Below are 57,671 nucleotides of genomic sequence, written 5' to 3'. Positions count from 1 at the left end.
GTGAGCGCGGACGGCGCGGTCGTCGTGACGAAAGTGCCGCATGCGGGCGGCTCTGTGACCGAGGCGACGTGCAAGGAGCAACTGCTCTACGAGATCCACGATCCGGCGCGTTACTACCAGCCGGATGTCGTCGCGGATTTCACGCAGGTTCGCGTGACGCAGGAAGCGCCGGACCGCGTGCGCGTGTCGGGCGGACGCGGCCATGCGCGCACGGATACGCTGAAAGTTTCGGTCGCGTATGCCGACGGCTACATCGGCGAAGGACAGATTTCCTACGGCGGTCCGGGCGCGGTGGAGCGTGCGCGGTTCGCGCTCGATATCGTGCGCGAGCGGCTCGCGATAACGGGCGTCGATACGAGCGAGTTGCGCTTCGACCTGATCGGCGTGAATGCGCTTTATGGCGACGCGCTCGCTTCTCAGCACGACGAGCCTTGCGAAGTGCGCGTGCGCGTGACGGGGCGCACGGCGAATGCGAAGGAAGCGGCGCGCATCGGCAACGAAGTCGAAACGCTCTATACCAACGGCCCGGCGGGCGGCGGCGGCGTGACGAAGGCGACGCGCGAAGTCATCGCCGTGCAGTCCGTGCTGCTCGCGCGCGAGCACGTGAAGCCCGTTTTCGAATTCGTGGAGACAAGCGATGAAACTGCGTGAACTGGCGCACGGCCGCACCGGCGACAAAGGCAACACGCTGAACGTCTCGGTGATCTGCTTCGACGCGAAGCACTACGCGCATCTGCACGCGCAACTGACGCCCGAACGCGTGAAGGCGCATCTCGCGGATGTCGTGAAAGGCGATGTCGTGCGCTACGAGTTGCCGCATCTCGGCGCGTTCAACTTCGTGCTCGGCCATGCGCTCGGCGGCGGCGTCACGCGTTCGCTCGCGCTCGACGCACACGGCAAGTCGATGAGTTCGGCGCTGCTCGATATCGACATCGAGGCGCCTGTGGCGGATTGAGTCGCGTCCGCCCTTGCACAGCACGCCATGCAAAAGTCCGCGACATGCGCGGACTTTTGCGTTGGTTGGTGCGTCTTACTGGACCCTGAATCGCTTCACCTTCGAACTGAGTTGGTCGGCCTGAGACTTCATCGAAAACGCGGCAGCGGAAACCTGCTCCACGAGCGCCGCGTTCTGCTGCGTGACGGCGTCCATCTGGGTGACGGCCAGATTGACCTCGCCGATGCCCTTGCTCTGCTCGGCGGAGGCGGCCGCGATCTCGCTCACGATATCCGTCACGCGCTTGACCGATTGCAGGATTTCTTCCATGGTCGCGCCGGCGACATCCACGTAGCCGGAGCCCGCCTTCACGCGATTCACCGAATCGTCGATCAATGCCTTGATCTCCTTCGACGCCGCCGCGCTGCGTTGCGCGAGCGACCGGACTTCGGAGGCGACCACCGCGAAGCCGCGCCCTTCTTCACCGGCGCGCGCTGCTTCGACGGCGGCGTTCAGCGCAAGGATGTTCGTCTGGAACGCGATGCTCTCGATGGTCCCGACGATCTCGGCGATGCGGTCCGAACTCGCGTTGATGCCGTCCATCGTTTCGACCACCTGCTGCACGACGCCGCCGCCGCGCTGCGCGGTCTCCATCGCCGTCGTCGCGATGTGGCTGGCCTGCCTGGCGCTTTCCGCGTTGTTCTTCACGGTCGAGGTCAGTTCTTCCATGCTTGATGCAGTTTCCTGGAGCGATGCCGCCTGCTCTTCGGTTCGCTGCGACAGGTCCTGATTGCCCGCCGCAATCTGCGATACCGCCGAGACAATCGACTCGCTCGACACATGGATTTCGCGGAGCATCGCCTGCAGTTGCTGCTGCATGCGCTTCATCGAATGCAAGAGGCTGTTCTGGTCGCTCGAAGCCGTTTCGACCACCACCGTCAGGTCGTTGTCCGCAATACGGCTGGCAATCTGCGCAGCATATGCGGGATCGCCGCCCAGCGAACGCAGGATGCCGCGATTGATCCACACGACGATGGCGGCCATCGCGGCAGCCGCGAGCAGCAGCACGGCGAGGCTCTGATACAGCGAGGTGCGGAACGCGGCGTCGATGTCATCGACATAAGCGCCCGTCTGCAGAATCCAGCCCCACGGCGCGTAGCTCGCAGCGTAGGCCGTCTTCGGGAACACGCCGGAGAGTCCGGGCTTGGTGAACGAGTAGTTCACGAAGCCGCCGCCGTCGCTTTTCACGCGGGCGACCGTGTCGTGATAAAGCGCGACGCCGTTGGGGTCGGTGTAGCTATCCTGGTTCTTGCCGACCAGTTCCGGATGGAACGGGTGCATCAGGATGACAGGCTCGAAGTTCATCACCGTGAAATAGCCTGTGCCGCCTTCCCCGTAGCGCGTGCCCTTGATCGCGTCGAGCGCGCGGGCCTTGGCCTCGTCCTCAGTGATCTTTCCCGCGGCGGCCTGGTCCGCGAAGGCTTTCACGGTCGAGAGGCCGACTTGCGTGGCGTGAACGAGGTCGTTCTTGCGCTCATCGAAGCGCACTTGCCGAAGCCGGTAGGCATCGATCAGCGTGACCGAAGCGGCGAGCACGATGCTCAGGATAAGGGGAAGCCACAGTTTCTGGCTAAAGGTCAGTTTCACGGAGTCCTCGGTCATGTCGTTGCGTCTCCCGGCTTTTAACGACGTACTGCAGAAATTCTTGAGTGCCGTGATTCGGGTATGCGCGCGCGAAATCGCCCAAATCCTCAAGAACCGAGGACTACCATTCATCTCCTTTCAAAACCGTAAGTGACGCGTGCGGCAAATAAGGCCGCCGAAGCGGCCCCGAACGATTGCGCGACTCAGAACGGCAACATGCCCTTGGCGCCCGGCGCGTCGTCGTCGTCCTTCGAATCGTGGCCGTGGCCGTGGTCGTCGTCGCGACGGTGGTCATGATCGAATCGGAAGGACTGGAAAAGATCGCCTATTGCGGGCGAATTGACCGGAACATAAGGATTATCGGGCTGCTGAACCGGATTCGGCAGATTGTCGCGGCTGCGCGATGTGATCGGCGAAAGCTTCCAGTTGCGGTCGATGAATTTCACGATCGACGCGTGATCCGCATACTCGTGAACCACGCGCCCGCCGCGCGAATAGGGCGACACGACGATCAGCGGAATGCGCGGACCGTCGCCGAAGAAATCGACCGGCTGAATGTAGCCCGAGTCGTAGTAGCCGCCGCCCTCGTCCGTCGTGATGAAAATCGCCGTGGACGCCCACAACGCCGGATTGTTCTTCACGGCATCGACGAGCTTGTGCGTGAAGGCTTCGAAGAGACCGAACTTGGACGATTCGGGATGGCCGTCGAGCAAGCCGCCGGGCTTCACGAACGACACCGCGGGCAAGGTGCCATTCGATATGTCCGCATAAAGATCGCTCGTGTCCTGAAGGTGCGCCTTCACGATATCGGGCTTCGTCATGATCGCCGATTCGTACAGGAACGGATTGCAGATGTTGCAATACACGCTGGTCGGCGATTGCGCGGCGAACGTCTGCCATCCTTCACCGTAGTACTTCCACGAGATGCTCTTTTCGAGCAAGGTGTCGCCGATCGTGCGGACAGGCGAAGGCGGGATCGTGAATTCGCTCGTGTTCACGCTGCCGTTGCCGTTATAGCCCGGGTTGTAGTTGTTGAGCAGATACCACTTGCCCGGCGAGCAATTCGCGTCCGGATGATACGGCAGCGAATCCAGATATCGACGCACCGCGCCGACGCCCGGCTGGCTCCTGTCGGAGCAGTTGCTGTACGAGCCGCCGGAATAGCCGTCTTGCGTGTACCAGTTGTTGGTGTTCGCCTGCGGCCGCGGATTTTCGATCTGCAACTGCGGTGGCCGCGCGGCGTTCCCTTTTCCGTCGGTGTAGTAGAGCGCGTCCGCCGTGCCGATCATGATGCTGTTCGCGCCCGTGCCGCCCATCACCGGTTGATGGTAGTTGTCGCTGATCGTGTATTCCCGCGCGAGTCGATAGAAGTACGGCATGTCGCCCGTATTCACGTTGTAGTAGCCGAGCGCGGTCGCGCCCTCGCCCGTCGACTGATCCGTGAAGTTGGCCGGTATCGGGCCGCCGTTCGATCCCGCGCCCACCGACGTCTCGACCCATGCGAAGAGATCCATCTTGCATCCGCTCGGGTTGTCGCTGGTCGCATGCGCGACGTTGCAATCCGACTGCTGCCAGTTCTGATAGAAGCGGTGCACGGGGCTGTTCATGTACTGGTTGTAGTCAGGACCGACACGGGAGATCTGATACGGCCCATTGGGAAGCGCGAAGGTGTTGGCGCCGAAACGCGTATCCGGAACCTTCTGCGGCAACCCTGTCGCCCCGTAGGTCAATTGCGCGATGTCCTGCGCATAGAGCACGGCGCCTTCCCGCTGCTGCGCCGCCGCGTAGGTCGCGAAGGGCGGCGGACTCGTGTCGGTGGTGGTGGGCGTATCGCTTGCCTTGGTCGCCGTCGATCCCGTGTTCGGCGCGGGCAAGACGCTGTACAGGCGCTTGTCGCGCGGGCTGAGATCGAACCGATTCGGGTTTTTCGCGACCGCCGTGTACTGCGCGGCGAGCGAGAAGTTGGGGCCGGGCTTGCCGTCTTCCGTGACGATGCCCTTGGACAGCAGATTGGACACGCTCTGACCGTGGCGCGGCTTGTAGACGCCGAATACATGGTCGAAAGTCCGGTTCTCTCCGACGATGACGATCACGTGCTTGATGGGCGATGCCGTGTCCATCGACGCATCGGGCATCGGCGACTGACTGCTTGCGAGGCCCGGGTAGATCGCGAGTGCGATCGTCGAGGCAAGGCCGGCGACGTTCAATGCGCAGCGGCCCAGCGAAAGCCTGTTTCTTTCCACGTTCATAAGGAGCTCCTTGCGAACTTGCCGTTTGATTTCGCTTGTAATGCGGCTTTCATTCGTTACCGCGCATTACCGGGAGCACCTTAGAAACAGAGGATGACGCTGGTTGGAACATTCGATTGCGAAACGCCTGCGCTTCGCTGACGCACGAAAACGAGTTGTGTTCAGGCCGCCTGGCTGGGCGTTTCGCTTTGACCGTGCGGCGCGGGCGTCGGCGAATCGTGGCGGTAAGCGCTTCTTATGAAACGCTTAAAGGCGGTGGAATGATGTAATGGGTTGACGCGATCGGCGCGCATCGGATATCGAATGCCATCGGCAATCGTGAGCTTGCCGTAAGGCGTTTCGCATCTCGATGACAGGTAAGCATCGCCGAAAGCCAGCGCTTTCTTTTCGTCGAAGGCAGCCGGAAAGCCTCCGGTTCAATACCCGTAGTACGCACGCCGACGCTCGTACTCCTGGCGCTCGCGCCATTCCCTTCGCTCGCGCCACTCGTGCTCCCGCCACGCCTGCTCGCGCCAGTCCTCGCCATAGACGACAGGCGCGGGCGCCGTTTCATACACGACGGCGGGCTGCGGAGGCGGCGCATAGTAGACCGGCGGCGGAGGCGGCGGCGGCGCGACGTACACAGGCGCGGGTGCATACACCGGCGGCGCAAAACCGAACCCGATGCCCACGCTCACATGCGCGGACGCATCGGCGTGCGCAAAAGAGAGGCCGACCGCGAGCGCGACGGCAAGCAAACCGGAGATGCGTTTTGCGCAGGATGTCGATTGCGCGTTTTCGATGTTGGCCATGTCGGCTCCTTTGACAGTGAGCACATAACGCAACAAACCCACGGCTCGTGCACAACGAATGTGTGACTTATGTAACTCCGCGGCCGGGAACCGGCGCAAGGCGGCATGCGTACGCGGGAAGCCGGTTTCGAAACATAAGACAAAATCATCGCGATAAGTGGACCATCGCACACTGGCTGCGCGCCCCATTCGATAACCTCGTGCCTCATCGCCTCGACAGCAGGCGAGTCATGGCCAAAAACTACGGGGAAAAACATGAAATCACGGATGGCGGTTGCATTGAGCGTTGTGCTTGCGGCGTGCGGCGGCGGCGGGGGCGGCGGTGCCACGAGTTCGACATCCGCGGCGTCGGCAGCGCCCGCGTCGAGTTCGGCGCCCGCGGCGTCGGCCACGCCCGCGTCGGCCACGCCCGCGTCGGCCACGCCCGCATCGGGTTCGACTGCCGCCGTGTGTTCGGGCGGCCCCTTCACGACGGACGCGACGCAGGTCTGCTCCGATGCGTCCGGCAAGGTCGTCACCGCCTACGTCTACGCGCAACCGCAGACCGTGATTGCCGATGGCACCGTCATCTCGGCCGACACGACGTGGCCGGCGAGCGGTTCGCCGTATTACATCGCCGGCACCGTGCAGGTCGCCAAGGGCGCGACGCTCACGATTCCGGACGGCGTCACCGTGGAGGGACTGAAGCCCGTGCCGTGCGCATCCGATTGCATCGGGAAGATTCCGACCACCGGCATCATCGACGTCGCCGGGCAGTTGAACGTGGGCGGCAACGATCAGGTTCAGCTCCTCGGCGTGACGGTCAGCAACGTCGACGCCAACGTGGGCGGCGGCACGGTGAGCATCCAGCACGCGCATCTCGAAGACGCGTTCGTGCAGATCAGCCCCGCCGCGCCGTTCTCGATGACCTATAGCCAGGCTTACCGCCTGAACGTGACGCCCATCGTTCGCGCAGGCGTGACGACGTACCAGGCGGGAACGAACGGCTATCCGAGCTTCAAGAACTCGACGCTCAAGTTCAACACGTTCGTCGATTCGGCCGCCTTCGCGTTCGATCCTTCGGTGGTCATGCAGAACAATCTGTTCGTCAACATGGTCGATTCGCTCGTGCTCATCGACGATTTCCCGGTGAGCGGCGCGCCGACCGGCATCGCGAAGAACAATTCGTTCCTGTTCAAGCAGAATTCGCCGAACACGAACCGCATGGTGATCGCGGCTCACGGCACCTACTCTGCTTCGACCATCCACACGCTCGACTTCTCGAACAACTTCTGGGGCGTGACCGACAACACGACGATCCAGTCGCGCATTCTCGACAGCACGAACACGAACAATCCGCAACTGCCGAACGTCATCAGCTACGCGCCGGCCGCCGCGAATGCGGATCCGGCGACGCCCGCCGATCCGCAAGGCAACGTGCCGAACGAGTAACAGCAGCAGCGTTGGAACGGATGAGCGCGGCGGATACGTCCGCTGCGTTCATCGAGCGCGACGCCCTCCCGTTGTGCAAACGCACATGGCCGCCGCAAGGCCAAACGCGCCGCGCGGCGCATAATCAGCATGCACTCGAAGCACGCAAGGCCCTAGTGAAGCGCCAAGCCTCGGGAGGACATCATGCTGGTCAGGAACGAAGCGCGAGTCGAACACCTCATCAACGATCTCCTGGACTTCGCACGCGGGCGATTGCCCGAGCCGGCCTTCCAGGTCATCGAGCCGCTGCTGCGCTATTACTACGAACAGGTCGATGTCGAAGACATAGCGAGCCGCGATGTCGCCGATCTCTACGGCGCCGCCATGGCGCACTGGCAGACGGCGCAGAAGTTCGTGCGCGGGCGCGAGGTGCTGCGCGTCTATAACCCGAATCTGGAGCAGCACGGCTGGCATTCGGATCACACGATCGTCGAAATCGTCAACGACGACATGCCGTTCCTCGTCGATTCGGTGACGATGGAGCTGAACCGCCTCGGCCTCGCGCTGCATTCGGCGATTCATCCGGTGTTCCGCGTGTGGCGTTCGGCCAAGGGCGCGCATGCGGGCGAGATCGAGCGCATCGGGCAAGGCCACGCCGAAGCGGGCGACGGCAACTCCGAACTCGAATCGTTCATTCATTTCGAAGTGGATCGATGCAGCGACGCCGAGCGCCTCGACGAAGTGCGCGACAACATCGCGCGCGTACTGGGCGACGTGCGCGCGGCGGTCGAAGACTGGCCGAAGGTAATCGACGCCGCGCGCGCCGCCATCGGAGAACTCAAAACGCGCGATACCACGCCCGATGGCATCGAATCGCGCGCGTTCCTCGAATGGATGGTCGCGGACCATTTCACCTTCCTCGGCAGCCGCGATTACGATCTCGTCGAACACGAAGGCGGCTTTGCGCTGCGCGGCGTGGCCGGTTCGGGAACCGGCATCCTGCGCGAGGATTTGCGCCAGACGCCGCCCGGCGATCTCACGCCGCTGCCTGCGGGCGCGGCCTCGATCATCGAAAGCGCGGCGCCGATCTTTCTGACCAAGGCCAATTCGCGCGCCACGGTGCATCGGCCGGGCTATCTCGACTACGTGGGCGTGAAGCGCACGTCGCCGGACGGCAAGGTGACGGGCGAGCGGCGCTTTCTCGGGCTGTACACCTCGACCGCGTATCTCGTGCCGACATCGGAAATACCGATCGTGCGGCGCAAGTGCGCGAACATCGTGCGGCGCGCGGGCTTCCTCGAAAAAGGCCATCTGGCGAAATCGCTGATCACGGTGCTGGAGCAATATCCGCGCGACGAACTCTTTCAGGCCGACGAAGACGTGCTCTTCGAAATCGCGCTCGGCGTGCTGCGCTTGCAGGAACATCAACGCACGCGCCTCTTCGTGCGCCGCGACCGCTTCGACCGCTTCGTGTCCTGTCTCGTCTTCGTGCCGCGCGACAAGTTCAACACCGATCTGCGCCGGCGCATCAGCAAGGTGTTGATGGACGCGTTCAACGGCAAGAGCATCGAGTTCACGCCGCTGCTGTCCGAGTCGCCGCTCGCGCGCATTCATATCGTCGTGCGCGCGGATCGCGGCACCATGCCCGAAGTCGATACGCGCGAACTCGAAACGCGCATCGTGCAGGTCGCACGACGCTGGCAGGACGATCTCGCCGATGCGCTCATCGACAGTCACGGCGAAGAAGCGGGCAATCGCCTGCTGCAACGCTACGCCGATTCGTTCCCGGCGGGTTATCGCGAGGATTATCCGGCGCGCACGGCGGTGCGCGACATCGAATTGATCGAGGCGGCGCACGCGCGGCCCGGCGGCTTGGCGATGAGTCTGTATCGCCCGATCGAAGCGGGACGGCGCGCGTTTCGCTTCAAGGTGTATCGCGCGGGCGATCCGATCGCGCTGTCGCACAGCCTGCCGATGCTCGAACATCTCGGCGTGCGCGTGGACGAGGAGCGGCCGTATCTGATCGAGCCGACCGGCGCGCCGAACGCCTGGATTCACGACTTCGGCCTCGAATTGCAGGACGACGTCGATTTCGATATCGACCGCGTGAAGCCGCTGTTCGAGAACGCGTTCGCGAGCGTGTGGTCGGGCGAGATCGAGAACGACGATTTCAACCGGCTCGTGCTGCGCGCGGAATTCGGCTCGCGCGACGTGACCATCATGCGCGCGTACGCGAAGTATCTGCGCCAGGTCGGCTCCACGTTCAGCGATGCGTATATCGAACGCGCGCTGATCGGCAATCCGCTGATTGCGAAGAAGCTGCTGCAATTGTTCACGATGCGTTTCGATCCTGCGCGCGGCGGGTCCGCCGAAGATCGCGACAAGGCTGCCGAACGCGTGCTCGCGGACATCGAAGCGGCGCTCGATCAGGTGCCGAATCTCGACGAGGACCGCATCCTGCGGCAGTTCTTGGGCGTTATCACGGCGACGGTGCGCACGAATCATTTTCATCGCGATTCGAACGGCCAGCCGCGTCCGTATGTGTCGTTCAAGCTCGATCCGTCGAAAGTGCCGGGCCTGCCCGAACCCAAGCCGATGTTCGAAATCTGGGTCTATGCGCCGCGCGTGGAAGGCGTGCATCTGCGCGGCGGACGCGTGGCGCGCGGCGGACTGCGCTGGTCGGACAGACGCGAGGATTTCCGCACGGAAGTGCTCGGCCTGATGAAAGCGCAGATGGTGAAGAACACGGTGATCGTGCCGGTGGGATCGAAAGGCGGCTTCGTCGTGAAGAATCCGCCGCCCATGACGGACCGCGAAGCGTTTCTCGCCGAAGGCGTCGCGTGCTATCGCATGTTCCTGCGCGGCCTGCTCGACGTGACCGACAACCGCACGCCCGACGGCATCGTGCCGCCGCCGGATGTCGTGCGCCACGATCCCGACGATCCGTATCTCGTGGTCGCCGCCGACAAGGGCACGGCCACGTTCTCCGACTACGCGAACGCGATCGCGCATGAATACGGCTTCTGGCTCGACGATGCGTTCGCGTCCGGCGGTTCGGTGGGCTACGACCACAAGAAGATGGGCATCACCGCGCGCGGCGCGTGGGAGTCGGTGAAGCGCCACTTCCGCGAGATGAACTTCGATACGCAGACCACCGACTTCACCGTGGTCGGCATAGGCGACATGTCCGGCGACGTGTTCGGCAACGGCATGCTGCTCTCGCGTCATATCAAACTGATCGCGGCGTTCGATCATCGGCATGTGTTTCTCGATCCGACGCCCGATGCCGCGACGAGCTTCGAGGAACGCGCACGCCTCTTCGCGTTGCCGCGTTCCAGCTGGGCCGATTACGATGCCGCGCTGATATCGACGGGCGGCGGCGTGTATCCGCGCACCGCGAAGTCCATTCCGGTGTCGCCGCAAGTGCAGGCGGCGCTGGGCATCAACGCATCCGTGCTCGCGCCGAACGAGCTGATTCGCGCGATCCTGCTCGCACAAGCCGACTTGCTTTATAACGGCGGCGTCGGCACGTACGTGAAGTCGAGCGCGGAGACGCATCAGCAAGTCGGAGACCGCACGAACGACGGCGTGCGCGTCAACGGCGCAGAGCTGCGCGTGAAGGTCGTCGCGGAAGGCGGCAATCTCGGCCTGACGCAACTGGGGCGCATCGAGTTCGCGCAGCACGGCGGGCGCATCAACACGGATGCAATCGATAATTCCGCAGGCGTCGACTGTTCGGATCACGAGGTCAACATCAAGATCCTGCTCGGCCTCGTGCTCGCGGACGGCGAGATGACCGAGAAGCAACGCAACGCGCTGCTCGCCGAGATGACCGATGAAGTCGGCCTCCTCGTGCTGAAAGACAACTACGCGCAGACGCAGGCGCTTTCCATTGCGAAGCGCCATGTCGCCGAAACGCTCGACGCCGAAGCGCGCATGATGCGCTTTCTCGAACGCGCGGGGCGGCTCAAGCGGCGCATCGAGTTTCTGCCGAACGACGACGAGATCGCCGAGCGCGCGGCGGCGAAGTCGGGGCTGACATCGCCCGAACGCGCGGTGCTGCTCGCCTACGGAAAGATGTGGCTCTACGACGAACTGCTCGAATCCGACGTGCCGGAAGACGCGCTCGTCGCCGGCATGCTGCCCGATTACTTCCCGAAGCCCTTGCAGCAACGCCATAGCCAGGCGATGCAGCGGCATCCGCTCAAGCGCGAGATTCTCGCGACGCATCTGACCAATGCGCTGGTGAATCGCGTGGGCTGCACGTTCGTGCATCGGCTGATGGAGGAAACGGATGCGCGCCCGAGCGATATCGTGCGCGCCGCGCTGATGTCGCGCGACGTCTTCGATCTCGACGACCTGTGGCGCTGCATCGACGCGCTGGACAACATCGTCGCGGACGAAGTGCAGGCCCGCATGTTCGTCGATGTCGTGCGCCTGCTCGATGAAACATCGCTGTGGTTCCTGCGGCAACCCAAGCGCGGCAGCGCAAGCGCGCAGGAAGCGAAGGGCCTGCTCGCGCGTTGCCGCGAGGCGGCGCAGCGGCTCACGCCGCAATTGCCGGCGCTTCTGCCTGCGGCGCAACTCGACGCATGGTATGCGCGTCGGCGCGAGCTGGAGGATGCGGGCGTCGAAAGCGGCATCGCGGCGCGCGTGGCGAGCGGCGAAATCGCGACGGCGGTGCTGGACAGCGCGGAAGTCGCGGCATGCTCCGGGCGCAGCCTGGAGCTTGTGGCGAGCGTGTACTTCGGCATCGGCACGTTGCTGGATTATCGCGGCATCGCGGAGCGCGCGATGGCGCTGCCGATCTCGACGCACTGGGACTTGCTGGCGCGCGCGGCGGCGCTCGAAGAACTGGCGCGTCTCAAGCGCGCGCTGACGGTGAATGCGCTCGAAGAATCGCGCGGCATCGATGCAGCGGACGTGATCGTCGAAAGCTGGCGCGCCAGGCGGCAAGATGCGCTCGATCGCTATACGCGCCTGCTCGCGGAACTGCGCGCGAGCGGCGCTGCGAGTCTTTCGATGCTGCTGGTGGTGGTGCGCGAGATGGCGGTGCTGGAACGGGCGTAGGCTCGCCCGCGCGATCCGTGCGGGACGCGAAGATCGGCATGGGCGCGTATCGCTTGCCCGCATCGATCGGACTTGACGGCAAACAGGAGTGAAGACGGTTCATCGGCGCGATGCACGAGCGGAATGCATGCATCGCGCCATGACAGCGTTCTTTTGAAGAGATCCGAGAGATCGTTCTGACCGTGGCGATCCCGCTGACTAACGGTAGCCGAAGAACGCGACTTTCCTCCCCTCAAAGCTCTCTTGCACGCCTTGCTCGCAGTTCGGCGGACACGACACCTTACCGTCCGCGCTCGCCCCGCCTGCGGTAACAGCCCGATACACGACCGATTCGACGAGCGTGCCTTCGCTCGCCACGACGATGTTGAGGTCCGTCTCGACGCCGGCAGGCACCGCTCCGCCCGCTTCATAAACGATTCGCATGGTGCCGGTGCAGTCGGGGTTCACGGCATAAGTGCCGCTCTGAAAAGGATTGAATGTCGTCTTTCCTCCTTTCGGCAATCCGCCGATCACGCCGAAGTCGGTACGCGAAAAATGACCCATGCCGTCGAATGTCACCAGTGCGACGTCATCGAGGATGGATGGAGCCGCGTACGGATGCACCTGACCATCTGTGCCGATGAGTCCGAGAATCTCTCCGTGACCGATGAAAGCGAACGGACCTCTTAGTGTTTCGTTCGAACAATGCCCGCCTGCCTGCGCGACATCACTGAACGCGAGAAGCGCAACGACTGCTGCCGACGCAATGCTTACATGCCTGGTGTTCATGGTCGTCTCCTTGCCAGCGAATCGAGTGCGCGACATGGGGACCTCCGGGCGGGTTGCTGCCCGGCTCTCCGGCACCCGACCCGGATTGAAAGCGGCGAGGCGGCAATGCAGCTCGACTGCCGCCGCGTGACTGAGCGAATGCGAGAGGGTGATGACCGTCAGAAAGCCCGCGTTTTATGCAGTGCGAGACGAGAAACAAGCGTGCAGGCCATGACGAACGGCGAAACGCTTTCGCCAGGCAGTCGGTTGTGGCCTGGCGTTGGCGGACGCGCGCAGAAGGGCTGCACGAACGTCCGTCGAGATTGACTTGATAGGTCTGCTATGCATGAAGGTCGCATAGCTAAGACAGTGTAATTCACGAAATCCGAAGGTCCAAATGGAGTCGCGCGAGCCTCGTGATGACATGCTGCCGTTGATCGGCGATATACAGCGCGCGCTGATGAAACGCAGCGGCGCGTTTCAAACGCCGGATTCAGTGAACGTGGACTACCGCGTTAAAGACAAGCGCCATGACCAGACCGACCACGGCCACGATGGATTGAACCACCGAGATCGTCTTGGTGGCTTCGCCCATGGTCATGCCGAACGATTCCTTGACCATCCAGAAGCCGGCGTGGTTCGCATAGTTGAAGAACAGCGACCCGCAACCGACGGACAAGGCCAGCAAGGGCAAGTTGAGGCTGGGATCGGCGCCGGCCAGCGGGGCCAGCAAACCCGCCGCGCCCACGATGCCCACGGTGGCCGACCCTGTCGAGACCGAGAGCAACATGGCGATGAGCCATCCAAGGATCAGCGGGGGAAAGGCGAAGTGCTGCGTCAGATGCACGATGGCCTCGCCCACCTTCGCACTCGTCAGCATTTCCTGGAAGGCGCCGCCACCGGCAATGATCATGATGATGGACGCAATCGGCTTGAGACTGGTGCCGAGCGCGTGACGCAGCCGCTCGGCATCGCCGCCGCGCGCGAGAACCAACGCCACAACGGCGAACAGGACGCCCAGCAACATGGCGATCAGCGGATTGCCGAGGAAACTCGCGATGTGCAGCATCGGTGCGCCCTTCGGCAGCACCATCTCCGCGACAGCATGAACCAGCATCAGGAGTGCGGGCAGCAAGGCCGCGAGCACGCCGAGACCGACGCCAGGCCGCGGGCCGCTATCGGCCTGTTCGACGACGGTGAATTGATCGAGCAGGTTCTGGTCGGGTCTCGTGGTCATGCGCGGCGCAATGAGTGCGCCATAGAGCGGACCGCCGAGAATCATCGCGGGAATGGCTGCAAGAAAGCCGTACAGCATGGTGGGACCGACCGAAGTCTTGAGCGTGGCGATCGCTGTCAAAGGACCCGGATGCGGCGGCACCATGCCATGCATGGCGGCAAGCGCCGAAATCACCGGCACCCCGACGTACACATAGGCCGAGCCCTTGAAGCGCGCGTGGCTTTCCAGCTTGCGCGCCACACTGAAGATAAGCGGCAGCATGACGACGAGCCCCACTTCGAAGAACATCGGAATGCCCACGACAAAGGCCACGAGCGTCATGGCCCAGGGAATCATCCGGTCCGAGGCGCGCTTTAGAATGGCCTCGGCAATTTGCTCGGTGATACCCGCATCGGCGAGGATCTTGCCGAGCATCGCACCGAGCGCGATGACCACTCCCACCGCGCCCAACGTCTTGCCCGCGCCGTTGGTCAGGTGCTTGACGATACTGCCCGGCTCCATGCCGGTCGCGAAGCCCACGCCAATGGATACGACGAGCAAGGCGAGCAGCGGATGCATCTTGATGCGCGACACGATGAGCGCGACGAGCACCAACACGCTGATCAGCGCGGTCAGCAACAAATCAATATCTAGAGTGGTCATGAAAGGTATCTTTGGTTTGAATACTTTGCTGCGGGTATTTGTCGATGCGTTGCCGCCTAGTCATCGAACATGTAGAGGCGCGCCGGCGTGTCCGCCAAAACGACGTCACGCTCCTTGTCGTCCGGAACGAGCGCGTTCAACAGTTCAAGCGATCTCGCGAATCGATCGGAAGTTTCGAACTGCGTATGAGGCCAGTCACTTCCCCACATGAGTCGATGCACGCCGAAGGCGTCCTTCAAGAGATCGAATGCCTTGCGGGCTTCATCGTCAGCCACGCGATTGCCCGGCCAGTTCCGATATGCGCCGGACACCTTCACCCAGACGCGCTTTGATGCACCGAATTCGAGAAGGCGTCGAAAGCCGGGATCGCTCGCACCGAGAGCAGGATCGGGCCTGCCGAAATGATCGACGACGACATTGACGCCCGCATCCAGAAGCGCCACGACGATGCCGTTGAGCCTCGCTGCTTCCGCGTGCACTTCGACGTGCCATCCGAGTTCGCGAACATGAGCCAGCGTGCGGGCGCTTATCCAGTGGTCGAGCGGGTGATCGGCATGTCCGATCAGATTCAGCCGGATTCCCGCGATGCCCGCTTCGGCCATGTCAGTCAGCAAGTCCGGCCCGCAATCGCGCGCGATCACGGCGACGCCACGCAGCCTGTCACGCGCGCCACTCAACGCATGCAGCAGATAGCTGCAATCGGTGCCGAGAAAGCTGGGCTGCACGAGCACGCCGCGCGCTATCTGGTGCGCATCGAGTTGCGCGAGGTATGCATCGAGCGGCGCATCGTAATCCGGCGCATATCGGCGATGCTGCGCAAGCGGAAGACCGCGCCTGAAAACATGAGCATGCGTATCGATACGACGCGCGTCGTTCCGACTGCTCGCGTCCGTCACCGACTCAGAGAGCATTGAACAATTTCTCCATCAATGATTGCGCCCGGCCGCAAACCAAGGGCCGCTCGGTCAATGCCTTCGAGCGTGAGCAAGCGGGCTCGCGTCCGCCGTATCGGGGGCAGCTTCGCCTAGCACGCGGCCTCTTGTCTCGGGCAGCATCAGCACGGACAGCACGACGATTGCGTAAGCCACGCCTGCATCGATGCCGATTGCCGTTCCAAGCGACATATTCGCGGACATATGCCCGACCAGCACCGGAAATCCCGCTGATACGACGCGACCGAAGTTGTAGCAGAACCCGACACCCGTGCCGCGCATTCCGCGCGGATACAGTTCGTTGAACAGCGCGCCCATGCTTGCCGGAATGCCCGCCGCGAAAAAACCCAACGGGAAGCCGAAGAACAGCATCGCGGTATTGCCGAGCGGAAGAAACAGGTACGCGACCACCGTTATCACGCAGCAGATCGCGAATGTGAGGATGGTTTTACGACGACCGATACGATCGAGCAACTGCGCGCTCACGAGGCATCCGCAAAAGAACGCGACGATCACGACAGCGAGATAACCGCCGGTACTCAGCACGGAAAGATGGCGCTCGCTCTTTAGAAACGTGGGCAGCCAGGTCATGAGCGCGTAGTAACCGCCGTGCGCGCCGACGCCCAGCAGCGCGCCGATCAACGTCATGCGGAGCATGCCCGCCGAAAAGATGCCGGTCACCGCATCCGTCGCCGTCTCAGCGCGACGCGCGCGCGCCGATTGCGCCGATTGCGCCGATTGCGCCGATTGCGCCGATTGCGCCGATTGCGCCGACGGGTTCGGTTCCTGCACGCCGCGTCGAACGTAAAGAATGAGAAGCGCGGGAACGATGCCGATTGCGAACATCACGCGCCATGCCGTGGCCGCGGGCATCAGGGAAAACATCAGCGCATAGAGCAGCACGGCTGCGCCCCAGCCGACGGACCACGCGCTCTGCACACTGCCCATTGCCTTGCCGCGATGCTCGTTGCGGATGGTCTCGGCCATCAGCACGGCGCCTGCGGCCCATTCACCGCCGAAGCCGAAACCCTGCAACGTCTTCAGCACGAGAAACTGCGGATAGTTCTGCGCGAACGCGCACAGGAAGGTAAAGACGGAAAAGCACGCGACCGTCCATTGAAGCGTTCTGACGCGCCCGAAGCGGTCCGACAGCATGCCGGCGATCCATCCGCCCAACGCCGATGCAACCAGCGTGACGCCGCTGACCAGTCCCGCTTGCGTGCGGCTGATCGACCACTCGGCGATGATCGCCGGAATCACGAGGCTGAACATCTGAACGTCGAGCGAATCGAGCGCCCATCCGCCGAAGCACGCCCAGAACGTCCGGCGTTCATTGCCCGAAATTTCCCTGAACCAGTTGAACATGCCGTCTCCGCGTCGCGGTTTTATATTCGAATCGAGTGTTTCCGTTAGCGTTCGATAGCTAGCGGATCTCCGCTTGATAGATGAATTCACTGGCGGGACCGCGCGAACGGCGCCATTCGAGCGGCTGGCGATCGTAGCCGAATGCGAGACGTTCGATGACGACGGCCGGCGTACCCGGTTCGATGTTCAAGAGCCTCGCATGCCGCGCGCCGATGGCTTCGACGGTGAGCGTTTCCGTGGCGGACGCCACGATCTGATTGCACTGCGTCTCGTACACCGGATAAAGAAGATCACCGACTTCGTTCAGGTCCATCTTCGCGAACGCCGCGAATCGTGCGTAGGGCAGCCAGATTTCTTCGGCGAGCATCGGAACGCCGTCGATCAGCCGCAGACGCGACATCTGAATCACGCGCGCCGTGCGCGATATCTGCAGTGTCGCGGCGACCGCCGACGGCGCGTCGACCACTTCGCGCCGCAGTATGCGGCTCTCCGGAATGCGCCGTTCGCCTTGCCGCGTCTGGAAGCGAAAGAAGCGAAACAGAGAAGCGTCGAAGTTCGCGCGGCGCACGAACGTCCCTCTTCCCTGAAAGCGCTCGAGCAGCCCTTCCGCGACGAGCAGATCGACGGCCTTTCTCACCGTGCCGACGGCCAGACCGTAGCTTTGGGAAAGCGCTTGTTCGGTGGGAATCGCTTCGCCCGGACGCCAATGACGAGCCGCGATCAGGGCGACCATTTCATCTCGCAGGCGCTGATAACGGGGTAAGCGGCCATCGGCCTGCATGATCGTCTCTCCATCGAATTCATATATATGATTACATGTTTTCGTTCGAAATGGATGGGGGATAACCCTGCCGACGCGACGCATCGTTTATCGCGCATCGCGTGTGCACGCACGTTCGAATCGCTTGCGAAGGCAGCATCGGCGCCTATGATTCAAACGGCATGCGAGCACGCGGTTTTCTTCGATGGGGGCCTCGATGGATGCATTCACCTCCGGCGAATGGCGACAGTTTCATCGGGACGGTCACTTGCACCAGGCATCGGCGCGCGCAACCTTGTATCACGTCGTGATATTTTTTCAAACGTTTGAAAAGCGTGCCAATCGGACGTTGCGCCTCGTTTGCTCGTGAAGAACGACTGCGGCGTGTTAAATCCACTCGATGATGTGCGGCGCGCGACATATGCGCAGGTCCATTTTCACGCATCTGAACGAAATCAGAACGTCCGTGAGTTTCTTGCAGACATCTGACATTCCTCACGCCGGGCTTTCGCAACGAATAAAGGCATCGGCGCGGCACGCGCGTTGCGTCACGGTGTGACATATCTGTGGCTTGTCCGCAGTTCTCATCGAAGCGTTCGAGGAGCAAACCATGTCCACCACCGTCGGCGACTTTCTGGTCGACCGTCTCCACGCCTGGGGCGTGCGTCGCATTTATGGCTATCCCGGCGACGGCATCAACGGCATCTTGGGCGCGTTGAATCGCGCGAAGGGCAAGATCGAATTCATTCAGGCGCGGCACGAGGAAATGGCCGCGTTCATGGCTTCCGCGCATGCCAAGTTCACCGGCGAACTCGGGGTATGCCTCGCGACATCCGGCCCCGGTGCCGCGCATTTGCTTACCGGTCTTTACGATGCGCGGCTCGATCACATGCCCGTGCTCGCCATCGCGGGTCAACAGGCGCGTGCCGCGCTCGGCGGACATTACCAGCAGGAAGTCGATTTGCAGTCGATGTTCAAGGACGTCGCCGGCGCTTTCGTGGAACAGGCGAGCGTGCCGGCGCAGATCCGGCATCTCGTCGATCGCGCGATCCGCACGGCGATAGGCGAACGCAGGGTCGCGGCGCTGATTCTGCCGAACGATCTGCAGGATCTCGAATACGAAGCGCCCGCGCGCAAGCACGGCACGCTGCATTCGGGCGTGGGTTTCAGCGCGCCCAAAGTCGTGCCTTATGCCGATGATCTTCAACGCGCCGCCGATGTGCTCAACGCGGGCAAGAAGGTCGCAATTCTCGTCGGCGCGGGCGCGCTTCAGGCAACCGATGAAGTGATCGCCGTGGCCGACAAGCTCGGCGCGGGCGTCGCGAAAGCGCTGCTCGGCAAGGCCGCGTTGCCCGACGATCTCCCGTATGTGACAGGTTCGATCGGCCTGCTCGGCACCGAGCCGAGCTACAAGCTGATGACCGAATGCGACACGCTGCTGATGATCGGCTCGGGCTTTCCTTACTCCGAGTTTCTGCCGAAGGAAGGACAGGCGCGCGGCGTGCAGATCGATATCAAGCCGGACATGCTGTCCATCCGCTATCCGATGGAAGTGAATCTCGTCGGCGATAGCGCCGAGACCTTGCGCGCGCTGCTGCCGCTGCTGCAACAGAAGAGCGATCACGCATGGCGCAAGGACATCGAAGGCTGGATGGGCGACTGGTGGAAGAAGCTCGAAAAACGCGCGCTGGAGCCTGCGCAAAGCGGCGTGAATCCGCAGCGCACCGTATGGGAACTGTCGCCGCGCGTGCCGTCGAATGCCATCGTCACGAGCGATTCAGGATCGTGCGCCAACTGGTACGCGCGCGATCTCAAAGTAAAACGCGGCATGATGTGCTCTTTATCGGGCGGTCTCGCATCGATGGGCGCGGCGGTGCCGTATGCGATTGCCGCCAAGTTCGCGCATCCCGAGCGGCCCGTGATCGCGCTCGTCGGCGATGGCGCGATGCAGATGAACAACATGGCCGAACTCATCACCGTCGCGAAGTATTGGAAGCAATGGTCCGATCCGCGATGGATCTGCATGGTGCTCAACAACGAAGACCTGAACCAGGTCACGTGGGAGCAGCGCGTGATGAACGGCGATCCGAAGTTCGAGGCATCGCAGGAGATTCCGTCGGTGCCGTATCACCGGTTCGCGGAGATGATCGGCTTGCGCGGCTTCTATGTCGACGATGCCGAGCGCATGGCGGCCGTATGGGACGAAGCGCTGGCGTCGGATCGGCCTGTCGTGATCGAAGTGAAAGCCGATCCTAACGTGCCGCCGCTGCCGCCGCACATCACGCTGCAACAGGCGAAGGCGTTCGCGACTACACTTTTCGAGGGCGATCCCAACGAAGGCAACGTGATCGTCGATACCGCGAAGCAAGTGCTCGGCGCCGTCCTGCCGGGGCACAAAGACAAATGAACGAAGCCGCGCCATGCATCTGACCAAACGCGAAGCGCCGGTCGAAGCCGTTCGGGCGCGCGCCTACACCATTCCGACCGACCGTCCCGAAGCCGACGGCACTTACGCCTGGACGTCCACGACGCTCGTCGTCGCGGAAGTCACGGCGGCGGGCAAGACGGGCATCGGCTATACGTACAACGACGCAGTCACCGCGCGCTTCATCGAATCGACGCTCGCGCCGACGCTCATCGACGAAGACGCCTGGCATATCGATGCGCTCTGGATGCGCATGCAGCAGCACGTGCGAAACATCGGCCGCTCGGGCATCGCCGCGTGCGCGATATCGGCGCTCGATTGCGCGCTGTGGGACGTCAAGGCGCGGCTGCTCGACATACCGCTTGCGCGTCTGCTCGGCGCGGTGCGCAGCCGCGTGCCGCTCTATGGCAGCGGCGGTTTCACGACGTATACGGACGACGAAATCCGCGACCAGCTTACGAGCTGGGTGCATGAAGACGGATGCCGCTGGGTCAAGATCAAGATCGGCACGGAGCCGTCGCGCGATCCGCATCGCGTGGCCGTCGCGCGCGAAGCGATCGGCGATGACGCGGGCCTCTTTGTCGATGCCAACGGCGCGCTCGATCGCAAGCAGGCGCTCTTCTACGCGCAACGGTTCGCGCAGTACGGCGTCGAGTGGTTCGAGGAGCCGGTGTCGTCGGACGATATCGCGGGCCTTGCATCGTTGCGCGACGCGCTGCCCGCGCATATCGAACTGGCCGCGGGCGAGTACGGCTTCACGATCGACGACTTCCGCGCGCTGCTCGCGAACGAAGCCGTCGATGTGCTTCAGGCCGACGTCACGCGCTGCGGCGGCATCACGGGCTTCCTGCGCGCGGCGACGCTGTGCGACGCGTTTCATGTGCCGCTGTCGGCGCACTGCGCGCCCGCGCTGCATCTGCATGTGGCCTGCGCCGCGCCGCGTCTGCGGCATCAGGAATGGTTTCACGATCACGTCCGCATCGAGTCGATGCTCTTCGACGGCGCACCGCATGCGCGCGACGGCGCGATCTCGCCGGACTGGTCGAGGCCCGGTTGCGGCCTCGATTTCAGGCATGCGGATGCGCATCGGTATGCGGTCTGACACGCGCGGAAAATCGAACGACATGACCCAAACCAGAACGATCGACATCGCCATCGGCTGCGGGATCGCTGCGGCGGGACTCGCGCTCGTGCGTCTCGGCGGACGCAACGCGCATCGTCCGGCGGTAGAGACGCATATCGACACCGCGCGCACGTTCAACCGAAGCTCGGCGCTGCTCGCGCTTTCCGTGCTGACGGACAGCGCGATGGAGCACTATCGCGGCTCCTTCGACAATCCCGCGATGTACACGCCGCTCGTCGTCTCTACGCTGTCGCTGTTCGCCGGCCTGCACGGCGGCTCCGATCACGAGCCGGCGCGTCATCCGGTGCGCGATGCCGTCTATGTCGGCGCGGCGCTCGCGGGCGTCGCAGGCACGGGGTTTCATCTGTACAACATCACGAAGCGCCCCGGCGGATGGAGCTGGCACAACCTCTTCTATGCGGCGCCGATCGGCGCGCCGATGGCGTTGCTGCTTTCCGGCGCGCTCGGCGCGGTATCCGAACGGCTGCGCGACGAACCCGCGCACGAGCCGCGTCTTTTCGGCATGCCGGCAGGACAGGCGCTCGCGCTCGTCACGAGCGCCGGACTGCTCGGCACGCTCGGCGAAGTCGCGCTGCTGCATTTTCGCGGCGCGTTCCAGAACCCGGCCATGTACGCGCCGGTCGTCATTCCGCCGGTCGCATCGGCGCTGCTCGTCGATGCCGCCCTCGCCCGCCCGCGCGAACACAGGTTCACGCGGCTGTGGCTGCGCGTGACGACGGCGCTCGGGTTCATCGGTGTCGGCTTTCATGCACGCGGCGTCGCGCGCGCGCGTGGCGGCTGGCGCAACTGGAGCCAGAATCTGTTCAACGGACCGCCGCTGCCCGCACCGCCGAGTTTTTCGGCGCTCGCACTCGCGGGACTCGCGGCGCTGCGTCTTCGGGAGACCGAGAAGAAATGAAGCACCTGCCCCGCTATCCCGATTACGACGTGATGAACAAGCGCGACACGCCGTCATGGGACGACGTCACGCGCCATGTCATCGACGAACGGCTCGCGACGCCCGACGGCCCGCACTTCTTCGATGCCGTCGAATGGCGCGCGCTCTGCGCGCTGTGCGCGTGCATCGTGCCGCAAGATCGGCAGCGCCCAGCGGTGCCCGTCGCCGCGCTCGTCGATGCGCGCCTCGCGAAGAATACCGGCGACGGCTATCGCGATGCGCGTCTGCCGCCCATGCGCGATGCGTGGCGCATCGGCCTTCGCGCGCTGGATGCCGAAAGCCGTGCGCGTCACGAGTTGCCGTTCGCGAGCATCGGCGATGACGCGCGCCATGCGCTTCTCATCGGCATGCAGCAAGGCAAGCTCGACCACGCCGAATGGAAAGGCATGCCGCCCGCCCTCTTTTTCACGGAGCGCGTGCTGCACGACATCTGCGGGATGTACTACGCGCATCCGCAGGTGTGGAGCGAAATCGGCTTCGGCGGGCCGGCCAATCCGCGCGGCTACGTGCGCATGGTCGCCAACCGGCGCGATCCGTGGGAAGCCGCCGAAGCCAAACCCGGCCATGAGGAAGCCGCGCAGAAGGAGAATCGCCGTGTCCGCTGATTCGCCGAACGACGCGCAGCACGTCCCGCGCGGCAAGAACGGACGCGCGCCCGACGTGTTCCATCCCGGCGCATGGATTCCGATGCGCGAGTATCCGCAGGACGAAGCGGTGGACTTCGCGATCGTCGGCACGGGCGCGGGCGGCGGCACGCTTGCCTGCCGTCTCGCGGAGAAAGGCTTCAAGGTCGTCGCGTTCGATGCCGGCGCGTGGTGGCGTCCGCTCGAAGAGTTCGCGTCCGACGAGACGCATCAGGGCAAGCTCTTCTGGACCGACGAGCGCATTTGCGACGGCGACAATCCGCTCAAGCTCGGCAACAACAACAGCGGCAAGTCCGTGGGCGGCAGCACCGTTCACTTCGCGATGGTCTCGCTGCGCTTCCGGCCGGAATGGTTCAAGTCGCGCACGCTGCTCGGCTACGGGGCGGACTGGCCGATCGACTGGCGCGAGATGTGGCGCTATTACGGCGAAGTCGAAGAGGCGCTGAAGATCGCGGGGCCGGTGAACTATCCGTGGGGACCGAAGCGGCCGCGCTATCCGTATCGCGCGCATGAGCTGAACGCGGCGGCGCTCGTGCTGGCGCGCGGCTGCGAAGCGCTCGGCATCGACTGGGCGCCGACGCCGCTCGCCACGGTCTCCGCGCCGCGCGGCGAAGCGCATCCGTGCGTGTATCGCGGCTTCTGCGTGTCGGGTTGCGCGACGAACGCGAAGCAAAGCGCGCTCGTCACGTGGATACCGCGCGCCGTGCGAGCCGGCGCGGAGATACGCGATCTCGCGATGGTGGGCCGCATCGTCATGGGCGACGACGGGCGCGCCACCGGCGTCGAATATTTCCGCGAAGGACGCTGGCAGTTTCAGCGCGCACGCAATGTCGTGGTCGCGGGATACGCGATCGAAACGCCGCGCCTGTTGCTCAACTCCGCGACGGACCGCTTTCCCGATGGCCTCGCCAATCGCTCGGGTCTCGTCGGCAAGAATCTGATGGTGCAGACCAATCAGGCCGCGTGGGGCACGATGGACGAAGAAGTGCGCTGGTACAAGGGGCCGCCGTCGCTTGCGCTGACCGAGCACTGGAATTACGAGGACAAGGGCAAGGACTTCTTCGGCGGCTATTGCTACATGAGCCAGGGACCGCTGCCGGTGGCGTGGGCATCGACGCAGAACGGGCGAGGTCTCTGGGGCCAGCAGCTACTCGACGAGATGCAGAAGTACAACCATCAGGCAGGGTTGAAGATTGTGGGCGAGACCATGCCGCAGGAGCGCAACCGCGTGACGCTCGCCGACGAGAAGGATCAGTACGGCTTGCCCGTCGCGCGCGTGACCTATTCGCTGTGCGATAACGACAAGCGGCTCGTCGCGCATTCGCTCGACTTCATGAGCCTCGCGCTCGAAGCGGCCGGCGCGCGCGACGTCTGGCGCGAAAGCGACGACACGTGCCACCTGAACGGCACCGCGCGCATGGGCGACGATCCCGCAATGAGCGTCGTCGATGCCGATTGCCGAAGCTGGGACATCGACAACTTGTGGATCTGCGACGGCTCCGTCTTTCCGACGGTCGGCGGCGTGAATCCGTCACTGACGATACAGGCGATCGCGCTGCGCACCGCCGACCGCATCGAGGCGCTCGCCGCGCGTGGAGATATCCGATGAGCGAGACACGAAAGATCGCCGTCGTCACCGGCGCGGGCGCGGGTGTCGGGCGCGCGGCGGCGGATGAATTCGCGCGCCACGGCTACGACGTCGCACTCTTGTCGCGCGACGCCGAACGGCTCACGCGCGCCGCTGCGCAGATCGAAGCGCGCTTCGGCGTGCGCGCGCTCGCCATTCCGACCGATGTCGCCGATGCGCGCGCCGTCGAGGCGGCGGCATCGCACGTGGAAGACGCGCTCGGTCCGATCGATGTCTGGGTCAACGTCGCGATGGCGACCGCGTTCGCGCCCGTCTCCGCGCTCACCGCCGACGAAATCGAACGCGGCACGCGCGTCACGTATCTCGGTCAGGTCCACGGCATGATGTCGGCGCTCTCGCGCATGCGCACGCGCAATCGCGGGACCATCGTCAATGTCGGCTCGGCGCTGGCGTATCGCTCGGTGCCGCTGCAATCGGTGTATTGCGGCGCGAAGTTCGCCATTCGCGGCTTCACGGATTCGCTGCGTTCGGAGATCATCCACGACAAGCTGAACGTGCACCTGACGGTGGTCGAGCTTCCCGCGATCAACACGCCGCAATTCGACTGGGCGATGAACAAGACCGGCAAGCGCGCCCGCCCCGTCGCGCCGATCTTTCAGCCGGAAGTCGCCGCGCGCGCGATCTATTTCGCGGCGACGCATCGCAGGCGCGAGGTGTGGCTCGGCTTCTCGACCGTGAAGGCGATTCTCGCGAATCGCGTCGCACCCGCGCTCATCGACCGCTATCTGGCGCGCGCGGGCTATGCGGGCCAGCTCACGGACGAGCCGCTCGAACGCAATGCCGCCGGCAATCTGTTCGATCCCGTGCCCGGCGACTTCGGCGCGCACGGCCGGTTCGACGACGAAGCGCGACGGCATAGCTGGGAGATGTTCACCGACCGCCATCGCTCGGTTTTCTGGGCGCTCGCGGGCATCGGCGCGGTGGGCCTGCTGCGCCTTGCGGTCAAACGGCGGAGTTGAGTGGAATGAGCCGCCCCATCGAGGACTATGCGCTCATTGGCGACGGCAACACGGCTGCGCTCGTCAGCCGCGACGCTTCCATCGACTGGCTATGCTGGCCGCGCTTCGACGACGACGCGTGCTTCGCGGCGCTCCTCGGCACGTCCGATAACGGCTGCTGGACGCTCGCACCGGCCGCGCGCATCGTGCGCCAGGCGCGCCGTTATCAGGAGGACACGCTCGTCCTCGAATCGGACTTCGAAACCGATGGCGGCGCGGTGCGCGTGACCGACTTCATGCCCGTCGGCGACGGTCCGCGCTCGGTGATGCGCATCGTGACCGGCCTGGGCGGCGTCGTCGACATGCGTTCGGAATTGCGGCTGCGCTTCAACTACGGCGAACTCGAACCGTTGATCGAACGCATCGGCAGTGAATGGCACGCGTGTATCGGACCGGATCGCGTGGTGCTTCGAACGGGCATCGGCATGGACGTGAGCAACGGCGCGATGCACGCGCGCTTCACCGTCAAGGCCGGTGAGTGCGTCAGCTTCGCACTGAGCTACGCGCGCGCGCATGAAGCGCCGCCCGCCCCGCTCGACGCGGTGAACGCGCTGCACGACACGCAACGTTTCTGGCGCGACTGGATCGCGCGGTTCGACGACAGCCGGACCGCGTGGCCGCAAGCGGTGCGGCGTTCGCTGCTGACGCTGAAAGCGCTGATGCATCATCGCACGGGCGCGATTGTCGCCGCCCCGACGACTTCGCTTCCCGAAGCGCCCGGCGGACGGCTCAACTGGGACTATCGCTATGCGTGGCTGCGCGACACGAGTTTCGCGATGGTCGCGCTGCTCAACGCCGGGTATCACGAAGAAGCGCGCGCATGGCGCGACTGGCTGTTGCGCACCATCGCGTCCGCGCCGGAACGCAGCCGCATCATGTATCGCGTGGACGGCGGACGTCACTTGCGCGAATGGACTGTGGACTGGCTGCCGGGGCATCGTTATGCGAAGCCCGTGCGCGTCGGCAATGCGGCGGCGCATCAGCATCAGCTCGACGTATTGGGCGAAGTCGTCGACTGTCTCGACGTCGCGCGGCGCGGCGGACTCGAACCCGCCGATCACGAACACCTCATCGAAACGCGCATCGTCGAACATCTCGAGAAGGTGTGGCGTTTGCCTGGCGCTGGCATCTGGGAATCGCGCGGCGAGCCGCGGCATTACACCTATTCGCGCGTCATGCTCTGGGTGGCGCTCGACCGTTTCACGAATCATCGCGCGGCCGAAGGCGTTCCTTCGCCGCTCGTCGAACGGATGACCGCGCTGCGCGAACACATTCGCGACGAAGTGCTTCGCGAAGGCTGGAACGCGGGGCTCGGCAGCTTCACGCAGTATTACGGCAGCGAAGCGTTCGATGCCAGTCTCTTGCTGATGCCGCTCGTCGGATTCCTCTGCGCCGATGACCCACGCATGGCCTCGACGATCGAGCGCATTCGCCGCGACCTCTGCGAAGACGGGCTGATTCGACGCCGTGCGCGGCACGCTGGCGATTCGAATGAAGGCACGTTCCTCGCGTGTTCCTGCTGGATGGCCGACTGCCTGAACCTTCAGGGGCGCAGCGAAGAAGCGCGGCGGCAGTTCGAGCGCGTGCTCGCCACCGCGAATGACGTCGGCCTGTTTTCGGAGCAATACAACGCGCAGCGCCGCGAACTCGCCGGCAATTTCCCGCAGGCACTTAGTCATCTCGCCGTCGTCAATACGGCGCTCGGATTATGCGGACGGACATTGCAGCGAGGCGGCGGGTGACTTCATCGCCGATGGAACGCCATCCATCGCTGCAAGACCGCTTTTCGCGTCATCGCTTGCATGTGTCACATCATGATATATATTGAAAGAAGCGTCGAAGCGGGAGGTGCCATGTTGATCGACAACGATTTCGAGATCGGATATCTCATCGTCGTGTTTTCGCTGATGGGGATTATCTTCGTCGGCGCGCTGTTCGCCACGCTGCATCTCGAGCGCTGGCATCCGCGACTGGTCGGCGCGGTACTCGGCGCGCTGATCGGCCTTGCGCTGATCGAAGCGGTGCCGATCATTTCGTAGCGGTCTCGCTTGGCACTTAAGCTCCTACGCGCTCCAGATGATGTCGGCGTCCTTGCGCCTCGCTTCGCGCAACATATCGAGGAAAGGAAGCGCGCGGGACTGCAGCCCCATCCCGCTCGGCTCGGCCGTACGCGACAGCGGATGATAGACCGCACCGTGCTCGTAAGCGATCCGTTCGTCTTCCTTTAGAACCGTCTCCAGGCGATCGATCGCGGTGTCTACCTCGCCATGCGGAATGACGCCTCTAGACCCGATACGCTTGCCGATAATGCCCAGAAGATAACCCGCAAGGTCGCGCAACATGACGACATCGGGCGTGGCATTCGAATGAAATTTGACTAGCATGGTCGTACTCCCTTCTTATCGCTCTTGCGGTTCCATCGCCACGAGCACGCTGCAGGAGACGCGATCGAGCAACCGGCCATCGTCCTGACCGGTCCACCAGCGGTAGAGAAGACCGCTCGGATGATGTCCGACGACGATGAGATCGATATCGAGCGCCTTTGCAAACGAAGGAATCTGCATCATCGGGTTGCCGATCGCCAGATGGCCCCGCGCGACGACGCCGAGATTCGCAAGCCTGTTCACGCCTTCACGCAGTACTTCCTTCGCGGTCTCCTGCTCGAGTTCGAAGGAGACGGCAGGAATGACCTCGAGGCCGCGCGTCCACTCCGTGTCGTCGAGGACGGCAAGAAGATGCGTTTCGGCGTGAAGCTCACGGGCCAGTTGAGCGCCGAGACGAAGCGCGCAACGCCCCTCGGCAGTGGCGTTGTAACACAACAGGATCCGACGATAGCTGGCCATGATGCCTCCGCCCCGGTCGATTCAATATATCACACTGTGATGTAAATGCGACAAGCCGATGGCGTTCATAGACCAACAAAATTCCCGATGCAATTAGGGTTCCGGCTGCTTGCGCGGTCCTTTTTAGCGTCCAACACTTTGCCATCAATCCGGCTCGCCAGATAACTGTCCGATATATCGGACATCCGAGTGCCAACCCTCGATCAGGATCTGAACATGAAGCTCGCCACCAAGGGCGCCAAGGCCGCCTTGCTGATTGCCGCAACCGCCGTGAGCGGACTCCTCGCGCTCTCCGCCTGCACGAAGGTGGCGACGCCCGAACAAGGTCCGGCGGCAGCGGCGCCTGCATCGACGCTTCAGGCCGTGCTTCAGCGCGGCACGCTGCGCGTGGGCGACTGCCTCACGTTCGCGCCCTTCGGCTTCTACGATAAAGACGGCAATCCCGACGGCTACGACGTCGACCTCGCGAAGGAACTCGCGAAGCAAATGGGCGTGAAGCTCGAAGTCGTGAACACGACGAGCGCGAACCGCATCCCGAACCTGCAAACCGCCAAGGTCGATGTCGTGTTCTGCAACTTCACGCGCAATCTCGAACGCGCCAAGGTGGTCGAATTCACCTCGCCGTACGTGGTCGCCAGCGAAGCGATGCTCGTGAAGAAGAGCAGCGGCATTCAGTCGGCGAAGGACATGAGCGGGCGCACCATCGCCACGGTGAAAGGCTCGACCAATGGCGACGAAGTCCGCTCGATGGGCATCCCCGTGAAGATTCAGGAATACGACAGCTCGCAGGCGGCCATTCTCGCCGTCAAACAGGGCCAGGCCGATGCGATGATCGAAGACAATAACTTCCTCGCGTATCAGGCGAAGCTCGATTCCGAACTGGCCGTGACGAACGAAGCGCTCGTGCCGCTCGAATACAACGCGTTCGGCGTGAAGGCGGGCGATCAGGCGTGGCTCAACTATCTGAACCTGTTCCTGTTCAACATCAATGCATCGAAGCTGAATGCGCAGTTGTACAAGAAGTGGTTCGGCGTCGATCCGAGATATCCGCTCAATCCGCAGTTCTGATGCGGAGGCGCAGATGAGCTATCAATGGCTGACGCTATGGGGCTACGTCCCCGAGTTTCTGAAGGCCGGCTGGCTGACCTTGCAGGTCACGCTGCTGTCGTTCGTGCTGGCGCTCGCGCTGGGTCTCATCGCGGCGCTTGCGAGCATGTCGCCGTCGGCCATCGTGCGGTTCATCGCGCGGGCTTATGTCGAAGCCATCCGCAATACGCCGGTGCTCCTGCAGATTTTCATCGTGTTCTTCGGCTTGCCGTCGATGGGCATTGCGCTCGATGCCTATTGGGCCGGTGTCATTGCGCTGGGCGTGAACGTGGGCGCGTACCTGTCCGAAGTGTTTCGCGCGGGCATGCAATCGGTGCCGCGCGGACAGATCGAAGCAGCGGGCATTCTCGGGCTGGAACGCGGGCAGATTTTCAAAGAGATCGTGTTGCCGCAGGCGGCGCGCGCGGTGTATCCGGCCATCGTCAACTATCTGATTCAACTGTTGCTCGGCACGTCGCTGTTGTCGGCCATTGCGTTGCCCGAACTCACCGGCACCGCGACCGTGATCAATTCGCGCACGCTCCTGTATGTGCAGACGTTCGCGGTCGTGCTCGTCGCGTATCTGGTGCTGAGCAATGTGCTCTCGTTCATTGCCAGCCAACTCGGCGCGCGCATGTTTCATCCGCCGCTGATCGTGAGGCCGGCCACGCGCTGGATGGGCTTCACGCTGCGTCGCGCGAATCGTGCATGAGGGATTGAGTCATGTCACTCGAACTGCTGAAAAACAGTCTGTCGATTCTGCTGCAAGGTCTCGTGACCACGCTGCTTCTCTCTGTCGCGGCGATCGTCGGCAGCACGCTCATCGGCCTCTTCGCCGCCGTGTTGCGGTCGTTCGGACCGTGGGGCACGGACCGCATCGCGAAGCTCTATACAGAGTTGTTTCGCGGCACGCCCGTGCTCATCACGCTGATGTTCATCTACTTCGGCGTGTCGTACTTCGGCTATGCAATCGATGTCTTCGCAGCGGGCGTCATCGGGCTGAGCGTCTATCAGGGCGCGTATATCGCGGAAGTCTTTCGCTCGGGTATCGAGTCGGTGCCGAAGGGACAGTGGGAAGTCTCGCAGATTCTCGGTCTCTCGCGCATGCAGACCTTCGCCTCCGTCGTGTTGCCGCAGACCGGGCGCATCGTGTTGCCGCCGCTCGTCGGGCAGTATCTGTCTCTCATCAAGGACACGTCGATCGTGAGCATGATCGGCATGTCCGAACTGATGCACGGCGGCCAGACGATCGTGGATCGCATCGGCAAGCCGGTGGAGATTTACGGACTCGTCGCGCTGATCTATTTCGTCGTGTGCTTCCCGCTTTCGCAATGGGTGCGCCATCATGACCGCCGGAGACTTACGTGAGCGATTCCATTCAGAACAGGCCCGTCATTTCGCTGTCGGGCGTGAGCAAGGCATTCGGCGCGACGCGCGTGCTCAACGAGATCAATCTCGACGTGCGCGCGGGCGAAGTGCTCGTGCTTATCGGCGCATCGGGTTCGGGCAAGAGCACGGTGCTGCGCATCATGGCCGGACTCGAAACGACGGACTCCGGCGAAGTGTGGGTCAACGCAGTGCCCTTGCACGATCCGAAGCGCGCGCGAGAGATTCGCGGTCATGTCGGCATGGTGTTCCAGCAGTTCAACTTGTTCCCGCACAAGACCGCGCTCGGCAATGTCACGCTCGCGCTCATCAAGGCGCGCGGCATGTCGCCCGCCGATGCCCGCGCACGCGCAATGGAAACGCTCGACCGCGTGGGTCTCGCGGACCGCGCATCGCATTACCCGAGCCAGTTGTCGGGCGGACAGCAGCAGCGCGTCGCCATTGCGCGGGCGCTGGCCGTCGAACCCGGCATCATGTTCTTCGATGAAGCCACATCCGCGCTCGATCCCGAACTCGTCGGCGAAGTGACGGAAGTGATGCGCGGCCTTGCGCGCGACGGCATGACGATGGTCGTCGTCACGCATGAAATGGGCTTTGCGCGCAAGACGGCGGATCGCGTCGTGTTCATGGACAAGGGCGTGATTGCAGAGCAAGGCGATCCGGAGCAGATCTTCGTCAACCCGGCGAACGAACGCACGCGGCAGTTTCTCAGCCGCGTGCTCGACCATTGAACGGTGAACGAATGGCAGTGACGGAATCGTCGCGCGCGCGAGGCGTGGATCGTGTCATCGATATCTTCAGGAAGCTGCATCACGCGCAGCGCCGCATGACCATGCGCGAGCTGATCGAAGCGACCGGCGCGCCGCGTTCGAGCATCTACGAACTCGTCGCCATTCTCACCGAAGTGGGCTGGCTCGAAACATCGGCGGACGGCAGTGTGTTCTTCGGGCGCGAGATGCATTACTACGGCTCGGACTACGCGACGCACAACGACCTCATCAGCCGCGCGCATCAGTCCATTCTCGCGCTCGTGCGCAAGTACGACGAGACCACGCAGTTGTGCATGCTCGAAGGGAACAAGTACACGGTCGTGTTATCGGAGAACAGCGCGCGGCCGTTCAACATCAGTTCGGATATCGGCGTGCGTGTGCCGATTCCGTGGACCGCGACCGGACGCCTGCTGCTCGGTCACATGAACGCGGATGCCATCCGCGCGCTGATTCCCGCCGATGACTTCGTGCTCGACAACGGCGTGCGTATCGATTTCGACGAATTCATGCGCGATGTGCAAAACGCGAAAGAACTCGGCTATTGCTGCACGGAAGGCCTGTCCAACGCATTCCGGCTCTGCATGGCCGCGCCGGTTCGGGACCGCGCGGGCATGCCGATCGCCGCGCTCTGCTTCATGACGGGCCGCGACACGAACCCCGAACGCCGTCAGTCGATGCTCGACGATCTGCTGCAATCGGCGCAGGCGCTGTCGCATCGCTGACATGGACACGCGGCGCAAGCGCATCGATGAACTGGAACAGGAGAACGCGGCGCTCAGGGAAGTGAACGACATCCTGCGCAAAGCGGTGGCGTATTACGCGCGTTCGCTCGGCGGATTGACGAACGAGCGCGCATCGTTGCTGCAAGACGAACCCGCCATCAATACGACTCGGAACTCGCCACGCGCTCGTATCGACGCACGCCGCCGAGCCACGCCGAAAGCAACACGATCACCACGAACACGGCCGAGAGGTTGAAGAAAAGCTGCGCCACGGGCAGATGCATCGACAGCAGCACGCCACCGAGCATCGATCCCGCGACCGAGCCGAGCTTGCCGATACCGATCGCCGATCCCACGCCGGTCGAGCGCAGCGTCGTCGGATACACCATGCCCGACACCGCGTACAGCGCGAACTGACTGCCGATCACGCACACGCCGCTCGCGAACACCGCCGCGAAGAGCCAGGCGGTCGGCATCGGCATGCCGAGCGATGCCGCGATGGGACATCCGGCCGCGGCAAGCAGCATGAGCACGCGCACGCCGTATCGGTCCACGCAGCGGCTCAACGCAAGCGCGCCCACGGTGCCGCCCACCGGAAACATCATGGCCGCCTGCGCCGCGCGGGCCGGCGCGAGCGTGCTCATGCTGAAGAGAATCGGCAACCAGTTCTGCAGAAAATGCAGCGCCAGTGAGTTGAGAATGAAGATGCCCCACAGCAACGGCGTGACTCTCGCGAGACCGCCCTGGAACAACGCGGCGGGCCGCACGCGCACGCGCGTTTCGTCATCGACGACATAACGCACCGCTTCGCCTTCGGCCTCCGCGCCAAGCCGCGCGGCAATGCGTCGGATCTTGCGGACATCGCGCCCGTTGATGATGAGAAAGCGGATCGATTCAGGCAACAGCGCGAACGACGCCAGCGCCACGACGACCGCCGCCGCGCCGCCCAGCGTGAACAGCACGGGCCAGCCGAAGCGCGGCAGCAGCCACGAGGCGACCGCCCCGCCGCCGCCCGCGCCTATCGAGAAGCCGGAAAACATCAGCGTGATCCATGTCGCGCGTCGTGCTTTCGGGGCATATTCGGAAACCAGCGCCACCGTGTTCGGCACGACCCCGCCCATGCCGATGCCCGCGAGAAATCGCAACAGCGTGAGTTGCCCGAGCGAATCGGCATATCCGCACATAAACGTCAGGATGCCGAACCAAATGGATCCGTAGATGATCGTGAGCCTTCGTCCGAAGCGGTCACCGCTGACGCCTAGCAACAGCGATCCCACGAGCACGCCGAACAGGCCCACGCCGAACACGCGCCCGAAACCGGCCGCGTTCGTGTGCCACGCGTGCATCAGCGCGGGCGCGGCGAACGCGGCCGCGACCTGATCGTAACCGTCGATCAGGACGATCAGGAAGCACCACATGATGAGGCGCAGCGAAAAGCCGCCGAGCTTCTGACGTTCGATCAGCGCTGAAACGTTGACGGTGTTCATCGTTGTGATCCGCCGTGGACATTGCTGTCGTCTCGCGTCATATCTGTCTCCTCTTGTTTTTCATTGATGTCGCCGATGACTTTCTGGTCGCGCTACAGCCACGGCGCGCGCCCGAGATGCGTCGCTTCGAAGGCGCGAATCTCGTCGGCGTGAACGAGCGTGGCGCCTGTTTCGTCGAGTCCCTCGAGCAGCAGTGTCTTTGCCGCCGATGCAATCTCGAACGTCAGGCATTCGCCGTCCGGTGTCCACAGCGATTGCGCGCTCAGGTCGATGCGCACGCGATAGCCCGGCGACGCCTCGACCGCTTTCATCAGCGCCGTGATCGTCGCGGCATTGAGTTGCACCGGCAAGAGTCCGTTCTTGCAGCAGTTATTGAAGAAGATGTCGGCGAAGCTCTCCGCGATCAACACGCGAAAGCCGTATTGATGAAGCGCCCACGGCGCATGCTCGCGCGAACTGCCGCAGCCGAAGTTGCGTCGCGCGAGCAGCACCGAAGCGCCCGCATAGCGCGGCTGATTCAGCACGAAGTCCGGGTTCTGCGTGCGCTCGTGCGCCGGCTTGCCGTAGTAGCCGGGATCGCGATAGCGCCATTCGTCGAAGAGATACGGACCGAAGCCGGTGCGCGCGATCGACTTCATGAACTGCTTCGGCATGATCGCGTCGGTATCGATGTTGTCGCGATCGAGCGGCGCAACGAGGCCGGCGTGACAGACGAGCGGCTCCATCAGCAATCTCCTTCGGCGCCCGGCATGCGGCGTACGTCGACGAAACGGCCCGCGAGCGCGGCCGCTGCCGCCATCGCCGGACTCACCAGATGCGAGCGGCCGCCCGCGCCCTGCCTTCCCTCGAAATTGCGATTCGACGTGGACGCGACGCGCTCGCCGGCTTCGAGCCGGTCCGCGTTCATCGCGAGGCACATCGAGCAGCCGGGCTCGCGCCATTCGAAGCCCGCGTCGATGAAGATCTCGTGCAGCCCTTGCGCCTCCGCGTCGCGCTTCACCTGCTGCGAGCCCGCGACCGCGAGCGCGAGCCGCACATTCGGCGCGATCCGTCCGCCCGCCGCGCGCAACACGCGAGCCGCGGCCTGAAGGTCTTCGAGTCGCCCGTTCGTGCATGAGCCGATGAACACCTTGTCGATGGTGATCGCTTCCATCGGCGTGCCTGCTTGCAGTCCCATGTAATCGAGCGCGCGCGTCCAAGCGGTGCGCTGGCCCGCATCGGCGGCTTCGTCGAGATCGGGCACGCGGCCGTCGATGCCCGCGACCATCTCCGGCGACGTGCCCCACGTGACCTGCGGAACGAGCGTCGAAACGTCGAGCATATGTTCGGCGTCGAAGCGCGCATCGTCGCCGGAACGCAGGCCGCGCCACGCGCGCGCCGCGTGCTCCCACGACTCGCCTTGCGGCGCATGCGGGCGCGTGCGGCAATAGTCGAGCGTGATGTCGTCCACCGCGATCAGTCCGGCGCGCGCGCCCGCTTCGATCGACATGTTGCACAAGGTCATGCGCCCTTCCATCGACAACGCGCGCACCGCAGGCCCCGCGAATTCGATTGCATAGCCCGTTGCGCCCGCCGTTCCCAGCCTGCCGATCACCGCGAGCGCGATGTCCTTCGCCGAGCAACCCGCAGGCAGCTCGCCATTAATGCTCACGCGCATCGTGCGGCTGCGTCGCGTGATGAGCGTCTGCGTCGCCAGCACGTGTTCGATCTCCGACGTGCCGATGCCGAATGCAAGCGCGCCGAGCGCCCCGTGCGTGCTCGTGTGCGAATCGCCGCAGACGATCGTCATGCCGGGCAATGTATCGCCGAGTTCGGGCGCGACGACATGCACGATTCCCTGATGCACGTCCTGCATGCCGTGATGCGCGATGCCGCTCTCCGCGCAATTGTCCTGCAACGCCTCGACCTGAACGCGCGAGACTGGATCGACGATGCCGCGCGCGCGGTCCGTCGTCGGCACGTTGTGATCGGCCACGGCGAGATTGGCGCGCGCGCGCCACACGGGCCGCGACGCCTGCCGCAGAGATTCGAACGCCTGCGGGCTCGTCACTTCGTTGAGCAAATGGCGATCGATGTAAAGCAGCGCGGTGCCGTCGGCATCGACGCGAACCGTGTGGGCGTCGAAGATCTTGTCGTATAAGGTATGGCTCATTGATCGTTCGTTATCCGAATCATTATCCAAGGTACGATGTCCAAAGAGACGATGCGCCGCCCTGCTCTCGCGTGACGGCGCGCCTTGGGATTACGAGTCGTGCAGCAGCGAACGCGACGACGGTTCGACCGGCACTTCGGCGCCCGGCTGCTCACCGAAGCGCGCGCGGTAAAGCAGCGCGAGAATGGTCGAGAACACGGCGGCGATGAGGAACAGCACCGAGGCCGCATAGAAAAGCTGGGTGATCGGCAGATGCATCGACAGCAGCAGGCCGCCGATCACCGGCCCCGATACCGAGCCTATCTTGCCCACGGAAATCGCGCTGCCGACTCCGGCCGAGCGGAACGATGTCGGATAGATCATGCCGGCCACGGCATAGAGCCCGTACTGCGCGCCCACCACGCAGAAGCCCGTGGCGAACACGGCGAGCATCAGCCAGCCTTGCGACGAACCGTGACCGAGCAGCGCAACGACCGGAAGGCCGATCACCGGCAGCGAGATGATCGCCGCGACGCCATGACGATCCACGAAGCGGCACAGCACCAGTCCGCCGATCACGCCGCCGACGGAGAACATCATCGTGATGAGGCCCGCGCCGCGCGGGTCGATGCCCATGCCTTCCATCAGAATCGGCAGCCAGTTCTGCAGGAAGTAGAGCGCCATCGAGTTCGCGATGAACACGATCCACAGCAGCGGCGTAATGGCGGCGAGGCCGTCGGAGAAGATCAGCTTCAGCACGAAGCGCTGCTTTTCGCGCACTTCGCCGGCCACGAACAACGCGTCCGCGGGAAAGCTCACATCGGGACGCAGCCGCGTGATGAGCTTGCGCAGCATCTGCGGATCGCGCTGCCGGATAACGAGCAGCTTCGCGGACTCGGGCAACGTGAAGATCAGCAGCAGCGCGACGATCAACGAACCCGCGCCGCCGACCGCGAACATGACAGGCCATCCGAAGCGATGAATCAGCGCCGACGACACGAGACCGCCCGAGCCGGCACCGATGCTGAAGCCCGAGAACATCAGCGTGACCCATGTCGCGCGCAGGCGCTTCGGCGCATATTCCGCGACGAGCGCAACCGAGTTCGGCACCACGCCGCCCATGCCGATGCCGGCCAGAAAGCGCAGCAGCATCAAGTCGTGCAGCGAAGTCGCCCACACGGAAGCGTAAGTCAGCGCCCCGAAAAAGAGACTGCCGATGATGATCGCCTTCTTGCGGCCCAAGCGGTCGCCGAGATAGCCGAAGATGAAGGAGCCGATCAGCGTGCCGAGCAGGCCCGCGCCGAACACGGGGCCGAATCCACCGCGCGCGACGTGCCAGTCCTTGATGATGGCGGGTGCCGCGAACGACACGGCGGTCTGATCGTAGCCGTCCATCAGCATGATCAGGAAACACCAAAAGAGCAGGCCGGCGGCGAAGCGCCCCGTTTTCTGCTCTTCGATCAGTTTCGCGATGTTGAAAGTCCGGTCTGCTTGCATGTATGTCCCGTTTGCCTTGTTCGGACGGACGCACCGGCCGGGCGCATCCGTTTGCTGCCTTGCTGCTGAAAATCTCTCATGGCGAAGCCATGGCCGGAGCCACAATATAAGAGGCGGCCCCGCGCGGCTCAATCAAAAAGTAACGATGAAGCGATCGAAATAAGTGAAGAGTCCGTCTCGCGTTCCCGTTCGCATGCAGCTCACCGCACGATGACACCTCCGTTTCCTCAGAACATGTGATTGACGCCGATGCGCGCGACCGTCTGGCTGCCGGTCGACGACGGCTGGAAGCCGAACTGCGCAGCGTGAGCGCCGGGGCCCGAAGCGCGTTGCAGGCCGACGCCTGCGTACACCTGCGTGCGTTTCGAAAGGTAGTCGGTCAGAAACAGGTTGTACTGGTTCGTCGTGATGCCCTGGAACAGCGAGTGATTCACCGAAACGCCGAGAATGAAGAAGCCTAGGCTGCCGACCAGTTCCGTGTTCAGGCCCGCCTGATAGTTGTTGAGCGTTGCCGAGCCGCGCGCGTTCTCCAGCTTGACGCCGCTATACGTGACGTGCGGCGTGAAGATCCCGATCTTCAGCGAAGCGCCCGCGGCGAGCGTGCTGTAACGGCTCGCGTTGAACATCGTGCCCTGCCGCAACGGCTGGCCGAGCAGCGAAGTCAGGCTGAAGGTGCCGAAGATATCGGCTGTGCGGTTATGGGACATCGTGTACGCGACGCCGAAATTCACCGTGTTGCTCGAATACTGCGCGCCGACGCTGTACTGGCGTCCCGCGCTGAAGTCGCCGGCCTGGTTGCCGAACGCGTTCATCGCGCCGGCCTGGAAGCCGTGGTAGTTGATCGTCTCGTACTTCACCGCGTTGTTGAGCGCGTGCGTGTTCGCGAGACCGTCGAGATTGCCCGGCGTGTAGAACGAGGAGATGCCCGGCACCGAGTTGTTCAGCCGCCCGACGTACTGGTAGATGTAGTCGTTGATGTTGCCGAAGCTCAGCGAGCCGAAGCGATCGTTCGAAAGGCCCACGTACGCGTCGCGATTGAAGAAGCTCGTCGGGTTGATCTGCGCGCCGGTGTTGGTCAGAAAGCCCGATTCGAGCCGCGCGAACGCCGTATTGCCGCCGCCGAGGTCTTCCTTGATCAGGAGGCCCCAGCGGTCGGGCTGGCGCTTGCCGGCGGATTCCTGATACAGGTGCTTGCCCTGCGAGTTCGACACGAAATCGACTCCCACGTCGATGCTTCCATACAGCGTGACGGACGACTGAGCCAGCACCGGCCCAGCCAGAATCGCGGCGCAACCGCCGACGAGCAGACGAGTTTTCAACGAAGTCTCCAAATTTTTTTATCGCTGGCCGGCTGCTCTTCGGCGCCGGCGTCCTGCATCGCGCAATCCTGCGGGCAGTCTTCCGACCGCCTCTTGCCCGATGCGGAACCGAGTTTAACCATTCAAATACGGGCTTTGAATCACGAGTTATTTATCAAGCAATAGAACATCCCGAATATTCACTCAGGGTATTTACTCATCGACCTTAAAAAAACACATAAGGCTTCTAAAGGCGATGAATCGCCGTGCTAACATCCGCCACGTTTTGATTCAATGACCGTTAAAACGGAGAGCACAGATGCATTTCAGCGCAGTACCGCCCCGGCGCATGATCGTGGGCATCAGCGGCGCATCGGGCGTCGTCTACGGCGTCCGGCTGCTGCAATTGCTCAGGCAGCTCGACATCGAGTCGCATCTGGTGATGAGCCGCTCCGCGCAGGTCACGCTCGCGCACGAGTCGCCGTACAGCGTCGCCGACGTCCGCGCGCTCGCCACGGTCACGTACCCGAACACGGACATCGGCGCGGCCATTTCGAGCGGATCGTTCCCCGTCATGGGCATGATCGTCGCGCCCTGCTCGATCCGCACGCTCTCGGAAATCGCCACCGGCGTCACGAGCGGCCTGCTTTCCCGCGCCGCGGACGTCACGCTGAAGGAGCGCCGGCGGCTCGTGCTGATGGTTCGGGAAACGCCGCTGCATCTGGGCCACTTGCGCAGCATGACGAGCGTGACCGAAGCCGGAGCAATCGTGTATCCGCCGGTGCCCGCATTCTACGCGAACCCGGAATCGCTCGACGAAATGGTCGATCACACCGTCGGGCGCGTGCTCGATCTCTTCAATATCGAAACCTCGGTCGTGCATCGCTGGGGCATGTGAGATTCATGCGCGGGCGCTTCCTGCATTATCAATTTTCAGTGATAACTCATTAGAATTCTTTTGCTTCTTTCGCGACCGGCGTTCCTTTAAAGTGGTTCCGTTTTAAAACGAAACCCCATTTAAAAGATTTATCGATCGACTGATAAATCTTCTCGATAAGAGACAGCGTTAATACGAAAGAGGTCGAAAGGTCGAATGAAGATCGTCATTGCAGGGGCCGGTATCGGCGGCTTGACGGCGGGAGCCGCTTTGTTGAGAAGAGGCTTCGACGTCACCATCCTTGAACAGGCCAAGGCGCTCGGCGAGATCGGCGCCGGCGTGCAGTTGAGCCCGAACGCCACACGCGTCCTTTATCAGATCGGCGTCGGCGAGCGTCTCGAAGGCCTCGCGTGCGAGCCGCCCGGCAAGCGCGTGCGTCTCTGGAACAGCGGTCAGACCTGGCCGCTCTTCGATCTCGGCGCGGCATCGCGCGAGGTGTATGGCTTTCCCTACCTGACCGTGCATCGCGCGGACCTGCATGAAGCGCTCGTCGATGCGGTGCGCGCGTTTCGTGCCGATGCGATCAAGCTCGATCACAAGGTCGAGTCGATCGTGCAGAAGGACGGCAAGGTCGAAGTGCAGACCGTCTCCGGCGCCACGTTCGAAGCGGATCTCGTGATCGGCGCCGACGGCGTGCATTCGCGCGTGCGCCGCGCGCTCTTCGGCGCGGACGAACCCGTCTATTCGGGCGTGATGGCCTGGCGCGGCGTGATCGACGCGACCAAGCTGCCCGAGCATCTGCGCACGCCGTACGGCACCAACTGGGTCGGGCCGGGCGCGCATGTCATCCACTATCCGCTGCGCGGCCACAAGCTCATCAACTTCGTCGGCGCTGTCGAGCGCGATGGATGGCAGGTCGAATCGTGGTCGGAGCGCGGCACCCTCGACGAATGTCTCGCCGATTTCGAAGGCTGGCACGAAGACGTGCGCACGCTGATCTCGGCCATCGACATTCCGTATAAGTGGGCGCTCATGATCCGCGAGCCGATGACGCGCTGGAGTTCCGGCAACGCCACGCTGATCGGCGACGCCTGTCATCCCACGCTGCCGTTCCTCGCGCAAGGCGCGGGCATGGCGCTCGAAGACGGTTATCTGATCGCGCGCTGCATCGGGCGCTATCAGGACGACGTGCCGCGCGCGCTCGAACGCTTCGAGGCGCTGCGTCTCGAACGCACGTCGCGCATCGTGCGCGGATCGGCGGCGAACACGAAGCGCTTTCACAATCCCGCCCTCGCGCATGCGGAAGGCGCGGCGGAATACGTCGATCGCGAGTGGAGCGAGGAACGCGTGAAGGAGCGCTACAACTGGCTGTTCGAATACGACGTCGACGCCGTCGAAGTCTGAGCGAGCGCTGCTTTCACCACTCGCCTCGTCAAAGCCGCATCAAGGAGACAAGCATGTCCGATTCCCTGCCGCCGGTGCTGGGCCTGCACCATTTCGCGTGGCGCTGCCGCAATGCCGAAGAAACGCGTCATTTCTACGAGGACATCCTCGGCCTGCCGCTGGTTCATCTGATCCGTCTCGACCGCGTGCCGAGCACGGGCGAGTATTGCCCGTACGTGCATCTGTTCTTCGAGATGGCCGACGGCTCGAATATCGCGTTCTTCGATCTCGGCGACGACGTTGCCGCCGAGCCTTCGCCGAACACGCCGTCGTGGATCAATCACATCGCGCTGCGCCTGGGCTCGCTCGACCAGCTCGAAACGATGAAGCAGCGTCTCGCCGATCACGGCATCGAAGTGCTCGGCGTGACCGATCATCACTTCGTGCGCTCCATCTACTTCTTCGATCCGAACGGCTTGCGGCTCGAATTGACGGTGCCGGTCGCGCCGCCGGAAACGCTGTCGTCGTATCGCACGCACGCGCATGCCGGGCTCGAAGCATGGGTCGAAGAACGCAAGAACGCCGTACCGGAGACGCCGCTCGCATGACCGCACTCAACGCCACACACGATCCGGCGCGACGTAGCTGGATCGATTCGGCCAACCTGCCCGACGCGGATTTCCCGATCCAGAACCTGCCGTTCGGCGCTTTCGAGCGCGATGGCGTCGCGCGCGCGGGCGTGGCCATCGGCGAGCATGCCGTGGACTTGCACGCGCTCGCCGAGAGCGGTCTCATCGACGCGAACAGCGACGCGGCCCTCGCCTGCGAAGCCACGCGCGATGGCACGCTGAACCGCCTCATGGCGATGCCGCATCGCTATGCAAACGCGTTGCGCGCCGCGCTGTCCGATCTGCTGAAGAGCGATGCGCCGCAGCGCGCCCGCGTGCAGCAGCAAGCGGATGCGCTGCTGCCGCGCATCGATACGCTCGCGCTGCGCCTGCCGTGCGAAGTCGGCGACTACACGGACTTTCTGACGTCGCTGCATCACACCGAGCGGCACGGGCGCTACAAGGGTCTCGCCGATCCGCTGCCGCCCGCGTTCAAGTCGCTGCCGATTGCGTATCACGGACGCGCTTCGTCGCTGCGCGTGAGCGGCGGCGACGTGCGCCGTCCGCACGGCCAGTATCGCGATGCGAACGGACAGATCGTGTTCGGCCCCGCGCCCGCGCTCGATTTCGAGCTGGAACTGGCGGCGTGGATCGGCGAAGGCAATGCGTTCACGCAGCCGATTCCCGTCGACGAAGCCCACGCGCACATCTTCGGTTATTCGCTGCTCAACGACTGGTCCGCGAAAAGCATCCAGTGGTTCGAACAAGTGCTCGGCCCGTTTCTCGGCAAGAGCTTTCATTCGAGCCTGTCGCCGTGGATCGTCACGTCCGAGGCGCTCGCGCCGTTCCGCAAGGCGCCGGTCGCGCGTGCATCGGATGATCCGCCGCTCATGGCGCATCTGCACGGCGCGCGCGATCAGCAGGAAGGCGGGCTGCATCTGGAACTGCACGCGCATCTTTCGACGCGGCAATTGCGCGAAGCCGGCGCGGATGCTGTGCGCATCACGCATACGCATCTGGACAACCTCTACTGGACCTTCGCGCAGATGGTCGCGCATCACACGAGCAACGGCTGCAATCTGCGCACCGGCGACCTGCTCGGCAGCGGCACGATTTCCGGCGCGGACGACGCGGCGCGCGCATGCATCACGGAACTGACCAACGCGGGCCGCGATCCGCTGCGCCTGCCGAACGGCGAAACGCGCACCGCGCTCGAAGACGGCGACGAAATCGTGTTGGGCGCGCGCGCTTCGAAAGCGGGCGCGGTATCGATCGGTTTCGGGGAATGCCGTGGCCGCATCGCGCCGGCGTTCGCGTTTGCGTCCGCGACCGCCGACGTGGAGGCCGCCGCATGACGCACGCGCTCAACGGTTACGTGCAGGTCGGTCACGGCCCGCGCAAGGTGCTCGCGATGAACGGCTGGTTCGGCAGCGCCGACGACTGGCAGCCGCTCGTCCCCGCGCTCGATACGGACGCGTTCACCTACGTCTTCTTCGACTATCGCGGATACGGCCGCTCGCGCGAACGCGACGGCGCGTTCACCTTCGAGGAAGCCGCGCAAGATGCGCTCGCGCTCGTCGATCATCTCGGCTGGGACACCTTCAGCCTGATCGGTCATTCGATGGGCGGAGTCGCGATTCAGCGCGTGCTGCTCACCGCGCGCGATCGCATCGAGCGCATGGCCGGCGTGTGCGCCGTGCCCGCGTGCGGATCGCGCATGGACGAAACGCGCCTCGCGATGTTTCGCGCGGCCGTCGGCGACGTGGACAAGCGCGCGGCGATCATCGCGTTCTCGACCGGCAATCGCCTTGCGCCGCGTTTTACTCAGCATCTCGCGCGGGAATCGCAGCGCGTGTCGCGCGCCGATGCCTTCGCCGGCTATCTGCCGCACTGGGCCGCGAGCGATTTCTCGGCCGAGGTGACGGGCAACGAGACGTCGGTGAAGCTCTTCATCGGCGAACACGATCCCACGCTGACCGCCGACGTGATGAGCCGCACCTGGCTCGCGTGGTATCCGCGCGCGAGCGTCGAGACCATCGCGAACGCGGGGCATTACCCGATGTATGAAGCGCCGGTCGCGCTCGCGACCGCGCTCGAAAACTGGCTGAAAGCGGCCTGAAGGTCACGGTCCGCAGGAGACTTCATGTACGAGACTTCATATCTGCGCGCGTCGTCGCTCGAAGAAGCCGCCGCCTGGCTGATCGAGCACGAGGACGCGCGGCCGCTCTCGGGCGGCATGACGCTGATTCCCACGCTCAAGCAGCGGCTTGCCGCGCCTTCGCATCTGATCGACCTCACGCGCATCGAAGCGATGCGCGGCGTGAGCGTCGAGAACGGCGTGCTGCGCGTCGGCGCGCTGACGAAGCATGCCGAAGTGGCTGCATCGCCTATCGTCGCGGATGCGATTCCCGCGCTCGCGCAACTCGCGAACGTGATCGCCGATCCGCAAGTGCGCAATCGCGGCACGATGGGCGGCTCGGTCGCGAACAACGACCCCGCCGCCGATTATCCGAGCGCCGTGCTCGCGCTGAACGCGCAGGTGCTCACGTCGCAAAGGCGCATCGCCGCCGACGACTTTTTCGTCGATACCTTCGAGACCGCGCTGGAACCTGCCGAGCTGGTGACGGGCTTCGACTATCCGCTGCCGTTGCGCGCGGCGTACGCGAAGTTCCGCCAGCCGGCATCGGGCTACGCCGTGGTCGGCGTGTTCATCGCGCAGTTCGCGGATTCGATTCGCGTGGCGGTCACGGGCGCGGGCGCGTCGGTGTTCCGCTGGCTCGAAGCCGAAGCCGCGCTCGCCGCCGATCTGTCCGACACCGCGCTCGACGCATTGAAGATGGACGCCGCCGCGCTGCCCGACGACGCCAACGGCTCGTCCGCGTATCGCGCCCATCTGATCGAAACCTACACGCGCCGCGCATTGCAGGCGTTGCTGACGCAGCCGCTGCGCCAGCCTGCCTAAACCGTTTTCAGGAGACACACACATGGAGTTCACCGGATCGCAGACGATTGCCGCCACGCGTGAGCAGGTATGGGCAGGCTTGAACGATCCCGCCGTGCTGCAGGCATGCGTGCCGGGCTGCGAGGAATTCATCGGCGAAAGCGACAGCGAATACAAGGCCGTCGTGGTCGCCAAGGTCGGCCCCGTGAAGGCGCGCTTCAAGGGCACGCTCGTCATCTCGGATCGCGACGGCCCGAACGGTTACCGGATTCTGGGTCAGGGCGAAGGCGGCATCGCGGGCTTCGGCAAGATGAACGCGACGGTCACGCTCGCCGACGCCGACGAAGGCGGCACGCTCCTCACCTACGTCGCCGACGCGCAAGTGGGCGGCAAGCTCGCGCAGATCGGTTCGCGCCTCGTCACGTCGGTCGCGAACAAGCTCGCGGCGGAATTCTTCACGCGCTTCAATGCGACGATGAGCGCCCCGGCCAACGCCGACGCGCCGCAGTGAGCATTCGGGGAACGAATCATGGCTGAAATCCAACTCCGCGTGAACGGCGTCGACGTGAAGCGCACCGTGCCCGATCAGACGCTGCTCGTCGAATTCCTGCGCGAGACGCTGCGCCTCACCGGCACGCACGTCGGCTGCGACACGAGCCAGTGCGGCGCGTGTACCGTGCATCTCGACGGCGTCTCGGTGAAGTCGTGCACGGTGCTCGCCGCGCAGGCGAGCGGCGGCGCGGTCACGACCGTCGAAGGGCTGCGCGAAAGCGCCGATGCGCCGCTGCATCCGGTGCAGAACGCGTTCGTGCAGTGCCACGGCCTGCAATGCGGCTTTTGCACGCCGGGCATGATCATGTCGTCGAGCTTCTATCTGCGCGAAGAACCGTCGCTCGACGAAGACAGCATTTGCCACGCGCTCGAAGGCAACATCTGCCGTTGCACGGGCTACGTGAACATCATCGAGGCCGTGCGTCACGCGGCGCACGAGATGTATCCGGCGCTCGCAGACACATCGACGGAGGACGCCAAGCGATGATCGGCCAACCTCTTCCGCGCCTCGAAGACCGGCGCTTCGTGACCGGCAACGGCCAGTACACCGACGACCTCCGTCTCGACGGCCAGTTGCACGCCGCCTTCCTGCGCTCGCCGCACGCGCACGCGGCGCTGCGTTCCGTGGATGTGTCCGCGGCGCGCGAGGCGCCCGGCGTGATCGCGGTGCTCGTCGGCCAGGATTATCTCGACGACGGCTTTCAGGGCGTCGATCATGTGCCGAATCCGATCGATGCCGTCGATGCCACGAGAAAGGCGTTCCTCACTTCGCTGACCGGCGAGATCTTCAACCAGTTGCATGTTCCGCTGCCGATCGATCGCGTGCGCTATGTCGGCGAGCCGATCGCGATGGTCATCGCGGAAACCGCGCTCGCCGCGCGCAATGCAAGCGAGCTGATCGACGTCGATTACGACGAACTCGACGCTGTCGTCAACGCCGCCGATGCGATGCAGGACGGCGCGCCGCAACTGTGGGACGGCGCGGCGAACAATCTGTGCTTTCAGACGCAGATCGGCGATCGCGACGAAGCGCGCCGCATCATCGCCGATGCTCCGTTCGTGCTCACGCGCGAGTTTCATCACAGCCGCGTGGTGAATTGCCAGATGGAGCCGCGCAGCGCGATCGGCGCGTTCGACGGCGAAAGCGGCATCTACACGCTGATCTCGGGCAGCCAGGGCGCGGTGCGGCAGAAGGTCTGCCTCGCGATCGCGCTGAAAGTGCCGCCCGAAAAAGTGCGCGTGGTGTGTCCCGATACCGGCGGCGGCTTCGGCCCGCGCTCGTTCATCTACATCGAGCAGCTCGCGGTGGTGTGGGCCGCGCGGCGCATCGGGCGGCCGGTGAAGTGGACGAGCGATCGCAGCGAAGCGTTCCTCTCCGACTATCAGGGCCGCGACCAGATCATCCGCGCCACGTTCGGCTTTTCGCGCGAAGGCCGCATTCTCGCCATCGACAACGAATGGATCGGCAACGTCGGCGCGCATACGGTGTCCTATGTGCCGATGTCGAACGGCACGCGCATCATGACGACCGTCTACGACGTGCCGCTCGCCGCCGTGCACATCAGCGCGGTGCTGACGAACACGGTGCCGACCGCGCCGTATCGCGGCGCGGGCCGCCCCGAGGCGACGCACGTGATCGAGCGCATGCTCGACCTCGCGGCGGCGGAACTCGGGCTGGATCGCGCGGAGATTCGCCGACGCAATCTGATCGCGCACGAGAAGCTGCCGTATCGCAGTCCGATGGGCCTCACCTACGACAGCGGCGAATTCGCGCGCAACATGGCGCGTGCGCTGGAACTGGCGGAGTGGGACGGCTTCGAGACGCGTCGCGCGGCGTCGCGCGAGAAGGGCATGCTGCGCGGCATCGGGCTCGCGAACTATATCGAGTCGCCGGTGGGCGCGCCGCGCGAGCGTATCGAGCTGACGGTATTGCCGGAAGGCCGCATCGATATCGTGTCGGGCACGCAGTCCACCGGTCAGGGTCACGAAACGACGTTCGCGCAAGTCATCGCGCAGCATCTCGGCGTGCCGATCGATTCGATCACGCTGCGCACCGGCGACACCGCGTTCGTGAGCGTCGGCGGCGGCAGCCACTCGGATCGCTCGATGCGCTTGGGCGGCATGCTGCTCGTCGATACCGCCGCGCAGATCGTCGCGCTCGGCAAGCGCGTCGCCGCCGAACTCTTCGATGTCTCGCCCGAGCGCGTGGACTTCGCGAACGGCGCGTTTTCGGACGCGGATTCATCGAGCGAAATCAGTCTTTTCGACGTGGCCGCGCACATCGCGCGCGACGGCCTTCCCGGCGATGCCGCCACGCGCAAGCTCCACGCGCACGCCGAAGTGAACACGCGCGTGCCCGCGCATCCGACGGGCGCGGCCATTTGCGAACTGGAAGTGGACCCGGACACGGGCATCGTGAAGCTCGTCAACTACACGTCCGTCGACGATGTCGGCCAGCCGATCAATCCGCTCATCGTCGAAGGCCAGGTGCACGGCGGTCTCGCGCAGGGCATCGGTCAGGCGCTTTCGGAGACCTGTTATCTCGACCGCGACACGGGCCAGGTGCTGACCGGCTCGTACATGGATTACGGCATGCCGCGCGCGGGCGTCATTCCGCGCCTGAATCTCGAACTCACCGAAGATCCGACGCACGGCAATCCGCTGCGCGTGAAGGGCGGCGGCGAAAGCGGCATCACGCCCGCCACGGCGACGATCTTCAACGCGCTCGCCGACGCGCTCAGGGAATTCGGCACCGACGAACTCGCGATGCCGGCCACGCCAAAAGTCGTGTGGGAATTCATCCATCGCGACGCATGAACACGCATCAATAAGGAGACCAGCATGACCAGCCCTCACATTGCGATCCGCCGCAACGGACCGCTCGTGGACGTGGTGCTCGACCATCCGGAGAACGGCAATCTGATCGATGCGTCGATGAGCGAGACGATCATCGCGACCGTCACGACGCTCGACGACGACGTGAAGCTCGTGCGCATCCTCTCGAGCGGCCGCGACTTTTGCAAAGGCCGTCTTTCGCCGATGCCGCCGAAGGACGCGAAGCCGTCCGCCGAAACGCTGCGCCGCGTGGTCGCCGCGCCGCCGCTCGCGCTCTACGACGCGCTCAAGGCCGTGCGCGTGCCGGTGGTGTCGGTCGTGCGCGGCGAAGCGCTCGGCGTGGGCTGCGCGCTCGCGGGCGTGTGCGATATCGCGCTCGCCTCCGACGACGCCGTGTTCCAGATTCCCGAAATGGAACGCGACATTCCGCCGACGCTCGTGATGTCCGCGCTGATCGGCCGCGTGCCGGTGAAGACCGTCGCGCACATGGTGTTGAGCCGCGCGCGTCTTTCCGCGAGCGAAGCGTTGCAGGCGGGACTGGTGAGCCGAGTCGTGCCCGCCGCGAACCTCGACGCCGAAGCGGACGCGCTCGTCGACACGCTGCTCGGATGCAGCGCCGTCACGCTGCGCGCGGTCACGCAATTCCTGCATCTCGCGCCCGAAATGAATGCGAGCGGCGCGAGCGGCTTTGCCGCGCATCTCGCGGCGACGGCGCTTTCCGCGCGCTTCTGACGCTTTCGCGAAGCCGCCGCCACGCACCACGAATTCACGCATCAAGGAACCCAGATTGAGACCCAAGACCGCCATTCCCTCGACCGTCGACGGCACGCCCGCGCCCGACCTCGAACGCTTCCGCCTGCGCCGCTTCCTCGAATCGCTCGACGAGACCGAACTCGAACGTCATGACGCGCCCGTCGATCTCGCCGATATCGCCGGCATCATGGAAGGCAATCCGCGCGCGGTGTGGTTCAGCCGTCCGTCCGGCGGCCCGATCTCGCTCGCGGGCAGCGTCGCCGCAAGCCGTTCGCGCCTCGCGAAAGCGTTCGACACGACGCCGCAGCGCCTGCTCGACACCGTGCGCGAACGTCTGCGCGTGAAGGGCAAGCTCGTCGAAGTGAGCCGCGAGGAAGCGCCCGTGCAGCAAGTCGTGCTGACCGGCGACGCATGCGATTTCACCGCGCTGCCCGTGCATCTGCAACACGATCTGGACGGCGCGCCGTATATCTCGGCGTCGATCGACTTCGCCGTCGATCCGGAAACGGGCTGGACCAATGTCGGCATTCGCAGGCTGATGCTGCGCGGACGGCGCACCGCGGGCATCGATCTCGTCGCGCCGTCGGATTTGCGCGCCATCGCGATCGGCCACGCGAAACGCGGCGAGCGCACGCCCGTCGCGTTCGCTGTCGGCACGCATCCGGTCGATCACGTCGGCGCGACCATGCGCATTCCCGCCGACGAACTCGAACTCGTCGCTGCGCTGCGCGGCGCGCCGATGGGCGTCGTCAAGTGCGTGACCAACGACCTGCTCGTGCCCGCCGACGCCGAATACATTCTCGAAGGCTATCTCGACGAACGCGGCCATGCCGAGCCGGAAGGTCCGTATGGCGAATTCCTCGGCTACTACGGCGGCGTGAAGACGAATCCGCTGTTTCATCTGACCGCGATCACGCATCGGCGCGATGCCGTGTTTCAGACGTGCACGATCGGCGGGCGCACGATGGCGCGCACCGACACGGCGCAACTCGCCGCGCTGCGCACGGAAGTGACCGTGTGGCGCGCGCTCGAAACGGCCGTGCGCGAAGTGAAGGCCGTCTATGCGAATCCGGCGACGGGCGGCATGTTCAACGTGCGCATCGCGATGCAGCAGCGCGTGCCGGGCGAAGCGCGCAACGCGATCGCGGCCGTGTTCGCCTCGCTTGCGAACGTGAAGCATGTGTTCGTGGTCGATCCCGACATCGACATATTCAACGACGAGCAAATGGACTGGGCGCTCGCCACGCGCTTTCAGGCGGACCGCGATCTGGTGTTGCAGGAAGGCCTGCGCGCGATGCCGCTCGATCCGTCGCTGCTCGGCGCGAAGCAGACCGCGAAGGCCGGTTTCGATCTCACGCTGCCCTTGCTCGCACCGGGCGCCGAGCGCGATCTGGAGCATCGCGTGCCGACGCCGCCGGCGTATCGCGGCGCGCGCTTCGACTCGCTCGAAGCCGCACTCGACGACGGCCCGAAGCGCTTCTCGGAACTGATGGCCGCGACCGGCACGCGCGACGGCCGCGAAGTGGTGCAATGGCTGGAAGACACGGCGCAACGCCGTGCGATCGTGCGCGACGAAGAAGGCCGTTACGTCTTCGCGTGACGGCAAGGCGGCTGCCGCGCCCGCGTTCGGGGTGCGGCGGTCTGCCACGCCAGACGGGATAGAATCGAGCATGCCCCTTGCCCGATCAATAAAAAGCCGCCGTTGATGAATCTGTCCCTCAAACAACTCAAGGTTTTTCTCGGCGTCGCGAACGCGTCGAGCTTCACGAAGACCGCGCAGAGCATGCATCTGAGTCAGGCCGCGCTCTCCGCGATCATCCGGGAACTGGAAACGCAACTCGATTGCCGCCTGCTCGAACGCACGACGCGCACGGTTTCGCTGACCGAAGCGGGCCGCCTGTTCTATCCCACGGCGATGGCGATTGTCGAGTCGCTCGAAAAATCGGTCATCGAACTGAACGAACTGGGGCGTCAGAAGCAATCGTCGCTGCTGCTCGGCTGCACGCCGATGATCGCCGCGAGCCTCATGCCTGCGGTCCTTGCGCGCTTTTTGAAGGTCAATCCGGCGGCGCAGATCGAACTCGTCGACCGCAATCCGGCCGAACTCGTGCAGATGGTCGAAGAAGGCCATCTCGATGCCGCGTTCGGCGTGTTCTTCTCGCAGCTTTCCGGCATCGACCGCACGCCTATTTTTCCGACGCGGCTCGTCGCGGTTCAGCGCGCCGAGCCCGGCGCGCCGCTGCGCGGCTCGGGCGTGCGCTGGACGGCGCTTGAGAATCAGCCGCTCATCACGCTTCCGAAGGACAATCCGCTGCAACGGCTCATCGAGGCGACGCTGTCGAAAGAAGATGTGACGGTGAGCCGGCGCATCGTCGTGGGGCAATTGCAGACGGCTATCGCCATGGCGCAGGAAGGCTTCGGCGCGGCCGTGATGCCTTCGTTTTGCGAGCACATCTGCTACCGCTATCAGGTGCGCATCGACCCGCTGCGACCCGAGGTTCCGCTGTCCTTCTATCGCATCACGCGCACCGGGCGCGACACGCTCGCCACGCTCGATCAGTTCACCACGATGTTCACCGAAGCCGCGAGAGAAGATTCCGCCGGGTTCGCAGACATCGACGACAACTGAGCCTCATACGACGCAACGCCGCGATCGCACGCGGCCTGAAGGATCGTTCACCGATCCACGATGCGGCTCAAGTTACCCCGCACGCGTTGCAGCAGCGCGATTAGTTGCTCGCGCTCCTGCTTGCTCAGCCCCATGAGCGCCTCGGCGGTGATTTCGTCGCCCACGCGCCGCGCACGGTCGAGCGCTTTCTCGGCCTTCGCGGTCATGCTGACCTGTCTCGCGCGCCGGTCTTCCGGATCGTCGTGTCGCTTTATCCAGCCGCCCTCTTCCATCCGGTCGAGCAGCCGCCCCGCTGAAATCGGCGCGACTTCGAGCAGCCCCGCGAGCCGCGCCTGATTGACCTCGCCGTAATGCGACAGATACGCGAGCACGCGGCATTGCGCGCGCGTGAGATCGAGCGACGACTTCGCGAGCGCGTCGAAGCGGTTGCCGCATAAGCGGTCCACATCCGCGACCAGGAAGCCGAAGCGTTTGTCGAGTTGAGTTTCCATCGGGCGATTATAGGGAAGTTCCCCGGCGCGTCAGTATGATAAGCTGGCTTATTATCTATGCACGCCGCGAACATGTGGCGCATCCCATGTCTCCACAACCCTCGACGGAAAATGCGCCGCTGAACCGCACCATGCTGACCGTCTCGATCATGCTCGCGACGCTGATCCAGACGCTCGACAGCACCATCGCCAACGTGGCGCTGCCGCACATGCAGGGCACGCTGTCGGCATCGCAGGACGAGATCACATGGGTGCTGACGTCGTATATCGTCGCAGCGGCCATCGCCACGCCGCTCACCGGATGGCTCGCGGATCGGCTCAGCGTGAAGCGGCTGCTTTGCATTGCCATCGCCGGTTTCACGGTGGCGTCGGCGCTGTGCGGTTTATCCGAGACGCTCACGCAGATCGTCGCGTCCCGGCTGCTGCAAGGCGTTTTCGGCGCGGCGCTGGTGCCGCTTTCGCAATCCATTCTGCTCGACATCAATCCGCCCGATAAACAAGGCCAGGCGATGGCCGTCTGGGGCATGGGCGTGATGGTCGGCCCCATTCTCGGCCCGACGCTCGGCGGCTGGCTCACCGATAGCTACAACTGGCGCTGGGTTTTCTTCATCAACGTGCCCATCGGCGCATTCGCCCTGTTCGGCGTGTTGACGTTCCTGCCGACGCAGGCCGCGCGCCGCTCCGTCAGGTTCGATGCCTTCGGCTTCGCAACGCTCGGCCTTGCCATCGGCGCGTTTCAGGCAATGCTCGACCGCGGCGAGCAGCTCGACTGGTTCGGCTCGATGGAAATCCGCATCGAGGCGATCATCGCGGCACTGAGCTTCGTGTTCTTCGTCGCGCATACGGCGACGGCGGGCGCGCGCTCGTTCTTCAAATACGAACTGCTGAGGGACCGCAACTTCGCGACGGGCACCTGCTTCATCTTCGTCATCGGCGCGGTCATGTATGCCACGCGCGCGCTCCTGCCGCCGATGTTGCAGAACCTGATGAACTATCCGGTCGCGACGACGGGCCTCGTCACCGCGCCGAGCGGCGCCGGGACGATGATCGCCATGCTGATCGCCGGGCGCCTGCTCAAGCGTATCGATGCGCGGCTGTTGCTGCTCGCGGGCTTTCTCATCTCCGCCTTCGCGCTCTGGCAGATGATGCAATACACGATCGTGCTGTCGGCGTCGGACATCGTATGGCCGGGCGTGATTCAGGGCTTCGGGCTGGGCTTCGTGTTCGTGCCGTTGTCCGCGCTGACGTTCTCGACGCTCAACGCCACGCTGCGTGCTGACGGCACGGCCACGTACAGCCTCATGCGCAACATCGGCAGCAGTATCGGCATTTCGATCGTGCAGACGTTGATGACGCGAAACACGCAGGTGGCGCATTCGGACCTTGCCGCGCACATCACGCCCTTCAATCCGGCGATGCAGTCGATGCTCGCCACGGGATCGATGCGTGACATGGCGCTATTGAACGAGACGATCACGCAGCAGGCGGCGATGATCGCTTACCTGAACGACTTCAAGCTGATGTTCGTCGCGACGCTGCTCGTGGTGCCGCTGATTCTGCTCATCCGGCCGTCGCGCCGTGCAGCGGATGAATCGCTCGCGCATGCGGCGATGGATTAGCGTTAGCAGCCGGTGGCCCGGTTTTCTTGTTCTGCACATCGAACGTTCGTTTATTAGGGCGGGCGAACAAGAACCGCTTGGATGCAGCGCATGGCCGACTAGAATTGATGATGCCGGCATGACCTTCAAGCTAACCGGAGCCAAGCGATGAAGACGATCAATGCGCTCAAAGTTTCTGCGATCGCGTTAGCGACCGTGTTCTCCTTCAACGTGTGGTCGCAAACGGGCGACACCGCTGCGCCTTCTTCAGGCACGACGTCGACGAGTGCGGGAATGTCGAAGAAGGAGATGCGTAAAGCCAACAGGGCGCTAAGCAGGAAGGTGTCGCAAGCCTTGCAGAAGGGCGGAATCAACATGAACGGGGTACAAGTGATCGCGAAGAACGGCGCGATCACGCTTGCAGGACACGCAGCCGATCAGACTCAGATCGACAAGTCCGCTGCAATCGCAAAACAGGTCGATGGCGTCACTTCCGTGAAGAACGTCTTGACGGTTCAGTACGGCGGTCAATAGCCGCACGCGTCAGAAGTCCGCGTGAGTCAATCAGTTTATTGAAAATCGATTCGATCGCTGAAGAAATACGACAGCGCGCATCGACACGACGCACGCTCTTGTCTTTCGAAAGAATTCTTATTTGAACGCACTCGCGCGGCATTGAAGGCAACTTCAGTGCCCGAGTGCGTTATTTTTTCATGCGCAAACGATAACGCGAACGTCGCTGCCCTAATGCTGCCGTCGAATCGGCCGATAACATTACAGACGACTCCCTTCAATCCAATGTTGGGCGCGAGAATAAGAACACCGGAAAACCTGGTATGCGTTTGAATCAGATTTCGGTCCCGGCCGGGCCGACTGTCACCTTCGGTTCGCTCACACGACTGGTCGTGTCGATTGAACACGGGTACTGGCATTAAGCGATGATCTTTCTCCCTTTCTTTCGCCGGTTGCGATCGCTGGCTTCAATCCCTCGCGATAACGGGCCGCTGCTAGTCGCACAGTTCGAAGCATTCCGGCACCAGATGCCGCTCATGTATCTGGTGCTCATCGCGAATACATGGGCGCTCGCCGTCACGCATTTCACTATTGCGCCGACCTGGCTGAGTATTTACGTACCTTGCGCCTTCACGTTGATCGGCCTGCAGCGCTTGTGGCGATGGACACGCGCGGATCGCCGGCAGACTTCGGTCGACACGGCGGAACGCGCGCTTTCGAGGGCCACCTGGCTCGCAGCGGCTCTGACGATCGTCTTCACGGCGTGGGCGCTTTCGCTGGTCCGCTATGGAGGCCCTTACGCGCAGGCGCACGTCGCTTTTTATATGGCCATCACGGTCATCGGCGTGATGTTCTCGCTCATGCATCTTCGGGCGGCTGCGATCATCGTCGCCGTGACCATCAACGGTGCGTTCTTCGGGTACTTCGTGTTGTACGGGAACAGCGTGTTCCGCGCGGTTTCCGTGAACGTCGTGCTCGTCTCCGGTGCGATCCTCGTCATCTTGATGAAGAACCACCGCGACTTCACGCGCATGGTCGAGGCGCGAGCCGAGAATGAGCGGCTCGCGCATCTCGACAGCCTGACGGGGCTGCCTAACCGGCGATCGTTCTTCCATGAACTAGAGACCACATATGCGGCGGCCGTTGCACGCAAGACGATGCTCGCCGTCGGCATTGTCGATCTGGATGGCCTCAAGCCCGTCAACGACACGCACGGTCACGCGATTGGCGACAGGGTGCTGAGTCAGGTCGGTGAGCGTCTCGCACGGCTCGTGACGCCGCAACTGCGGCTAGCGCGTCTTGGCGGCGATGAATTCGGGCTGCTGGTCGTGGACATCATCTCCACAGAAGCATTAGCGGCGTTGGGCGAACATGTTTGCCGGATGCTGCGCGAGCCTTTCATCGCCGGCGACGTGAACATACAGATATCCGCTTCATTGGGTTTCGCGGTGTATCCCGCCCACTGCGCCACGGCCGCGGAACTCTATGAATTCGCCGACTACGCGCTGTACTCCGGAAAGCGGAACCGCCGCGGCAGCGCAGTCCTGTTTTCCGCGGAACATCACGCTGCTATCCGGCGCAGCGCCCTGGTCGAGCAGGCGCTACAGATGGCCGATCTTGAACGTGAACTCACGGTCGCATTCCAGCCGATCGTCCACCTCGCGACGGGCCGCGTTTATGGTTTCGAGGCACTCGCGCGCTGGACGAGTCCCACGCTCGGCAACGTACCGCCCGATGAATTCATCTTGGTCGCTGAACGTGCCGGAATCGTTAGCGACCTGACCTTTATCTTGTTGAGGAAGGCGCTATTTACCGCGCTGCGTTGGCGGAATCCAGTGCGGCTGTCGTTCAATCTGTCCACGCTCGACCTTGCTTCACCCGAGACGGTATCGGACATACTGAAGCTGGTTGCCGATAGCGGCTTCGATCCCTCGCGGCTCGATTTTGAAATCACTGAAACCGCGATCGTTCGGGAGTTCAAGGCCATACAGTCTGCTGCTTTGCGGCTGCGCGCGCTCGGGTGTGGAGTATCGCTCGACGACTTCGGTGTCGGCTATTCGAGCCTCTCGTATCTTCATACGCTGCCGCTCACGAAGATCAAGATCGACCGCAGCTTCGTTCGCGGAATGCATGCCGTGCGAACGAGCTACAAGATCGTCAAGTCGCTGCTCGCGCTGGGACGAGACATGGGTGTCGAAACCATCGTGGAGGGCGTGGAGACCGAAGAAGAGCTAAGGGCGCTCGAGTCTGCGGGTGGGGAGTTGTCGCAGGGGTTTCTTTTTTCGAAGCCGGTCGAGCCCGAGCAGACTTATGCGCTGGTGGACGTCGGGTTGTTGCCGGGTTGTGCGGGTACGAGTGTTTCATGAAAGCGAAGTCATTTTCTCGCAGCCGATTAATCTCGCACCGGCCTATTCAACCGCGCAAGCTGGCGAGTGTAGGAACACACGATCGTTCGGACGACGAACGTTTCCCCATGTAATATCACCAGAAATTACATACAAGTACCTTTCTAAATAGTTACCGCCCTTTCTCTCGCCGTTTGTCGCCTTGCAGTACCATTGCGACTTCGCGCCCGCAGCCTAAGCTGACCGGCGCAAACGCGCCCCGTTCGCGCCCCTTTACGCATCGACGCCTCGAAAGTCCGGCTTTCAATCTACTAGCCGTTGCTCAAGAAGATCGTCAATAAACTGTCAAGCAAATGCAAGTCAGCAATTCCCGTCGATGGGCGCCTCGCGGCCCCAGACGATGGCTCATCGCAGCGGCGGCGCTCGCTGCGGCCTTCGTCGTCCGGTCATTGTTACATCCACTGCTCGGTCCGGTCATGCCCGGCACCGCTTTCTTTCTGGCGGCCGTGCTCGTCGAGTATTACTGCGGCCTCGGGCCCGCGCTCTGCCTGATGCTGGCCGGCCTCTGCATCGCGGACTATCTGTTCGTGCCGCCGTACGGGCGCATCGATGTCATCGACGCCTCGGACGTTCGCCTGCTCGTCACTTATCCGCTCATCACCATCGTGATCATTGCGCTCGTCGAGCGCTTGCGACGCGCGCAATATCGCGCGGAACTGCTGGCTGCGGTGGCCCAGTCGCGCTACGAGATGCTGCTGCGTCACGACAACGAGCGGCTGCTCAACCGCCGCGCGACAGACGATATGCATCGAATGCTGCATCACATCGCGCAATATCACCACGCGCTCGTCCTCATCAAGGCGCTCGATCCGGTGAATAGCGCGTCGCCTGGCAGCGTGGTGGCCGCAGCCGCGACAGCCACCTCGAATGGCCTGATCGACGATACCCCGTTCAGCACAGGCATCGCCTATGGCGCGATGCATGCGCACGTGCATCAGGAAGATCTCGCGCGCGTCAGCGATCGACTCACGCCCGGCCATCATCGCATGCGATTTTTATCTGCAGACCGAAACAGTTGGCGATCGATGGAATGCGTCTGCGAGCGCTTCATCACGCCATCAGGCGAATTCCTCGTTCTGCGAGCGGAAGACTGACCTTGAACACGCCATCCATGTCCGCTGCAAACGACAACAGCCACGCAGTGCTTTTGCTTCACGGCCTGTCGAGCTCGCCGCTCGAACTGCGCTTCCTTGCGCGGCTGCTCGCCGACGAAGGTTTCATCGTCCATACGCCCACGCTGAACGGCTACAGCGCCGGCAGCGGACACGAGAAGATGGAGCATTGGATCG

The 57,671-nt window shown here is 63.8% G+C and carries 50 protein-coding genes (2 of these 50 running past the window's edge); 34 read left to right on the top strand and 16 right to left on the bottom strand.

Translation table 11 applies throughout. From position 1 onward, the window contains the following. Both NCR39_RS28415 and NCR39_RS28410 read left to right on the top strand, forming a co-directional pair. A protein-coding gene (locus NCR39_RS28415) for an acyclic terpene utilization AtuA family protein (protein ID WP_250456122.1) crosses the window boundary here: on the top strand, nt 1-651 show its 3' end. The gene continues 708 nt to the left of window position 1, outside the view; 651 of the gene's 1,359 nt are visible here — the last part of the coding sequence; its start codon lies off the left edge, out of view; its stop codon occupies nt 649-651. Next, nucleotides 638-955 (top strand): AtuA-related protein, encoded by a 318-nt coding sequence (locus NCR39_RS28410; protein WP_250456121.1) that lies wholly within the window; start codon nt 638-640, stop codon nt 953-955. The genes NCR39_RS28415 and NCR39_RS28410 overlap by 14 nt, the downstream gene beginning before the upstream one ends. A 75-nt stretch (nt 956-1,030) precedes the next feature. Here the strand turns inward: NCR39_RS28410 and NCR39_RS28405 are convergent, their stop codons facing one another. From NCR39_RS28405 to NCR39_RS28395, 3 genes are all read right to left on the bottom strand, one after another. Continuing rightward, nucleotides 1,031-2,581, bottom strand: a complete 1,551-nt coding sequence (locus NCR39_RS28405) for a methyl-accepting chemotaxis protein (RefSeq protein ID WP_250456120.1) — start codon at nt 2,579-2,581, stop codon at nt 1,031-1,033. A gap of 200 nt (nt 2,582-2,781) precedes the next feature. Next, nucleotides 2,782-4,827 carry an alkaline phosphatase family protein gene (locus NCR39_RS28400; protein WP_250456119.1) on the bottom strand — a complete coding sequence of 682 codons (2,046 nt, stop codon included), beginning with the start codon at nt 4,825-4,827 and terminating at the stop codon, nt 2,782-2,784. Between the two features lie 416 nt (nt 4,828-5,243). After that, nucleotides 5,244-5,618: a hypothetical protein gene (locus tag NCR39_RS28395; protein ID WP_250456118.1), complete on the bottom strand. Its 375-nt coding sequence runs from the start codon at nt 5,616-5,618 to the stop codon at nt 5,244-5,246. 288 nt (nt 5,619-5,906) lie between these two features. Between NCR39_RS28395 and NCR39_RS28390 the strand changes: the two genes are divergently transcribed. Next, a complete protein-coding gene (locus tag NCR39_RS28390) occupies nt 5,907-7,049 on the top strand; it encodes a hypothetical protein (RefSeq protein WP_250456237.1) in 1,143 nt (380 codons plus the stop codon). A 183-nt stretch (nt 7,050-7,232) separates the two neighbouring features. Beyond that, complete coding sequence (locus tag NCR39_RS28385) at nt 7,233-12,098, top strand: NAD-glutamate dehydrogenase (protein ID WP_250456117.1); 4,866 nt, start codon at nt 7,233-7,235, stop codon at nt 12,096-12,098. 198 nt (nt 12,099-12,296) lie between these two features. On the opposite strand, the gene NCR39_RS28380 is transcribed toward NCR39_RS28385, so the two are convergent. From NCR39_RS28380 to NCR39_RS28360, 5 genes are all read right to left on the bottom strand, one after another. Then, nucleotides 12,297-12,866 carry a hypothetical protein gene (locus NCR39_RS28380; protein ID WP_250456116.1) on the bottom strand — a complete coding sequence of 190 codons (570 nt, stop codon included), beginning with the start codon at nt 12,864-12,866 and terminating at the stop codon, nt 12,297-12,299. Between the two features lie 472 nt (nt 12,867-13,338). After that, the gene (locus tag NCR39_RS28375; protein WP_250456115.1) at nt 13,339-14,724 is read right to left on the bottom strand and encodes a GntP family permease; all 1,386 of its coding nucleotides are present in this window, start codon (nt 14,722-14,724) and stop codon (nt 13,339-13,341) included. 56 nt (nt 14,725-14,780) lie between these two features. Beyond that, nucleotides 14,781-15,635 carry an amidohydrolase family protein gene (locus NCR39_RS28370; RefSeq protein ID WP_250456114.1) on the bottom strand — a complete coding sequence of 285 codons (855 nt, stop codon included), beginning with the start codon at nt 15,633-15,635 and terminating at the stop codon, nt 14,781-14,783. 54 nt (nt 15,636-15,689) lie between these two features. Beyond that, nucleotides 15,690-17,021, bottom strand: coding sequence for an MFS transporter (locus NCR39_RS28365; protein ID WP_250456113.1), 1,332 nt, complete (start codon nt 17,019-17,021; stop codon nt 15,690-15,692). 58 nt (nt 17,022-17,079) lie between these two features. Continuing rightward, the gene (locus NCR39_RS28360) at nt 17,080-17,802 is read right to left on the bottom strand and encodes a GntR family transcriptional regulator (protein WP_250456112.1); all 723 of its coding nucleotides are present in this window, start codon (nt 17,800-17,802) and stop codon (nt 17,080-17,082) included. A 589-nt stretch (nt 17,803-18,391) separates the two neighbouring features. On the opposite strand from NCR39_RS28360, the gene NCR39_RS28355 reads away from it, so the two are divergent. The 8 genes from NCR39_RS28355 (at nt 18,392) to NCR39_RS28320 (ending at nt 27,616) form a co-directional block, all read left to right on the top strand. Next, nucleotides 18,392-20,188: a thiamine pyrophosphate-requiring protein gene (locus NCR39_RS28355; RefSeq protein ID WP_250456111.1), complete on the top strand. Its 1,797-nt coding sequence runs from the start codon at nt 18,392-18,394 to the stop codon at nt 20,186-20,188. A 13-nt stretch (nt 20,189-20,201) separates the two neighbouring features. Continuing rightward, nucleotides 20,202-21,308, top strand: a complete 1,107-nt coding sequence (locus tag NCR39_RS28350) for an enolase C-terminal domain-like protein (protein WP_250456110.1) — start codon at nt 20,202-20,204, stop codon at nt 21,306-21,308. Between the two features lie 22 nt (nt 21,309-21,330). After that, nucleotides 21,331-22,248: a hypothetical protein gene (locus NCR39_RS28345; RefSeq protein WP_250456109.1), complete on the top strand. Its 918-nt coding sequence runs from the start codon at nt 21,331-21,333 to the stop codon at nt 22,246-22,248. Continuing rightward, nucleotides 22,245-22,892, top strand: coding sequence for a gluconate 2-dehydrogenase subunit 3 family protein (locus NCR39_RS28340; RefSeq protein ID WP_250456108.1), 648 nt, complete (start codon nt 22,245-22,247; stop codon nt 22,890-22,892). The genes NCR39_RS28345 and NCR39_RS28340 overlap by 4 nt, the downstream gene beginning before the upstream one ends. Next, nucleotides 22,852-24,540, top strand: coding sequence for a GMC family oxidoreductase (locus NCR39_RS28335; protein WP_250456107.1), 1,689 nt, complete (start codon nt 22,852-22,854; stop codon nt 24,538-24,540). The genes NCR39_RS28340 and NCR39_RS28335 overlap by 41 nt, the downstream gene beginning before the upstream one ends. Next, nucleotides 24,537-25,538, top strand: coding sequence for an SDR family oxidoreductase (locus NCR39_RS28330; protein WP_250456106.1), 1,002 nt, complete (start codon nt 24,537-24,539; stop codon nt 25,536-25,538). Before NCR39_RS28335 ends, NCR39_RS28330 begins: the two co-directional genes overlap by 4 nt. Before the next feature lie 5 nt (nt 25,539-25,543). Further along, the gene (locus tag NCR39_RS28325) at nt 25,544-27,319 is read left to right on the top strand and encodes a glycoside hydrolase family 15 protein (RefSeq protein ID WP_250456105.1); all 1,776 of its coding nucleotides are present in this window, start codon (nt 25,544-25,546) and stop codon (nt 27,317-27,319) included. 111 nt (nt 27,320-27,430) lie between these two features. Next, the gene (locus NCR39_RS28320; protein WP_250456104.1) at nt 27,431-27,616 is read left to right on the top strand and encodes a hypothetical protein; all 186 of its coding nucleotides are present in this window, start codon (nt 27,431-27,433) and stop codon (nt 27,614-27,616) included. 24 nt (nt 27,617-27,640) lie between these two features. On the opposite strand, the gene NCR39_RS28315 is transcribed toward NCR39_RS28320, so the two are convergent. After that, on the bottom strand, nt 27,641-27,961 hold the full coding sequence (locus NCR39_RS28315; RefSeq protein WP_250456103.1) for a DUF1840 domain-containing protein: 321 nt from the start codon (nt 27,959-27,961) through the stop codon (nt 27,641-27,643). 15 nt (nt 27,962-27,976) lie between these two features. After that, on the bottom strand, nt 27,977-28,420 hold the full coding sequence (locus NCR39_RS28310) for a universal stress protein (protein WP_250456102.1): 444 nt from the start codon (nt 28,418-28,420) through the stop codon (nt 27,977-27,979). A 216-nt stretch (nt 28,421-28,636) separates the two neighbouring features. On the opposite strand from NCR39_RS28310, the gene NCR39_RS28305 reads away from it, so the two are divergent. Genes NCR39_RS28305 through NCR39_RS28285 form a run of 5 tightly spaced genes read left to right on the top strand, consistent with a single transcriptional unit; the run spans nt 28,637 to nt 32,384 of the window. Continuing rightward, on the top strand, nt 28,637-29,488 hold the full coding sequence (locus NCR39_RS28305; protein WP_250456101.1) for an ABC transporter substrate-binding protein: 852 nt from the start codon (nt 28,637-28,639) through the stop codon (nt 29,486-29,488). A gap of 13 nt (nt 29,489-29,501) precedes the next feature. Continuing rightward, nucleotides 29,502-30,218, top strand: a complete 717-nt coding sequence (locus NCR39_RS28300; protein WP_250456100.1) for an amino acid ABC transporter permease — start codon at nt 29,502-29,504, stop codon at nt 30,216-30,218. 11 nt (nt 30,219-30,229) lie between these two features. Next, nucleotides 30,230-30,874: an amino acid ABC transporter permease gene (locus NCR39_RS28295; protein ID WP_250456099.1), complete on the top strand. Its 645-nt coding sequence runs from the start codon at nt 30,230-30,232 to the stop codon at nt 30,872-30,874. After that, nucleotides 30,871-31,623: an amino acid ABC transporter ATP-binding protein gene (locus tag NCR39_RS28290; RefSeq protein ID WP_350029705.1), complete on the top strand. Its 753-nt coding sequence runs from the start codon at nt 30,871-30,873 to the stop codon at nt 31,621-31,623. Before NCR39_RS28295 ends, NCR39_RS28290 begins: the two co-directional genes overlap by 4 nt. 11 nt (nt 31,624-31,634) lie before the next feature. After that, complete coding sequence (locus tag NCR39_RS28285) at nt 31,635-32,384, top strand: IclR family transcriptional regulator (protein WP_250456098.1); 750 nt, start codon at nt 31,635-31,637, stop codon at nt 32,382-32,384. 158 nt (nt 32,385-32,542) lie between these two features. Here the strand turns inward: NCR39_RS28285 and NCR39_RS28280 are convergent, their stop codons facing one another. From NCR39_RS28280 to NCR39_RS28260, 5 genes are all read right to left on the bottom strand, one after another. Further along, complete coding sequence (locus NCR39_RS28280) at nt 32,543-33,871, bottom strand: MFS transporter (protein WP_250456097.1); 1,329 nt, start codon at nt 33,869-33,871, stop codon at nt 32,543-32,545. A 92-nt stretch (nt 33,872-33,963) separates the two neighbouring features. Further along, complete coding sequence (gene leuD, locus NCR39_RS28275; RefSeq protein WP_250456096.1) at nt 33,964-34,596, bottom strand: 3-isopropylmalate dehydratase small subunit; 633 nt, start codon at nt 34,594-34,596, stop codon at nt 33,964-33,966. After that, nucleotides 34,596-36,023, bottom strand: a complete 1,428-nt coding sequence (gene leuC / locus NCR39_RS28270; protein ID WP_250456095.1) for a 3-isopropylmalate dehydratase large subunit — start codon at nt 36,021-36,023, stop codon at nt 34,596-34,598. Before leuC ends, leuD begins: the two co-directional genes overlap by 1 nt. 90 nt (nt 36,024-36,113) lie before the next feature. Further along, nucleotides 36,114-37,499: an MFS transporter gene (locus tag NCR39_RS28265; RefSeq protein WP_250456094.1), complete on the bottom strand. Its 1,386-nt coding sequence runs from the start codon at nt 37,497-37,499 to the stop codon at nt 36,114-36,116. Between the two features lie 227 nt (nt 37,500-37,726). Next, a complete protein-coding gene (locus NCR39_RS28260) occupies nt 37,727-38,818 on the bottom strand; it encodes a porin (protein WP_250456093.1) in 1,092 nt (363 codons plus the stop codon). A 298-nt stretch (nt 38,819-39,116) separates the two neighbouring features. Between NCR39_RS28260 and NCR39_RS28255 the strand changes: the two genes are divergently transcribed. From NCR39_RS28255 to NCR39_RS28200, 12 genes are all read left to right on the top strand, one after another. Continuing rightward, nucleotides 39,117-39,695 carry a UbiX family flavin prenyltransferase gene (locus NCR39_RS28255; protein ID WP_250456092.1) on the top strand — a complete coding sequence of 193 codons (579 nt, stop codon included), beginning with the start codon at nt 39,117-39,119 and terminating at the stop codon, nt 39,693-39,695. Nucleotides 39,696-39,890: 195 nt separating this feature from the next. Continuing rightward, nucleotides 39,891-41,078, top strand: coding sequence for an FAD-dependent monooxygenase (locus tag NCR39_RS28250; protein ID WP_250456091.1), 1,188 nt, complete (start codon nt 39,891-39,893; stop codon nt 41,076-41,078). Nucleotides 41,079-41,131: 53 nt separating this feature from the next. Continuing rightward, nucleotides 41,132-41,665: a VOC family protein gene (locus NCR39_RS28245; protein ID WP_250456090.1), complete on the top strand. Its 534-nt coding sequence runs from the start codon at nt 41,132-41,134 to the stop codon at nt 41,663-41,665. Continuing rightward, complete coding sequence (gene fahA, locus NCR39_RS28240; protein ID WP_250456089.1) at nt 41,662-43,020, top strand: fumarylacetoacetase; 1,359 nt, start codon at nt 41,662-41,664, stop codon at nt 43,018-43,020. Before NCR39_RS28245 ends, fahA begins: the two co-directional genes overlap by 4 nt. Continuing rightward, nucleotides 43,017-43,784, top strand: coding sequence for an alpha/beta fold hydrolase (locus tag NCR39_RS28235; RefSeq protein ID WP_250456088.1), 768 nt, complete (start codon nt 43,017-43,019; stop codon nt 43,782-43,784). The genes fahA and NCR39_RS28235 overlap by 4 nt, the downstream gene beginning before the upstream one ends. A 24-nt stretch (nt 43,785-43,808) precedes the next feature. Continuing rightward, nucleotides 43,809-44,627 (top strand): FAD binding domain-containing protein, encoded by an 819-nt coding sequence (locus NCR39_RS28230; protein ID WP_250456087.1) that lies wholly within the window; start codon nt 43,809-43,811, stop codon nt 44,625-44,627. Nucleotides 44,628-44,649: 22 nt separating this feature from the next. Further along, a complete protein-coding gene (locus tag NCR39_RS28225) occupies nt 44,650-45,117 on the top strand; it encodes an SRPBCC family protein (RefSeq protein ID WP_250456086.1) in 468 nt (155 codons plus the stop codon). 18 nt (nt 45,118-45,135) lie between these two features. Next, nucleotides 45,136-45,645, top strand: coding sequence for a (2Fe-2S)-binding protein (locus tag NCR39_RS28220; protein WP_250456085.1), 510 nt, complete (start codon nt 45,136-45,138; stop codon nt 45,643-45,645). Continuing rightward, entirely contained in the window at nt 45,642-47,975 is a 2,334-nt protein-coding gene (locus tag NCR39_RS28215) for a xanthine dehydrogenase family protein molybdopterin-binding subunit (protein ID WP_250456084.1), read from the top strand. Before NCR39_RS28220 ends, NCR39_RS28215 begins: the two co-directional genes overlap by 4 nt. A 24-nt stretch (nt 47,976-47,999) precedes the next feature. Then, a complete protein-coding gene (locus NCR39_RS28210) occupies nt 48,000-48,725 on the top strand; it encodes an enoyl-CoA hydratase/isomerase family protein (protein WP_250456083.1) in 726 nt (241 codons plus the stop codon). Nucleotides 48,726-48,780: 55 nt separating this feature from the next. After that, nucleotides 48,781-50,346 (top strand): UbiD family decarboxylase, encoded by a 1,566-nt coding sequence (locus NCR39_RS28205; protein WP_250456082.1) that lies wholly within the window; start codon nt 48,781-48,783, stop codon nt 50,344-50,346. Between the two features lie 105 nt (nt 50,347-50,451). Continuing rightward, nucleotides 50,452-51,375: a LysR family transcriptional regulator gene (locus NCR39_RS28200; RefSeq protein ID WP_250456081.1), complete on the top strand. Its 924-nt coding sequence runs from the start codon at nt 50,452-50,454 to the stop codon at nt 51,373-51,375. 47 nt (nt 51,376-51,422) lie between these two features. Here NCR39_RS28200 and NCR39_RS28195 read toward each other — a convergent pair whose 3' ends face one another. Continuing rightward, entirely contained in the window at nt 51,423-51,866 is a 444-nt protein-coding gene (locus NCR39_RS28195; protein WP_040049017.1) for a MarR family winged helix-turn-helix transcriptional regulator, read from the bottom strand. Between the two features lie 86 nt (nt 51,867-51,952). Between NCR39_RS28195 and NCR39_RS28190 the strand changes: the two genes are divergently transcribed. From NCR39_RS28190 to NCR39_RS28170, 5 genes are all read left to right on the top strand, one after another. After that, on the top strand, nt 51,953-53,485 hold the full coding sequence (locus NCR39_RS28190; RefSeq protein ID WP_250456080.1) for a DHA2 family efflux MFS transporter permease subunit: 1,533 nt from the start codon (nt 51,953-51,955) through the stop codon (nt 53,483-53,485). Between the two features lie 147 nt (nt 53,486-53,632). Further along, nucleotides 53,633-53,998 (top strand): BON domain-containing protein, encoded by a 366-nt coding sequence (locus tag NCR39_RS28185; protein WP_250456079.1) that lies wholly within the window; start codon nt 53,633-53,635, stop codon nt 53,996-53,998. A 515-nt stretch (nt 53,999-54,513) separates the two neighbouring features. Continuing rightward, nucleotides 54,514-56,343: a putative bifunctional diguanylate cyclase/phosphodiesterase gene (locus NCR39_RS28180; RefSeq protein WP_250456078.1), complete on the top strand. Its 1,830-nt coding sequence runs from the start codon at nt 54,514-54,516 to the stop codon at nt 56,341-56,343. Nucleotides 56,344-56,675: 332 nt separating this feature from the next. Continuing rightward, the gene (locus NCR39_RS28175) at nt 56,676-57,476 is read left to right on the top strand and encodes a DUF4118 domain-containing protein (RefSeq protein WP_250456077.1); all 801 of its coding nucleotides are present in this window, start codon (nt 56,676-56,678) and stop codon (nt 57,474-57,476) included. Nucleotides 57,477-57,493: 17 nt separating this feature from the next. Beyond that, a protein-coding gene (locus NCR39_RS28170) for an alpha/beta hydrolase (protein ID WP_250456235.1) crosses the window boundary here: on the top strand, nt 57,494-57,671 show its start. The gene runs 689 nt beyond the window's last position; the window shows 178 of its 867 coding nt (coding positions 1-178); it begins with the start codon at nt 57,494-57,496; its stop codon lies off the right edge, out of view.

It is taken from the genome of Caballeronia sp. ATUFL_M2_KS44 (genome assembly GCF_023630965.1).
In the GTDB taxonomy this organism is placed as follows: domain Bacteria; phylum Pseudomonadota; class Gammaproteobacteria; order Burkholderiales; family Burkholderiaceae; genus Caballeronia; species Caballeronia concitans.
The sequence above is the reverse complement of the archived record's forward strand: the minus strand, read 5'-3'. Positions and strand labels throughout refer to the sequence as shown.

Excerpts from the sequence above, each read along its gene's own strand:
- NCR39_RS28410 (WP_250456121.1), top strand. The coding sequence starts at position 638 with ATGAAACTGCGTGAACTGGCGCACGGCCGCACCGGCGACAAAGGCAAC.
- NCR39_RS28400 (WP_250456119.1), bottom strand. The coding sequence starts at position 4,827 with ATGAACGTGGAAAGAAACAGGCTTTCGCTGGGCCGCTGCGCATTGAAC.
- NCR39_RS28395 (WP_250456118.1), bottom strand. The coding sequence starts at position 5,618 with ATGGCCAACATCGAAAACGCGCAATCGACATCCTGCGCAAAACGCATC.
- NCR39_RS28385 (WP_250456117.1), top strand. The coding sequence starts at position 7,233 with ATGCTGGTCAGGAACGAAGCGCGAGTCGAACACCTCATCAACGATCTC.
- NCR39_RS28380 (WP_250456116.1), bottom strand. The coding sequence starts at position 12,866 with ATGAACACCAGGCATGTAAGCATTGCGTCGGCAGCAGTCGTTGCGCTT.
- NCR39_RS28375 (WP_250456115.1), bottom strand. The coding sequence starts at position 14,724 with ATGACCACTCTAGATATTGATTTGTTGCTGACCGCGCTGATCAGCGTG.
- NCR39_RS28370 (WP_250456114.1), bottom strand. The coding sequence starts at position 15,635 with ATGCTCTCTGAGTCGGTGACGGACGCGAGCAGTCGGAACGACGCGCGT.
- NCR39_RS28365 (WP_250456113.1), bottom strand. The coding sequence starts at position 17,021 with ATGTTCAACTGGTTCAGGGAAATTTCGGGCAATGAACGCCGGACGTTC.
- NCR39_RS28360 (WP_250456112.1), bottom strand. The coding sequence starts at position 17,802 with ATGCAGGCCGATGGCCGCTTACCCCGTTATCAGCGCCTGCGAGATGAA.
- NCR39_RS28355 (WP_250456111.1), top strand. The coding sequence starts at position 18,392 with ATGTCCACCACCGTCGGCGACTTTCTGGTCGACCGTCTCCACGCCTGG.
- NCR39_RS28350 (WP_250456110.1), top strand. The coding sequence starts at position 20,202 with ATGCATCTGACCAAACGCGAAGCGCCGGTCGAAGCCGTTCGGGCGCGC.
- NCR39_RS28345 (WP_250456109.1), top strand. The coding sequence starts at position 21,331 with ATGACCCAAACCAGAACGATCGACATCGCCATCGGCTGCGGGATCGCT.
- NCR39_RS28340 (WP_250456108.1), top strand. The coding sequence starts at position 22,245 with ATGAAGCACCTGCCCCGCTATCCCGATTACGACGTGATGAACAAGCGC.
- NCR39_RS28335 (WP_250456107.1), top strand. The coding sequence starts at position 22,852 with ATGAGGAAGCCGCGCAGAAGGAGAATCGCCGTGTCCGCTGATTCGCCG.
- NCR39_RS28330 (WP_250456106.1), top strand. The coding sequence starts at position 24,537 with ATGAGCGAGACACGAAAGATCGCCGTCGTCACCGGCGCGGGCGCGGGT.
- NCR39_RS28325 (WP_250456105.1), top strand. The coding sequence starts at position 25,544 with ATGAGCCGCCCCATCGAGGACTATGCGCTCATTGGCGACGGCAACACG.
- NCR39_RS28320 (WP_250456104.1), top strand. The coding sequence starts at position 27,431 with ATGTTGATCGACAACGATTTCGAGATCGGATATCTCATCGTCGTGTTT.
- NCR39_RS28315 (WP_250456103.1), bottom strand. The coding sequence starts at position 27,961 with ATGCTAGTCAAATTTCATTCGAATGCCACGCCCGATGTCGTCATGTTG.
- NCR39_RS28310 (WP_250456102.1), bottom strand. The coding sequence starts at position 28,420 with ATGGCCAGCTATCGTCGGATCCTGTTGTGTTACAACGCCACTGCCGAG.
- NCR39_RS28305 (WP_250456101.1), top strand. The coding sequence starts at position 28,637 with ATGAAGCTCGCCACCAAGGGCGCCAAGGCCGCCTTGCTGATTGCCGCA.
- NCR39_RS28300 (WP_250456100.1), top strand. The coding sequence starts at position 29,502 with ATGAGCTATCAATGGCTGACGCTATGGGGCTACGTCCCCGAGTTTCTG.
- NCR39_RS28295 (WP_250456099.1), top strand. The coding sequence starts at position 30,230 with ATGTCACTCGAACTGCTGAAAAACAGTCTGTCGATTCTGCTGCAAGGT.
- NCR39_RS28285 (WP_250456098.1), top strand. The coding sequence starts at position 31,635 with ATGGCAGTGACGGAATCGTCGCGCGCGCGAGGCGTGGATCGTGTCATC.
- NCR39_RS28280 (WP_250456097.1), bottom strand. The coding sequence starts at position 33,871 with ATGAACACCGTCAACGTTTCAGCGCTGATCGAACGTCAGAAGCTCGGC.
- leuD (WP_250456096.1), bottom strand. The coding sequence starts at position 34,596 with ATGGAGCCGCTCGTCTGTCACGCCGGCCTCGTTGCGCCGCTCGATCGC.
- leuC (WP_250456095.1), bottom strand. The coding sequence starts at position 36,023 with ATGAGCCATACCTTATACGACAAGATCTTCGACGCCCACACGGTTCGC.
- NCR39_RS28265 (WP_250456094.1), bottom strand. The coding sequence starts at position 37,499 with ATGCAAGCAGACCGGACTTTCAACATCGCGAAACTGATCGAAGAGCAG.
- NCR39_RS28255 (WP_250456092.1), top strand. The coding sequence starts at position 39,117 with ATGCATTTCAGCGCAGTACCGCCCCGGCGCATGATCGTGGGCATCAGC.
- NCR39_RS28250 (WP_250456091.1), top strand. The coding sequence starts at position 39,891 with ATGAAGATCGTCATTGCAGGGGCCGGTATCGGCGGCTTGACGGCGGGA.
- NCR39_RS28245 (WP_250456090.1), top strand. The coding sequence starts at position 41,132 with ATGTCCGATTCCCTGCCGCCGGTGCTGGGCCTGCACCATTTCGCGTGG.
- fahA (WP_250456089.1), top strand. The coding sequence starts at position 41,662 with ATGACCGCACTCAACGCCACACACGATCCGGCGCGACGTAGCTGGATC.
- NCR39_RS28235 (WP_250456088.1), top strand. The coding sequence starts at position 43,017 with ATGACGCACGCGCTCAACGGTTACGTGCAGGTCGGTCACGGCCCGCGC.
- NCR39_RS28230 (WP_250456087.1), top strand. The coding sequence starts at position 43,809 with ATGTACGAGACTTCATATCTGCGCGCGTCGTCGCTCGAAGAAGCCGCC.
- NCR39_RS28225 (WP_250456086.1), top strand. The coding sequence starts at position 44,650 with ATGGAGTTCACCGGATCGCAGACGATTGCCGCCACGCGTGAGCAGGTA.
- NCR39_RS28220 (WP_250456085.1), top strand. The coding sequence starts at position 45,136 with ATGGCTGAAATCCAACTCCGCGTGAACGGCGTCGACGTGAAGCGCACC.
- NCR39_RS28215 (WP_250456084.1), top strand. The coding sequence starts at position 45,642 with ATGATCGGCCAACCTCTTCCGCGCCTCGAAGACCGGCGCTTCGTGACC.
- NCR39_RS28210 (WP_250456083.1), top strand. The coding sequence starts at position 48,000 with ATGACCAGCCCTCACATTGCGATCCGCCGCAACGGACCGCTCGTGGAC.
- NCR39_RS28200 (WP_250456081.1), top strand. The coding sequence starts at position 50,452 with ATGAATCTGTCCCTCAAACAACTCAAGGTTTTTCTCGGCGTCGCGAAC.
- NCR39_RS28195 (WP_040049017.1), bottom strand. The coding sequence starts at position 51,866 with ATGGAAACTCAACTCGACAAACGCTTCGGCTTCCTGGTCGCGGATGTG.
- NCR39_RS28190 (WP_250456080.1), top strand. The coding sequence starts at position 51,953 with ATGTCTCCACAACCCTCGACGGAAAATGCGCCGCTGAACCGCACCATG.
- NCR39_RS28185 (WP_250456079.1), top strand. The coding sequence starts at position 53,633 with ATGAAGACGATCAATGCGCTCAAAGTTTCTGCGATCGCGTTAGCGACC.
- NCR39_RS28180 (WP_250456078.1), top strand. The coding sequence starts at position 54,514 with ATGTATCTGGTGCTCATCGCGAATACATGGGCGCTCGCCGTCACGCAT.
- NCR39_RS28175 (WP_250456077.1), top strand. The coding sequence starts at position 56,676 with ATGCAAGTCAGCAATTCCCGTCGATGGGCGCCTCGCGGCCCCAGACGA.